The sequence below is a fragment of the Paenibacillus kyungheensis genome (assembly GCF_028606985.1).
Lineage (GTDB): Bacteria > Bacillota > Bacilli > Paenibacillales > Paenibacillaceae > Saccharibacillus > Saccharibacillus kyungheensis.
The window spans coordinates 4,180,284-4,237,954 of sequence record NZ_CP117416.1; the positions used below are offsets into that span (position 1 = coordinate 4,180,284).

Genomic DNA, 57,671 nt, shown 5'->3' on the forward strand with positions numbered 1-57,671 from the left:
GATCGGAAAGTGCTTTGGTCGTTGTCGTCATTTCATTATTTTCCATCGTCATTGCAGAGATCACTGTGTTATCAGATACAGTAATAGTCATTGTCTCTTCTGAAAACATATTGTTTCCGCCTCTATCGCCTTGTTCAGCAGGTGTTGAGCCTGTTGCGCTATTATTGGTGGTATCCGATGTTCCAGATGCCGCTGGAGCTTGTGAACCTGCATTAGCAGGTACTTGAGCAGACTCTCCATCAGGCGTAGCTGGAGGAACTTGTCCGCCATCTGCTGGAGAAGCACCTCCATCACCTGGTTGCCCTTCTGGTGGTGTACTCATACCACCGTCTCTATCTTTTCCCATCTGAGAAGGATCTATTGTTGATTTGTATAAAGTGATACTATTTCCATCGATAGATTTGATTTTGCCCATTAGATCAGCAGTTGCTTGTTCTATACCTGTACTCGGTGTAGCAGTGGCTTGTGTAGTAGAATCAGTTGCAGAAGCGTCTGCTGTACTGGTCGTTGTCTGTGCTGTTAATGCAGTCTCACTATTTGTACTGCATCCAGATAACATAGCGATCGCCATCGTAGTTCCTAAAAGAAGTGTCCATTTCTTCATTCCAATTGCCTCCTTGTGTGTAGCCTGCCATCGTGTAGTGATGTGCTGGCTGTGAAGCTATTGTAAAAGAGGCATATGAACTCCTTGTGAATAGTTATTAAAAAGATTTTAAGGTTTCTGGTTATTCTAGACGGTCATCATTCTATAATTAATCATATCGTTGACAGATTGTTCAACACGTTGCTTCAATTCTTCACTCAGTACAAAATGAATTTGGTCTTCATTCTCCTCTATTCGTTCAATCTGATGATCTACGGCAAATACATTTTTGGCAAAACAATGGGCTCCCATTGAAGCCAGGATCGGCTTAACTCCATAATCGATCGATAACAAGTTGGATATCGTTCCACCTACCAAATACGTAGCCACTATTTTATGCTCCAACCCTTTTTGCGGTAACAGATCAATATAAGCTTTGACCAGTCCAGTTAATGTTGTTTTGTATACAGGACTGACTATAATGATTCCTGTAGCTTCTGCAACTTGTGCATTAGCTTCTAAAATAGCCTTACTGCCAAAATGAGCATACATCACATCTTCTGCTGGCAACGTAGCTACTTGGATAATAGATACTTCATAGCCGTGATCTATCAACAATTTTGCAGCATAATCGACCAGTCCGTTCACACGAGACTTCTTATTAGGGCTACCTGAAATAATCGTGATTTTGTTCATCATATAGCATCTGCACCTTTCTCAATTAGACTGTTAAGATCGGTCGATACGAAAGAGTCAGTAGATTTTGAGGGGGTAAGCCTAATAAGATACGTCCATACAATTCAAGTCCAGTCGATGCAGTGGTTAGTGCATGATTCGCTCCACCGCGAATATCGCGATAAATTTGAGAAAGTGGGTTAGAATCAGCGATTACACTACCACCACTTTCGACCATCAACATATCGACACTTTCAGTACATAACATAGCGGCATAACCAATATCCGTTTGAATTTGGGCAAATTCTTTTTCAGTAAATGGCTGTTTCTTCTGAATATGATACTCAAGACTTTCGATCGAACGATTAATATGCAGGTGAGCGGATTCAATCTTCATCGCTGCAAGCCCTACTTTATACTGAATATGCCCTACTTCTGCTTGTATGCTGTGAGTAGTCATTGTTATTCCTTTGCGAGTGGCTGTCTCAACAAAATACTCCAAACCACCTCTAGCCAAACCAAGAATAGCGCTAATGCCTGTAGTTAATGTCGAAATAATAAGAGTATACGGTTTGTATTGGTTGATATGTTCTGATTCATTGGATAGAACATTCATATTTGTATACATATTTTCGCTTTGATCCACGATATATTTATCAGGAATAAATACATTATGAATTTGTATGCTATTACTAGACGAACCTCGCAGACTCATCGTATACCAGTCATCTATAATCGTCACTTCACTCATCGGAACTACTGCTAATAACATACTCGCATTGTCTTTCACCGACCGATTATCTCTTAGATTCAATAAAGCGTGAGTAGCATGTTTAGAACCGGAAGCAAATCCCCATAGACCTTGTTCCACTAGATACCCACCATCTACTTTTTGAAAATCAACTTTACGCCCTTGTAAAACAGAACAGAATCGCACTTCCTCTTCTTCTTCAAAAATCAAATCTAACACTTGAGGGCTTAAAGACAATGTTGCATTAAAATTATTGCCGTTAATAATCTGTACTACCCAACCTACTGAACCATTCCCTTTAGCAACTTCAGAAATAATTTCGACTAACGCCCGGATACTTACTTCATATCCACCATACTTTTTAAGCGTTCCTAATTTAAATAATCCTGCCGCAGCAAGTTGTTCAATAAGTTCTTCCGGGATGTGTCGATCTTCATCAATTTGCTGTCCGAACTTTCTCAGCACTGGAAATAAATCAGTAGCACGTTGTAATAATTGTTCTTCCTCGTTGGTAAGTTGATGTCGTACATCTAAGTTACTCATATTTATCTCTCCTCTTTTTATACACATGTATATTTAATTGATGTTTGTAGTTTAAATAGTATGATGTATAATAAATCGCAGCAAGAATCAAAATCATAAATATGTAGAATAACAATACAGATAGGAGAATTTGTATGGATAAAAAGAAAGAAGATCTTAGAGTAAAACGTACACATAAGTTGTTACAGCAATCATTATTAGAGTTGATCGAAAAACAATCTTTTGAAACGATAACCGTCAAACAAATTTGTGATCTAGCTATGGTTCATCGGACTACGTTTTATACTCATTTTGATGACAAATTCCAATTACTTTCGCATACGCTACAGCAGATTGCAGAACAAGAATTCAAATTAGCCCAGCATACGCCTACAGAAATCTTTCAAGAACTACTTGCGGTTACAACAAAACACAAAAACTTATTTTCACAACTGTTATCCGAAGAAAAAGATTCATTACGTAATATTATCCGCCGTGATATGGGAAATGGTATTAAAGAATATGTAACTGCTCATTCTACACATATGAGTGCTATCGATATTGAGATTACTGTAGAGGCTTATGTAGGAGCGGTCTTAGGTGTACTTCATTGGTGGATCGACAATAAAATGCCGATCGATCAATCTGAACTGCATACCAAGTTAAAATTGCTAATGGACTGGGATTTTCTCAAACTACAAAACGTTAAAGATTAATATCGAATTCGTGTTAAAATATACGATATCTATAAGATTTGATCCTATACATAGTTGCAGAATGGAGTGTTGATGATGTTAAACGTACTGAATCCTACCAATATTGCAGAAGAATTAGCCAAAATTACAGAGCACTGGTCACCCCGAATCATTGGACAGGTGAACGATCAATATGTCAAAGTCGCTAAAGTGAAAGGTGAACTGGTCTGGCATCAACATGATCATGAAGATGAGTTATTTTTAGTGGTCTATGGCAGCATTGTGATTCGTCTCCAAGATGCTGAAGACATCACTTTGCAAAAAGGGGAGTTCTATATTGTCCCTAAAGGAACGATGCATAATCCGCTCGCGGAAGAAGAATGCGGATTAGTCTTGATCGAATCTGTAAGTACCAAGCATACCGGCGATGTAGAATCTCCATTAACCAAGTCGATCGAAGACCAACTGTCATCTTAATACCTATCAACTACTCACTAGGGAGCTGTTGCATATGTGGAGTAAAGACGGAAGTATTGCCCTTATTGGAACGTTTCTGTATATCATTGGAAATAGTATGATGCTCGCTGAACATCCTTATGGCAGAACCGTATTGCTTGTTAGTATTTATGTGATGATAGCAGGTGGAATTTTCTTGATGATTCAGAAATACCGTAAACGGAAATCTAAGATTTAAAATATAAAAAGCGAAGCCTATTAAGATTAGGGTTCGCTTTTTTATATCTATTTCGATATTCTATTCAAATTCCTTTTCCCGTTCAATCTAACCTTTATTGAAAAAATAAAAGATCACTTACTTTCCAAGCTAAGAAAAACATACCTACTGCTGCCAAATACACCCCGCTCATAAATGCCCATGCGTGTTCATCTATTTTCGCCATGATCGTATCCTCCTTTGTACAATTTCGCTGTATTTTCAATTCTAATTACAGGTATGTCTTGATCTTGTATACAAAAAAAAGACCCCGAAATACGTGAATGTACGCTTTCGAGGTCTTCTTATACTCATGTCATGTGTTCACTTAATCTTCACAAGGTTGAGCTAATACTTCATCTTCTTCGCGTGTACGGAAACTTGATCCGCAACCACAAGTTGCTACAGCATTTGGATTATGAATGGTAAATCCACCACTCATGCCTGATTCTTCAAAATCGACTTCCAACCCGTTCAAGTATTTCAAATCTTCTTTATCCACAACGACTTTCATATCTTGAATAGTCATATATATATCTTTATCCGTTTCTTCGCTATCAAAGCCCATGGCATAAGAGAATCCACTGCAACCGCCAGGGTTCACACCGATGCGTACGAATAGACCGGGTATGTCTTGATCTTCCATAATGCCTTTCATGCGCGAAGCTGCTGCGTCACTAATTGTAATCAATGATATCCCCTCCTTTTCTTTTTCATTATACTCTTCTGTTCCACTGCACTCAAGGCTTATTCATTACGTATAATCTTTCATTTTTTAAGTAATTGTATTGCCCGCGTTACATGAGAGGTTTATAATGGGTAAGTGAAGGATGACAGGAAATGTCGAAATTCTGTCAAAAACAAAACATCGTTACACCTTATGTGCCGTTGTAACTTTTTTCACATTAATTCTTCAAATCAGGTGACTATGTTATGTAATTTGTTGTATATTATATAGTATGCGTTCAAAGATGAAGTTATTTTGGCATTTTTATTGTTAGGATTCACAGCATATATGGTGTGCTTTTTTTAATTGCTATTATTCATTGACTCCTTATTGGTGTAAGACAATGACAAGAGCGTCTTACAAGATTCGGACATCACAGAAGATAGACAGAAGTTTTAAGGAGAACAGGAGGAACCTAGCATGTCTACTATTATTACACCGCAAACCGATACTCGTATGGCAGAAATTTTCCACAAAGTCCGTACTGGTGAGCGTTTATCTATTGAAGATGGGGTATATCTATATGAGAGTGACGATATTCTAACCATCGGACAAATGGCAAATGAAGCGAACTTACGCAAAAATGGTAAAAAGGTTTATTTTATCGAAAATATGAGTCTATATTTTACCAATGTATGTGAAGCTCATTGCGCATTTTGTAACTTCCGTAAAGACGAAGGCGAAGAAGGTTCTTATACACTAAGTGGTCAGGAAATGGTTGATTATGTTCAACAACATTACCATCCTGGCGTTCGTGAATTCCATATTGTTGGAGGTCATAACAACAATGTACCTTTCCAATATTATGTTGATTCTCTTCAAGCGCTCAAAGAAGCTTTTCCAGATGTAGTACTGAAAGCATACACTGCGGCTGAAATTGATTTCTTTACACGTATTAGTGGATTGAATATTGAGCAAGTCCTCACCAAATTACGTGAAGCAGGTTTGCAATCGTTAACCGGTGGTGGCGCAGAGATTCTATCTGACGAATATCGCAAAAAAATGCGTGTCGACAAAGCAAATGTTGATCGTTATCTAGAAGTGCATCGCACCGCTCACAATATGGGTATGCGTACACACACAACGATGTTATACGGTTCGATAGAAAGCTATGAAGATCGTATTCGTCATATGGTACAAATTCGTGAGTTGCAAGACGAAACGAATGGATTCTTGGTCTTTATTCCATTGTCTATGCAACCGAAAAGTAAAAATGCAAGTATTATGCGTCGTAACTCGGCTTATGAAGATTTGAAAACAATCGCAATCAGCCGTCTGATGCTTGACAATATCGATCATATCAAAGCATATTTCATCAACATTGGTACTCAGTTAACACAAATGGCTCTGACTTTCGGTGCTTCCGATGCTCACGGTACCATTATCAAAGAACGTATCAGTCATGCGGCAGGTGCTTTGACTCCAGAAGGTCTAACTCGTAAAGAGTTGATCTGGCTTATCAAAGGTGCAGGACGCATTCCTGTAGAACGTGATACCTTCTACAACGAAATTCAAGTATACGAATAGTCTTTACGTCTATTCAACATTTCATCATACCCCGGGCTTTACTTAATCATACAGTGGATACTTTCTATATATCCTATCGCTGTATCTTAGAAGTAAAGCCCGTTTATACGCCTTGAAGCTGGCAATATGTGGCTTTTAGGGCAAAAAAGGCATCACCCGGCTCACCGCTTTGCCTTCTCTGCGCCGGATGACTTGCCTCTATGTTTATGATTTTTGAAATCATTATGACTACGGGGATCATGTACGATTCTCATCTATTTATTATCTACCAGAAGGAGAAGATATCATGAAAAGTTTAGTTATACTCGGTGCAGGTTACGGTGGAGTTACACTAGCCCACGAATTATTAGATCACAAGATTCCAGCAGACACACAAATTATTTTAGTAGACCGTATGCCTTTCCAGGGGCTTAAAACAGAATATTATGCTTTAGCAGCAGGTACTGCTTCTGATCTTGAATTACGAGTAAAATTCCCAACACATGCCAAAATCACTACTCGTTATGGTGATGTAACAGGGATTAATTTAGAAGATAAAGTCATTTCATTTGAAGATGGCGAACCGCTGACTTATGATCAAATGGTGATCGCTTTAGGTTGTACCGATAATTTCCACGGTGTCCCTGGTGCTGCTGAATATACCAGTACGATTCAATCGTTCACAGCTACTCGTGATACGTACTTAAAAATTAATAATTTACCACCTCAAGCTACTGTGAATATCGTAGGTGGAGGATTAAGCGGAATAGAGATTGCAGCAGAGATTCGCGAAAGCCGTGAAGATCTAAATGTGCGCATTCTGGATCGTGGTGAGCGTCTATTGTCTTCCTCTCCTCCACGTCTATCTAAATATGTAGAAGAGTGGTTCCGCGAGCATAATGTAGAAGTTCGCAATCATATCAATATTAGTCGTGTTGAAGGGACTTGTGTCTACAACGGTGAATCCGAGCGTATTACTGCGGATGTAACAGTCTGGACAGCAGGTATTCGTCCTGTTCCATTGATCGATGAATTGAATGTCAACCAAGATAACTCTGGACGTGTAATTTTGGATGAATTTTACCGGATTCCAGGTCGTCCTGAAGTATTCGTATGCGGAGATTGTGCTTCTCTTCCTTTCGCAGCTAGTGCACAGGCGGCTGAAGCTCAAGCAGAACAGATTGCTAATGTAATCGTCGCAGGTTGGAAAGGTGAACAACCAAAAGTACATCCATTGAAATTAAAAGGTACACTGGGTGCTCTAGGTAAAAAATCCGGATTCGGTACAGGATTTGGATTCGGTGGCAAAAGTTCTGTTACCGGTAAAGTGCCTCGCCTTCTAAAAAGTGGCGTGCTCTGGATGTCCAAACATCATTTCGGCTAGGATTACTTTTCGAATCATCCCGGCTGTATAGTGATATTTAGCATTGTGTTGTTGCTGATTGCATAGAAAAAAGCTGATCTCAATCTAAATCGAGATCAGCCCAAGCATCAGCTTCATTAATTTTTTCCAAAATTAATGTATATAATGTGTCAGCATCTTCTGATGCGACAATTTCTCCGTTTACTAGAGCATATGGCATGGCATAACATTGGCCACAGTTACCTAAACAGCCGTATTCTATAATATCATAGTCAGGTTCTGCTTCTAATTTCTTCATTACCTGATCTGTACCTGTATGCATATTGCTCTGGCAAAACTCAATAATCGGTCTCATGGTTGTATTCCTCCAATCGTTGTTACCTTGAACATCATACTATAAAATGTGTCTAAATATACGCTTATATTGTCATTTTCATAAAGAAATTTGAAATGAGTATAAAAATCATTGCGTAAATGCTGAAATTTTGGTGTATTTATACTATAATATAGTTACGAAAGGAGTTGAACAATATGAGTGAAAGTGTACAAGTAGAAATGTACGATGAAGTATTGGAAGTTCTGGACAAATTGCGTCCATTCTTGCAACGCGATGGCGGCGACGTTGAATTGGTAGACGTTGAGGATGGTATCGTTAAGCTTAAGTTGATGGGAGCTTGTGGTAGTTGCCCAAGTTCAACAATCACGCTTAAAGCGGGTATCGAACGCGCCCTTTTCGAAGAAGTTGAAGGTGTGGAAGAGGTTGTCCAAGTATTCTAATTCAGACTTTTCTATACAGAGGTAATCATAGATTGCCTTCGTGGCATAACAAAAAGCGTCTTGTTTCCTTCGGGGAACAGGACGCTTTTTTGGTTGTTTTTTGACTAATATTACAACTGTTTACCCTTTGATATAAGGGCGAATCGGATCAAGTCCACCGGAAATATCCATAATATTGCCTGTAATGAAATCAGAATCCGAATGACATAGATACGAGATCACACGTGCAATATCTTCTCCACTTCCAGGACGACCTCTTGGTGTTTCATCATCGCTTAGATGAAGTACATCGGCGATTCGCTTTTCTTTGTTATCTCCCCGAATATCTCCGGGACAGATCATATTAATCGTAATCGCATTTTCAGCTTCTTCTACAGCTAACGTTTTGGTAAAAGAAACTAATCCTACTTTGGCGGCGGCGTAGACAGCACGCTGAGGCCATGATCTGGATTCAGCAGCATGTCCAAACCCAAAATGAATAATCCGTCCCCATTTCTGCTGACGCATATGAGGTAATACACGATGATCTAATAACATCGCTCCAATAAGATTGCCTTGCATCAACGACATAATCTCTGTCCGCTCATAATCAGCGAATAAACGGCGTTCCCGGATAAAAGGGCCTGCATTATTGACAAGAATATCAATACCGCCTAATTGTTGTTCTACTTCGTCTACAAGCCGGTCTATGTCTTCCTCGATAGAGATATCTGCTTGTACAGCGATACAGCGTACGCCCATATTTTCAATGCGAGATTGTAGATGCACAGCCTCTTCATGACTATTCATATAATTTAAAGCAATATCACAGCCTTGACTCGCTAGCGTAAGCGCCGTCATTTTTCCTAATCCTTTGGCACTGCCTGTAATCAGGGCAATTTTCCGATCCAAAAAAGTTCCTCCTCTAGACAATGCTATCGCATATCTTCTACTATATTGCGCTTCTATCATATAATACGTTTGTATTGTAGCTTTTGGATGATACTTATTCTTATCTAGTGTACAGACCTTAACCTATAGATGTCAAAAGGATCACCAAACAACACCGTATATAGGACTACGAATGACGAAAAGATAGTTTATAATAGATGTATTACGCTTTTTTTGGATAAGGAGGTACATTCAATGAGTACTAGCAAAACAAATGCAATGCGTATTTTAGACAAAGAAAATATTGCATACGAGATTATTGAATACGATAATAAAGACGGCAAAATTCATGGTAATGCGGTTGCCGCCAAAATTAATAAACCACCTGAAATGGTATTTAAAACATTGGTCACGCAAAACAAACACAACTTGTTTATTTTTGTGATTCCAGTAGGAGCAGAATTAGATCTAAAAAAAGCAGCTAAAGCAGCAGGTGAAAAAAAATTGGATATGCTACCTGTGAATGAATTGCAGAAATGGACAGGTTATATTCGAGGGGGCTGTTCTCCTATCGGAATGAAGAAATTGTATCCTACTTTTATTGATGAAGAAGCGATGCTTCTGGAAACGATGATTGTCAGCGCAGGCAAAATTGGGATGCAAGTAGAACTCGCTCCACAGGATCTTGTAGATGTAACTCAAGCAAATTTTACTCCATTGGTTCATCAATAAATAGTTTGCATATTTTATATAATGTTTGATCATTTATCCTCCTATTTTAATGGCATCATAAAGCCAAATAACATCAGTGTATATCAAAAAAGGAGGTTACATAACACATTATAATCATTACATCGTCTAGCTAAACAGAAAGGAAACTTTAATAATGAAAAGCCTCAAAAAGTTATTATATGTACCTGTAGTTTTATCTATATCGTTAGCTACTTCTAGTTCTGTATTTGCAGATACCGCAACTAGCCATCATGTGTTACACCATTCTGTGAATCGTTCTACTCTAACGCACACACAGATAGACAACCTGGTAACCCATCAACAGACCCGTTTTACTTCAAAAGTTAAAGGGTTACCACAACAGACATTTATACTCTCTGGAGGTCAAGCTAATATTCCTTTTACATATCAAAATCATGTAGATATAAAATTGATCTTGAAAAATACAGGCAATCAAACAATCGATTACGAAATTAACTTTCCTGATGATACCAGAAATCTTATGAAATCTAGTTTAGCACCTGGTCAGCAGCAACAATGGAATTTACCTTTATATGATGTATATAGACAAGCTTCGTGGGGGCTGTGGAATATCTTTGCGGTAACTACCGATGGATCTACAGGAAAATTAAAAGTACAGGCAAGTGTTGTAAATGATTAGGATGTAACGATCGCCATCGATCAGCGAAATACTAGATAAAAAAATAAGGTTATAGCCCGTTATCATTTGTATTTGATTACAAATCATAACTTTGGCTATAACCTTATTTTTAGTTGTACATTTTAATTAAAATGCTGGGATTACAGCACCATTGTACGTATCTTCGATGAATTTTTTAACATCATCAGAAGTTAAAGCTTTTTTCAATTTTTCGATAGCTGCATCATTTTGGTTGTCTTCACGTGTAACTAAATAGTTAGCATATGGTGCGCTACTTGTTTCAGTCAACAATGCAGATTTAGGATCGATTTTAGCTTCTAATACATAGTTCATGTTGATCATACCCATATCGACTTGACCTAATTGTCTAGTGATAAAAGCCGCATCCATCGGTGTAAATTTAAAGTTTTTAGGATTAGCTGTAATATCTTTTACAGAAGAAGTGATGTTTGTTTTGTCTTTCAATTCAATCAATCCATTGTTAGCCAACAAGATCAAAGCGCGTGCTCCATTAGATACTTCGTTAGGGATTGCGATATTTGCACCGTCTGGCAATTCATCGATTGATTTATATTTTGTAGAATATGCACCGAAAGGCTCGATGTGTACTGGTTGTACAGCTTTTAAAGTCATACCACGAGATTTGTTTTGCTCTTCAAGGTAAGGCAATGTTTGGAAGTAGTTTGCATCTAACTGTTTGCCATTCAATTGAACGTTAGGTTGAATATAATCTGTAAATTCGACAACTTGTAAATTTACGCCTTCTTTAGCAAGTGCAGGTTGAATATGTTTTAAGATTTCAGCGTGAGGTACAGCTGTTGCGCCTACTTTCAATGTTACGGTTTCTGCTCCGCCTTCTGTTGTTCCTGTTGCCGCTGTGTTGTCTGCTGCTTTGTTACCGCAAGCAGATACGATAGCAACCAACATAATACTTAGCAAAATCAAAGTCCATTTTTTCATCTTCTCTACCCCTTTATTGGTTTTGGATTGGTATACGTATATGATACAAATGCTGAATATTCGTGATTATCTATTATCATATAAATATTCAGCAGAATAACTACTCTGTGCTCAATCTCTTTTGTATTACCGATTATCTTCTCGAAAAATGAACCACTAGACGATCACCAAGCATTTGTAGAATTTGAACAATAATAACCATGATGACTACAGCCACTAGCATAATCGCTGTATCATAGCGATAATAACCATAGTTGATTGCAAGTGTTCCAAGTCCTCCTGCACCAATCATCCCTGCCATCGCTGTATTAGAGACTAGCGCAACAACAGTAACGGTTAAGCCTGCTAATAGCCCTGGCATTGCTTCGCGTACAAGTACGCGCGTTATAATCTGCCACAAGGAAGCTCCCATCGCATTCGCTGCTTCAATTACACCACGATCGACTTCACGAAGTGCAGTTTCGACCAATCTAGCAAAAAACGGTGCGGCAGCGATAACTAATGGTGGGATCGTTCCAAGTACACCAATCGTTGTTCCTACTAGAATTTGCGTTAATGGTAAGATCGCCACAATCAGTATAATAAATGGAACCGAACGCAAAATATTAACGATAAACGCGATGACTGCATAGAAATAACGCACCCATGCTACAGTAGAACGCCCTGTAATAAATAACAAAATGCCTAATGGCAATCCTAGAATTAATGTAAATAATCCAGAAGCGCCTACCATTTTGAGTGTATCTAAGGTCGCTGTACCGAATTCATTCCAATCAATTTGTGAGAAATCTAATTCACCCATCAGTTGATCACCTCCACATCGAGACCTTCAGCGGTCAATCCATCGAGTGTACGCTTAATATCTCCTTCTGTTCCTTCAAAGCGAACAATCAACTGTCCATAAGGTACATTTTTTAACGTTGAAATCGTTCCTTGCAAAATAGCAAAATCGACTCCAGTTTGACGTACCGTTTGCGAAAGGATCGATTCATACGTTTTATCTCCTAAGAAAGACACTTTGACAGTCAATGAATTAGGAACATTTGGTGCTGTCCATGAAGTAATTAGTAATTCAGCATTATTAGACTCATTTAAAATAAAATCACGTGTCACTTCATGCTGTGGCTTCAAAAAGACATTTGTTACAGGACCTTGTTCTACAATACCACCCCGATGAATAACAGCTACTTTATCACAAATGCTCTGAATAACATGCATTTCATGAGTGATTAAGATGATTGTTAAGTTAAAGCGCTCATTGATATCGACCAGCAATTTTAAAATCGAATTTGTAGTCTGAGGATCAAGCGCAGATGTCGCTTCATCACAAAGCAATACATCAGGATCACTAGCTAACGAGCGAGCAATGCCGACACGCTGCTTTTGTCCACCTGATAATTGAGCAGGATATTTATTGGCATGTTGCTCCAATCCAACTAGAGCTAACAATTCTTTCACTTTTTCTTTAATGTTGCGTTCCGGTGTTTTGACTAAGCGCAAAGGAAAAGCGATGTTCTCATACACTGTCGCTGAAGATAATAGATTGAAGTGTTGAAAAATCATACCTATTTTGCGTCGTCTTGCTTGTAAGCGCGCTTTGTTCAGCTTGGTCATTTCCACACCATCGATCCATACTTCACCAGAGGTTGGACGTTCTAGTAAATTAATACATCGAATCAATGTACTTTTACCTGCACCGGAGTGACCGATAACGCCGAAAATCTCGCCTTTGTCTATTTTCAAATCTATACCGCTTAACGCAGGGCTTAGATTTTTCCCTTTACCATACGTTTTAGTAATACTTTTTAATTCAATCACAGATAGGTGCTCCTTCCTTGTACTTCTTCATTCCTGCATTCATATTACATTAATCATATATAAACCATCGAATAAGTCGGATATATTCTCGCTATCATATATGTCGGTATTCACTTCTCTCTTCTTTATACAAAAAAAGAACCCTTTCGCAGAAAAGGGTTCTCTATTATTAGAGATACTTCCTTCTCATCTGCCAAAATCGCCATGTACCAATTGCACACGCCATTTTGAAGGAATTAGCACCATGACATTTTGGAAAACTACGTAATAGTTATTCCAAAATCGGTTGCCGGGTTTCATCGGGCCAGTCCCTCCACCACTCTCGATAAGAAAATATGAAAAATTCGAATGAAAATGAAAATCTTTTCTCAGTATAGTGAACTTCACACTCTTTGTCAAAGCAAAAATGAATATTTCCTAAGGAAATTAGAAATTTTTCATCAATTGTTCATCTGACGCAATCTCTTGGATGTATATTCACTTTTTGTTGCTATCTAAATAGTTCATACGGTTATACATTTTGCCCTAATTTGCCACGTGTACCACGACTTAATTGCCATACACGCACACTCATATAACATAACACACCGAACAAAATCTGAATCAACAACGTATGCAACATACTGGAGAAGAAATACCACTCAGGTATTTTCATCGTTACAATATTCAACATACCACTTAGAATCTGCATGATAATAAATACAATCGCAGTCACTCCAAGCTTACGAATACCTGGATTATACGGATGACGACGGTAGGCATAATGCGCTAGTACTGCAATAACGATTAACAAACTATAAGCGGCTACCCGATGGAAAAATGCTACCGCTACCCCACCGGATAATTCAGGTAAGATAGAACCATTACATAGTAATACGCCAGAACACCCACCTCTAGAATCGGTATGTGTGACAAAGGCTCCTGTATATACCACCATGTATGTGTAGATAGTTGCGAACCATGTTAGATTACGCATTCCTTTACTCACCGGTGGTTCATCTGGAATCGGTAAATCACCTTTTTGCTGATCCATCCGCCTTGCACCAAGCGCCATCATCGACGAACTAGCAAAAGCGATCATTGCAAATCCGAAATGTAGTGCCATGATTGGAGCAGATTGTGAAAATACAACTGCTAATGCACCCATAACGGCTTGTACCAAAACAAATAGCAATGTTAATGATGCATATACTTTAAGCTCACGATGCTTATTAAAAAAGATAAATCCGATAAAAGAAAATAATGCTGTTAAGCCTGCCAGAGCACTAATAGCTCGATGCGAATACTCAATCAATGAAGAAATCGTATACGCAGGTACAAATTGGCCATGACATAACGGCCATTCATTTCCGCAACCGAGTCCTGAACCTGATTTGGTTACTACAAGTCCTCCCATTGTTGCTAAAAACATAACAACACAGGTGACAAAGCTCAACCATTTTAGATGTGTAGTTGTTATTCTGAACTTTCTTGCCATTTAGAGAATCACCCGCTATTTTATAATAGTGACATTGTTTATAGTCACTATCTATTATAACGAATCACTAGTAATTACTACCGTATCCTTTGTGACAAAAAATGATCAATATCCACACAATACTATGTAACTAAATTTTGTGAATATAATGAGTTCTAATCTAAATATAAAATTATATATTATTCAGTTTATTTTACTTGATGAGATGCTTAGAAGTATTTCCACTATATCCAGCTTGATCAATATGCCCATCTTTAAAAATAATATAAGAATAGGTAGTGTTAGGTTCATCTTTAAAAACTACATTAGCACCATAAGGCGCATTAGATGATGTAAATGAATATGTACCTTCAACTTTCTCAATATTGTAACCTTTATCATGAACTAAATACGCTTCGATTTTTTGTCCTGCTTCTTTTTTTGTAAATGGATTGCCGTGTAAACCTAAATAAGCAGCGGCTACTCCGACAATAACAAGCACTATTAAAAAACTAGTGATAATCATTACTTTTTTTGACATGATATCCACCCACCTCCTGAATGTATAGTAACAAATGAAAAGATAGGTAAGCAAATATTGACATAATTTATTCGTATTTGAAATCTACATAAAGCTAAAATAAAAAAACTTACAAAGACAGCTGTTTAAAGCAGATCTTTGTAAGTTTTTGCTTATAAATATAGACGTACTATAGAAATCTAAATTGTTATATTTTCTTATTGTAACAAAGTCTTTTTATTCCGCTGTTGATGTAGCTAATGTCTCATAGACAGCAACGGCGCGATCCAAAAACTGCTCGATTTCTTCGCGAGATTTGCGTGCTTTGTTGACGAAACGTACTAATTCTTTGCCGTTCGCATAAGCTACAAAGCTAGGGATACCCAAGATGTTCTGTTCTTGACTCACATCGCCTGTTGCTTCTACATCTACCTCTACAAGCGTTAGACGATCTGCATACTGACTTTCTACTTCAGGCATAAATGGATCAATATATCGGCAATCTCCACACCAATCTGCTTTGAACACAGCGACAGTTAATTGCGAAGAGTGAGTAACGGTAGTGAAATCTTCTTTACTATTAATCAATTGCATTATGCTATTCCTCCTAATTCTTTTGTAGACGCATCAATGGACGGAAAACTTTACGCAATACTTTTGGATAAGAATCCAGTTCATTCGCTCGAACCACTCTTAGCAGAACAAGCATAACGGGATATACCAATAATATCGCTATTCCTACCATACAACAACCGATAAAAAATGCAACCCGTTCATTCATATAAGCCGTTAATAGAATACCGACCTGATTCAGCAGTAGACCAATTCCACCTAATACCACCACAGTCACAATAAATCCGACCCAACGGTTGCCTAATACCGAGAAAGTTACGATTTGGCGCAATGAACGAATATTCATCCATGTAATGGTGATAAAACATAAAGCTGTTCCTGCAATAATACCGTAGATTCCAATAAACGGAGCTAACGCAAAACTAGCAACTAATTTGACCGCAATACCGATCATGACATGTACCATCGATAAATTTGCTTTGTTGATCCCGATTAACATGGAATTGGTCGTCATCATCGTAATCTGGAAAATCGTACCCAGTGTCAAAGCAGCAATAATACCCGCTCCATCTTTACTACTAAATAACAATCCATTTAGCGAATAAGCAGATGTACTGAAAATCAATACAATCGGTATACCGGTTAATATGGAAATTCGTAATGCTAAAGTGATCTGGTTTTTCAAATGTTCCATTTTGTGACTGGCAAAAGCAGCCGAGATAATCGGAATCAGTGATTGACTCAGTGCAATCGCTAGAATCGGTGGGATTCCGGCAACACTTTGTGCTCTTGAACCAAGAATAGCCAGTACTCTTGTCGCCATCTCATCTCCAAGTTCGCCCATCAATAACGGCTTAACAAGTGTACTATCAATAAAATAAACGGCTGGAATCGTTAGTGAAGATAGTACGATAGGAATTGATAATTTGAAAATATCACTATAAATTTGTCGCAAAGGAATCACAGCATGCGTTGTGTCTGACTTCGCATCCAATCCCTCTAACTTATCTTGCTTACGCATTTTGAACGCATAGTATAACATCACGGCAAATGCACCGATACTACCGAGTACACTACCAAATGAGGCTCCTGCTGAAGCTTCGACACCACTATAACCCAGATGCAAAATAACATAAGCTAACAAAATGGCTGTAAATACGCGTGCAATTTGCTCAATAATCTGAGAAATACCACCTGCAATCATCAAGTTACGTCCCTGAAAATAACCGCGCATCATCGCAATCATCGGGAATAATAATAATGATGGTGCAATCGCTCGAATAGAGATAACCGCTTCAGGTACTTTCGAGTTATAAATTGCAAAAAATGGTGCTAACGCATACAACCCAATCGTCATAATAACACCGATCACACCTGCAAATAACAAAGCGGCAAAGTAAATACGTTGCGCTTCTGCCGGTCTACCTAACGCATAACGCTCAGATACCATTTTACTCAGTGTACTAGGAATCCCTGCTGTGGCTACAGCAAGTAACATCAAATATAGATTGTTAGCAACTGTAAATGAAGCATTTCCTGTAAAGCCTAACATATGCTCTAATGGTACACGTTGTACCAGGCCGATCACCCTTGCAATCAAAGCAGCAACGGCCAAAATCACGGTTCCTCTAACAAATGACTCTGTTTTAGACAAAACGGTTCCCCTTTTCTCACGCCCGATCTCAACCATACCAAAAAACCGGAAGGCTGAAATGCCTTCCGGTCTTGGGCTTTTTCAACAACCTCTATTATAGACAACCTATAGTCATCTAAGCAATGCGGGTTATTTTTTAAAATACAAAAATCCAAAGGAAAAAGATCGCAATCATCGCCAATTGCAAAATAATTTTCACAATCATACTCGTAAACAATCCAAGCATCGTTCCCCAGGCAGCTTTGAGCGATTGTTGAAAATCTTTTCCTGAAATCAATTCACCCAGAATCGCACCGATCAATGGCCCTAAGATCAGACCAAAAGCAGGAATCACAAATGGCCCTACAATCAAGCCGATCGTCGATAAAATAACGGTGAGCTTGGTTCCGCCGAACTTTTTGGTTCCATACGCACCGACGACGTAATCGGCGACAAATAGCACAATCACAATCAATGTCTGAATAATCCAGAACCATACATTGTATTCAGCGAATGAGAAAAACCATCCGTATACGAAAAATCCAAAATAAATAGCTAACGCGCCCGGCAATACAGGATAGATAGCACCTGCAATACCGACGATAAATAAAATAATGACTAAGCTCCAACCGAGAATTTCCATCGGTAGGGTTCACTCCTCCCAGTAATCTTTCTATACATATATACTCGAAGAAAGCGTAAAGCGTTGCACAATTTTTTTAGACAAGGATATAATCGCGAATGACTTCGACAATTCCATCATCATTGTTAGAACCTACGACTAGATCGGCTGATTCTTTTACAGGTTCTTGTGCATTACCCATCGCTACGCCTAGACCTACCGCTTGAATAACCGCTAGATCGTTTAAGCTATCGCCTACAGCAACCACTTCAGACATATCAATATTCAGCAATTGGCATACTTCGTTAATACCTGCTGCTTTGTTAATACCCAGTGGATTGATCTCCAGGTTATGTGGAGAAGAGTTGGAAATCTCAAGTCCGCCCATATCTTGTAACGCCATCAGAATCTGGTAACGAAGTTCATCGTTTTCCGTATTGTAGCCGAATTTGAGCCATTCGATACTTGTAAGGTCTGTCCCTGGTTCTAACCAGTTATCCCGATTGTGCAGTCCATTTACGGTATAAGCCCAGAACCATACATCTTTTTCAATAGCCAGTTCATACATTTGGCGAATCAAATCAGGATCGACCAGTGTACGTCGGTGTAGCTCATGAGGTGCTTTCCAGACCTCACTGCCGTTTACTGTTACCATCGGAGTATCTAAGCCTAATTGCTCGGCATACGGCATAGCACTATGCGCTGCGCGTCCTGTAGATAGACACACATGGATACCTTCATCCATTGCTTTATTAATCCATTTAATCGTTTCGAGTGTAATCTCGTGATTATCATTTAATAATGTTCCATCCATATCTAAAGCTAGTAACTTATATTTACGTGTTGTCATCTTGTCGTACCGTCCCTTTCTTCGTTCCTATTTCTATGATGATGTGTATGCCATCTACTGGAGTCAGTCAGTTATCATAGGGTATATCAGTCTCATTTTAACATAGATATTACAGCGGTCACAAAAGCTTTTGTAAATTACATGTGAAAAATAATCAAAACACCCTGCAATATTACAGGATGTTTTGCAAATGGTTTACATTCAGGTGTAGACCTATTATATTGCTTCACTTTCTATATGCATAAAATTATTGGAAAGCATAGTTCTACATTGTTCTTATGCAATTTTTATTCAGCGATAGCTGCTCCGTTAGAACGTCGTTGACGTAAACGGCGAATCAATATGCCATGCTTAGGAGAAAATACAAACGCAAATCCGAACAATATACCTGCTACCGTAACAATACTTCCTGCAATCGAAGCATTCATCACATATGCTGTATAATAACCAATAATAGAGCTAACGACTCCTGTAAGTACGCTATACATCAACATTCTGCCCAGACGATCTGTAAGCAAGTAAGCGGTAGAAGCAGGAATAATCAACATACCGACAACCAGTATCGCTCCTACACTTTCAAAAGAAGCCACAGAAGTCATCGATACCATCCCCATTAATAAATAATGGAATAACATCACTGGAATCCCACATGCCACAGCCATCGCAGGATCAAATGCTGAAATTTTGAATTGTTTATAGAATAAAGCAAGCAACAATAAAATAATCAATAACGCTGACCCTAACATCCAGACTGAACGTGGCCCCATATCTATCCCGTTGGCTGTCCATGTATCCCATTGCACATAAGCAATTTCGCCGAACAATACACAATCGAGATCCAGATCAATGTTGCGAGCATTCAGACTGATAATAATAACACCGATCGCAAATAGCGCTGTAAAAATAATACCTATCGAAGCATCGGATTGTATGCCTGAATTTTGCAACCATTGAATCAGAAATACAGCAAGCAATCCAAGAGCAGTCGCACCGATCATCATCGCTAACGAATCTCTTGTTCCACTGAGTAGAAAAGCGATCGCAATGCCGGGCAATACTGCATGACTAATTGCATCACCGATCAATGCCATTTTACGCAAAATAAGAAAACAACCTAGCAGTCCACACGCTGCTGACATCAGACAAGCTGTTAATATGATCCAAAAATCACTACTCATGGCTGATTCCTCCTTGACGATGCCATTGGTCTTTGGTCTGCTTACGTGACCAGAGCTTGGCTAACCAGCCACGCCTTGGAGCACCTAATGCCGAGATCGCAAAAAATACAGTAGCAGCAAGTACAGTCACCGGACCTGTAGGCAATTGAGATACCATGCCACTCCACAGTGTTCCGATCAGACCACTAAGAGCTCCGAATATACCTGATAGTATGACCATAATATGCAGACGATCTGTCCAAAAGCGTGCAGCAATCGCAGGTGTAATTAATAAGGCAGACATCAAAACTACACCGACTGCTTGAATCCCTGCGACTACAATAATAACAGTCAAAAGCAATAATAATTGTTCTAAAAAAGCGACCGGCAATCCCATTCCTCGTGCAAATCCGGGATCGAAACTGATCAATTTAAATAGTCTAAATAACGCAATGCAGATCACAATCATCAATATACTGATTCCTGCAAGAACATACACATCACTTTGCATCATCGATGCTGCTTGTCCGAATAAGTACTTGTCCAGTCCGCTTTGTCCTCCATCTCCGCTATGTTGAATATGAGTTAGTAACAATACTCCTACTCCGAAAAAGAAAGATAAAATAATGCCCATTGCTGCATCTTGCTTGATACGTGAATATTGTGTGATCCAGCGAATACCGAATGTAGCAATGACACCAGCAACTAATGCACCGATAAAAAATCCACCTGTCGATTTCACACCGCTTAACATAAAAGCAATACAAATACCGGGCAATGCCGCATGAGCCAACGCATCTCCGATCAAGCTTTGTTTGCGTAAAACCATAAAGGAACCAATCACTCCACTACTTAACCCTAACAACATACAACCTACAATAATCCAGCGTACATTCGGATCAAGTATCAAAGCTCCTATCGTGTTGAACATACGTCCTCTTCACCCCCGATGCTTATCGTTAGACTCTCTTTATCCATCTGATTTTTTAAATGAATTACATCATATTGGTAAAGTCAGCTATTCTTTATTCAGCACTTGATTGAATATGCAGTTACTTACCTGCAAGCACAATGCCTTCTTTACCTTGTAACACTGCCATTTTGCCACCGTATGTCTGCTGTAGCATGTCAGCATTAAATATATCTTTTACTGCACCTGCACCAATCAAAGTACGATTCAGTAACAATACATCATCAAAATAGGATTCTACTGTCGATAGATCATGGTGGACAACAAGAACTGTTTTACCTTCTGCTTTGAGTTGTTCTAGCAATGAAATAATCGCTTTCTCTGTTGTAGCATCGACTCCGGCAAACGGCTCGTCCATCAAATACAATTGAGCTTGTTGCGCTAAAGCTCTAGCTAAAAAAATACGTTGTTGTTGTCCACCAGACAATTGGCTAATCTGTCGTTGTGCATAATCTGCCATTCCTACTTTGCGCAGACATTCCATTGCTGTTTCGCGTTCAGTTTTGCCAGGGCGACGGAACCAGCCTAATCGTCCATATGTGCCCATCAATACAACATCCAAAGCATTTGTAGGAAAGTCCCAATCTACCGATTCGCGTTGTGGCACATAGCCGATTTTTTTACGGTTTTGTTGATATGTTTTGCCATATACTTTGACATCACCTGCGATTGAAGGAACTAATCCTAATGATGCTTTTAGTAATGTGGATTTGCCGGCTCCATTGGGACCAATCAGACCAATAAGCCGTCCCGGTGCTAACGAAAATGATACGTCCTCTACAACCGGCTTTTTATGATAAGCTACTGTAAGCCCTGAAACCTGAAGAGGTAACGATTGAGAATCATTGTCTGTTACACGAATACTGGTAAAAGCAGAACTTGTCATACATAGACCTCCTTGTGTAATAAAGTGTTTGAATGTGTTAATTATTTATATTATTTGAGTGCTTCTACAATCGTATCTGTATTGTGGCGTACCATTCCGATATAAGTTCCTTCTTCTGTACCTGCCTCGCCCATCGCATCAGAGAATAACTCTCCTCCAATTTGGACGGTATGCCCCATCGATCTAGCACCTGCAATAATAGCTTCCATCGATCTAGAAGGTACACTAGACTCTACAAATACCGCTTTGATCCCACGTTCTACCAATTCATTACGTAGATCGCTTACGTCTTTAGAGCCGTATTCTGCGGCTGTACTAATGCCTTGTAATCCTTTTACTTCGATATTGTAAGCATCTCCGTAATATCCAAAAGCATCATGAGCAGTAATCAATACTCGACCAGACTCTGGAATACTGGCTATTTTGGTCTGTACTTCTTGATGCAAAGTATTCAATGCTGCTAAATATTGAGTAGCATTCTGACGGTAATCCGCTTCATGTGCAGGATCAGCTTCAATCAGTGCGGCTTCTATCGTCTGTGTGACATTCATCCATAGGCTTACATCGAACCAGATATGTGGATCATACTCGGTTGCTCCATCTTCACTGTATCGTAGCTGTGTAGGATCGATATTTTCAGCTACAGCAACCACATGACGAGATTTACTCATTTTCTCCATAATCTTGGTCATGCTACCTTCTAAATGCAATCCGTTATACAACACCAGATTAGCATCATCTAATTTACGAATATCCCCTTGCGAAGCTTTGTACATATGAGGATCGACACCAGGACCCATTAATCCTGTTACAGTCACATGTTCTCCACCTACTTCACGAGCCGCATCAGCAATCATTCCTGTTGTTGCTGTAATTCGTAATTTTCCTCCTTCTTCAAAAGAAGGTGAATCATCAACAGCTCCCTGAATCGTGGTACATCCACTGAGAATCAATACAATTACAGCGATACTTATTCCGTATACAATGCGTTGATATAACGGAGAGGATAATCCTGATTTGCGATGGCGCTTATGAATTAAATACGCTTGCGCCCATGATGATTTGGAACGATGAACTGACATATATGATCCTCCTATCATTTCAAAATACTCCATAACTATCTACCAATAATCTAAACGCTAAATCTTACATTGAAGCAATTATTTTTCTTATATGACTATATTTTTATATAAGGAAATAATGTTTCCTTTGTGCAAATTTTAAAGTAGAGCGCAAAAAAAAGCAAGAGGCTATTTTGCCCCTTGCTGGATTCATCATAAAGATCTATTATTTAACGAATTGGCGAATCTATTTCTCCACTTGCTTCTACAATCGGTTTCTTTTTAGGAATACCGTCTAATCCATATTGTTGATCATATGCTTCAAAAATCTGACGTGCAATAGGAGCTGCTCCCTGAGCACCATAACCACCTTCAGGAACAACAACTGCCACTGCTAACTTCGGATTTTGTGCAGGTGCATAAGCGATAAAAACCGCATTTTCAATCGTTTTACCTGTAGCCATCCGTTGTTGCGAAGTTCCTGTTTTGCGACGATAATCATAAGGAAATCCTTTGAACGCATCCACTTCACTTTGCATTCCTGATTGAACCGCATCCCAATACTGAGAAGGCAAATCTACTTTGTTAAGCACTTCTTTTTTGAATTTTTTTGTTACTTTCCCATCTGCATTTCGAATCTCATTCACAAATTGTGGTTTCAACCGTTCTCCACGATTCGCTAACATCGCTGTATATTGAGCTAACTGTAAAGTAGTATATTTCCCTTGCTGTCCAAAAGAAGCATAGGCTAGCGCAGATTGAGCACTACCAGATTCCATCTCATGTATATATTCTTTGTATCCTATATATTCTGCGGCAAGTCCACTTTCAGTAGATACACCTAATCCAAATTGCTCCATATATTTATCCCATACTTCTACACCTGGTTTACCTTCATATTTCTGATATAGTCGTTTACCAACCATATCCACCATAAATGTATTGGATGAATGAGATATAGCACCAATCGGACTTAATGTTCCATAAGCTCGACTACTTGCATTACGTACTTTAGTGCCATATCCTTCTTTTCCTAATGTGGTAATACCATGATCATTATAACGATCTCCAAGTGTGAACAATTTTTCATTTAAGCCAATTAACACAGATAAAGGCTTCATCGTCGACCCTAGTAAAACAACCGAAGAAGGATGATCGCCACCACCTGGACGATTGACAGATCGAATAGCGCCATTCATATAGTAAGGCTCTATATTTTTCCATTCACTTTCAGTACGTGTATCTTTACTCCAAATATTACTATCATAATCAGGCATACTTGCCATAGTAACCACTTTACCTGTATCTATTTCCATGGCTACTGCATATCCTGTTACAGCATTAGGAGCACTAACTCCGCGTGTGCCTGAATAACGTATTTTGGCTGTATGCTCTGTAATCGCTTTTTCAGTAGCTACTTGTATCTCTTTATTGATTGTTAATACCAGATCAGACCCTTTAACAGGTGGAATCAGCTCTGTCGGTCCAGAAGCCATATTTTTGGGATTGATTGGCACTCTACGATAACCACTTTTTCCTCTGAGTTCATCTTGATATAACAGTTCCAATCCGTCAAAACCTACATTTTCGATAGCCGAATATTTCATGGCAGGATCTTCACTTGAATTACGCTGAATATTTTTGTATTTATTTCTACTCATTGAGGAGACAAATGGTCGCAAATACCCTACAGTCTGGACAGCCACTGTATCTGTATCATAGTGCCTAATGTTTTCTTCTACAATTTCGATCCCTTTAAATTCATTTCTACGTTCTAGAAAATAAGCAATTTCTTTATTGGATAATCCTGTTTTGATACGTCTTGGAGTATATCCATTTGCTTTGGCATATGTAGTATCCATAGCTTTAAAAATATCAACTGTTGTTAATGCTTTGGTGTTAGGATCACCATATTGATCAAATATTTTTTGTAGCTTTCTAGCTAACTGCTTCGCTTCTTGTGTACGATCTGATCGATTATAATCTTTGTCTAATGTTAAATATAAAGATTGTGTTGGTTCCGAGTACGCAATAGGTTGCATACTTGAATCATAAATGGTTCCGCGTGTTGGTAAAAGAGGAACTTCTTTCACAATATCTCCTTCAGCAACTTTACGTAATTCAGGGCCTTCTACAAATTGAATAATAGCTAATCTGACGACAATAATTGAAAATACAATAAACGTTATAAAGAAAAAGATATTAAGCCGAATCGCAAACTGTTTCCGATTTTTGTCCTGCTCATTTTCATGAGCAGGACTTTTATTAAAATTCATAGATATCCACCTTTTGTAAATGTATTAATCTGTTTATTCTGTTGTCGTTTCTTCTGTAACGGCTTTACCTTTAGGTACTCCATCTAATCCATAGTATTGATCATACGCATCGAAGATTTTTTTAGCGACTGGAGCTGCACTTCGAGAACCAAATCCACCTTCTGGAATCATAACCGCAATCGCCAACTTCGGATTGTTACGAGGAGCAAAAGCAATAAATACTCCGTTATCGACTAATTTGCCATAAATCGATTGCTGAGATGTACCTGTTTTACGAGCCACATCATAACGATAATTTTCAAATACAGGAACTTTACTTCGCATTCCTTGAATAACGGTATTCCAGTATTCATCCGGGAAGTTTACGGTATTTAATACTTCTGGTTGAATTTTTTTCACTACATTACCTTCAGCATCTGTAATTTTACTTACAAATTGAGGTTTGAGACGTTTACCACGATTCGCAAGTGTTGTAGCATATTGCGCTAATTGAAGTGTAGTATAACGTCCTTGCTGTCCAAAAGAAGCATAGGCCATCGCTGCTTGTGTACTACCAGCAGCTTCAATATTCATATACTCTCCACGACCTTCATTTTCGTAAGGAAGTCCGCTTCCAGTAGTCACACCTAGTCCAAATTCTTTCATATATTTGTCCCAAACGTTGACTGATTTCGCACCATGTTTGTTGTACATACGCTTACCAACCATATCGACCATAAAAGCATTAGAAGATTTTTGGATAGCAGTGGTAGGTGTTAAATAATTAAGAACCTCTCCTAATGCATTACGTACACGAGTCTCATGACCTGCTTTACCAAACTCTGCATATCCACGATCTGAGTAACCAGCATAAGGTGTAAATAGTCCTTCTTCCATTCCAATTAATACACTTAACGGTTTGATAACAGAACCCATCAAGACCATCGATGAAGCTCCTTTGCCACGGTATACTTCTCGAATTGTCCCGTTGGCAGAGCGAGATAGAATTTCATTGATCTGGTCTTGGCTAGGGGCATTTCCCCAGATATTTGAATCATAATCTGGCATACTCGCTATAGCGACAACATTCCCTGTTTCCACTTCCATTGCTACTGCATATCCTGTTTGGGCATTAGGTGCATACGCATTCCCACTACTATATGAATGTAAATACGCAAGTTGATCTGTGATCGCCTGCTGAGCAACTAATTGTAGGTTTTTATCAATGGTCATCCATAGATTATTACCTTTAACTGGTGGTGTTAAAGTAGCACGTCCATTTACACGATTGAGTGCATTGATTGGTGTTTTTTTCACACCATTGGTTCCGCGAAGTTCATCTTGATACGTATACTCAAGACCATCTACACCTACTAATTCAGTATCTATATAACGAGATTCTTCATCTGTTAATCGAGCACGATTTTTATATTTATTCATTGAAGTTTTTACACCATAAAATGCTTTAAGATAACCTACTGTCTGTACGGCTAACTGATCTTTACTATACTCACGTACACTTTCTTCCCTTACTTCTATCCCTTGGAATTGATCTTTGTGTTCCAGAAAATAAGCGATCTCACTATTGCTCAAATCTTTTTTAATTCGGCGTGGAGTGAAGCCATAGTTTTTAATATATTTAATATCCATCTCTTTTTCGATTTCTGCGGCTGTCATTTTGCGATCAGGATCACCGTATTTATTAAATACACGCTTGAGATCACCGATAATTTGGTACAATTCTGGCTTGTTTTTATCCAAACGATAATCTTTGCTCAGTGTAAAATATAACGATTGCATCGAAAGAGAATAAGCAACTTTGGTTCCTGTCGCATCGTAAATATTACCCCGCGTAGGTACAATTGGGGTGATATCGTTTGCAACATAAGCTTCTTTTTCTTTCAACGTAGGGCCTTCTACGAATTGTAAAATAGCCAAACGTACGATAAGCACACTAAAAATAACAAATACAGAGAAAAAGAATATATTCAAACGCACCGAAAATTGCTTACGATGACTGACTTCGAGGTCCTCTGATGATTGATCATTCCACTTTTTCATTCGGGTTGTTGAACCTCCTATGTATTTTGTTCCATATAATGTTGTTCTTTCTTCATTTTAACATATGTTAACGAGATGTAGACTACAAAAAGATAACAAAAAAGCGAGTTCCTCTTTAGAAGGAACCCGCTACTCTACAATTTAGATCAATTACGCTAATTTACTATTTAATTATTACTACTATCTGTTGCTTGATCGGTTGTTTTGGCCTCTGATACTTTTTTCGGAATACCATCTAATCCGTATTCTTGATCATAGGCATCAAAGATTTTGCGAGCTACTGGAGCCGCACTTTGTGCACCAAATCCACCTTCAGGAATTACAACAGCAACTGCCAGCTTCGGATTATCTCGTGGAGCATAAGCGATAAATACACCGTTATCCACTAAATGACCATATACTGATTGCTGCGATGTACCTGTTTTACGAGCATAATCATAAGGGAAACCATCAAATCCAGATACTTTACTCTTCATTCCAGACTTAATTGTCGACCAGTAAGAATCCGGGAAATCGATTTGGTTAACCACTTGTGCTTTTGTTTTCTGTACAATATTACCTTCTGAATCGGTAATTTTGCTCACCAATTGAGGTTTAAGACGTGTGCCTTTGTTCGCTAGTGTTGCTACATATTGCGCTAATTGCAGTGTAGTATACTTCCCTTGTTGTCCAAATGAAGCATATGCCATTGCTGCTTGCGCACTACCAGCAGCTTTAAGATTCATATATTCGCCTGAGCCATCACTTTCATAAGGAAGTCCACTTTTCGTAGATACGCCCAGACCAAATTCTTTCATATATTTATCCCATACATTAATAGATTCGCCACCGTATTTGGTATACAGCTTTTTACCCACCATATCGACCATAAATGCATTCGATGAATGTTCGATGGCAGTAGAAGGAGTCAAATAACCGTAGACGTGATTGCTAGAGTTACGTACTTTGGATTCGTATCCTGCTTTACCAAACTGAGCAAATCCAATATCTTGATAACCACTATAAGGTGTGAACAATCCTTCTTTCAATCCTACCAGAACACTTAACGGCTTAATAACCGAACCCATTAACACCATTGAAGAAGCATGTCCTTCGCGATACACTTCACGAATCGCTCCGTTAGCATAGTAATGCTGAATATCTTTATATTTGTCGTCCGTCATACTTTCCCATACATTGGAATCATAATCAGGCATACTTGCCATAGCGACAATATTTCCGGTATCCACTTCCATCGCTACTGCATATCCTGTTTGGGCATTAGGCGCGTAAGAGGAACCACTGCGATAAGAGTGAAGGAACGACAATTGATCGGTAATCGCTTGTTGCGTTGTTTTTTGTACATTTTTATCAATGGTCATCCATACGTTATTGCCTTTTTCAGGGGCAGTCAGTTCAGTACGACCACTTGCAATATTCATCGCATTCACAGGCGTTGTTTTGAGACCATTTTTACCACGTAGATCATCTTGATACGCATATTCTATACCATCTACACCGACAAATTCGGTATCGAGATATTTTTCTTGAGGATCTTCTAATCTCGCTTTGTTTTTATAATGATCCATCGTATTACGAACACCGGCAAAAGAAGACAAGTAACCGACGGTCTGCACAGCGACACGATCGGTATCATAATGTCGAACACTTTCCTCTACAATCTCAATTCCCGGGAATTGATCTTTATGTTCAAGGAAATAAGCGATCTCTTCATTAGTCAAATCTTTTTTGATCCGGCGCGGCGTATAACCGAAGTTTTTGCGATACGTAATATCCATCGCTTCGATGATCTGATCTGCGGTCATCGTTTCATCTTTATTACCGTATTGATTGAATACCTTTTTGAGCTTACTCACAATGCCATATAATTCGTCTTTATTTTTTGCTAAAGAATAGTTTTTTTCCAAAGTAAAATATAAAGACTGGGACGACGTAGAATAAGCAATTTTTTCACCGGATGCATCCATAATATTGCCACGGATCGGTGGAATAGGCGTACTTTTACTCGAAATACTTGCTTCTTTTTCTTTCAACGTTGGACCTTCTACGAACTGCAATACCGCCAGACGAACAATTAAGACACTAAAAATGATAAAAGTCGCAAAGAAAAACACATTCAGCCGAATCGAAAACTGACGTTGGTTTTTCAACTCGCGCTTTGACGGATCGTCCATACCCGATTTATTCATGTTGTAACATTTCCCTTTCTCTTACGGCACTACATGATGCCTGTCATTCTGTACATCAACTATAAAACGAGGCGACATTTGAACTTTTTTTATCATACCACAGACAACCTGCTGTTGAATATTTTCGCTCTTTTACAACACACTTTGCTCAATATGAGTCTCTGCGAATTTGGGCGGATTAAACCAATCGCCTGCGGAAGCCCATGTTGGATCAAGAGGAACCCATTGTGCTGAATCCGGTAAATACACTTGATTCCACGCATGAGGACCATAACCACCTTGTCCATTATAACCAAGACCTGTAACCACTCTTACATCAATTCCTTGAGAACGTGCCATTACAGCATACAACCGAGCATAATCAATACATACCCCTTTGCGAGTAGCAAATGTTTCTTCAGGATTTTGTTCATGCCAGATTCCACGTTGCTCATAATTTTCGACTTTACTATAATCATAAGTCACCCGTGAGCCTACCCATTCATATAACAAACGAGCTTTGCTTTCTGTGCTTGTTCCTTTGGCTACAATCGCTGCTGCCGCATCTTCAATATCAGACGGAATGCTACGATCAACGACATCATATTTGCGTTGAAAAATACCGGTTAACTCTTTCTCCACTGCACTGGTGAACACAGGTAATGTATCAGCTACAAAAGAACCGGTTAACGGCTTAATCACAGTGGATACACTTTGCCGATACAACGCAGAACCTTCTACATATGAAGTTACAGTTGTACTTGGATAAAGACTGACCACGATAAATAAAATCAAAATAACCATAATAGATCGAACTGCTCCGTTAAGCAGTCCTATACCTCCACCTGCTAAACGATTCAGCCATGAAGAACGCTTAGGTTCTCCCCCCATAGAGCCGCGGCTCCATTTTTCCGGTAAAAGCAAGACGGTTAGCAATGAAAAAGCGATACTGGCTACTACATAACTCAAAACAAATAACACAATAAAACGTAACAACGAAAATTCAGAGATTAAATAAATCGCTGAGTAATACATTTCACGCCACCATTCCAATTGACCTTCCGGTGTCACAGAAGATACGCTTTGCGCCCAGGACTGCACATAAGGAGAAGCCCACAACGCAAAAGGAGCAGCTAATACAAGTGCTAACACGGTTAACAATGTACGTCCAGCCCATGAGATCAATCGCCCTGCTGAACGTACTGCACCATGACGTATTCCTTGAATAATAGAGAATACTATAATGACATATATTAAAACCGATACTGGACTGCTATCGAAAAACGTGGACAATTCATTCATCGTCATACAGGTCCCCCTACATTTTGATCATGCTATTTAAGAAGGGTTACCTGATGTGCCAGCGTTCGATTTGGCTTCTTCTATGAAAGATTTCATCGTTCCCTTCACATCCCATTCACCCAAAGACACCCCGCGGAAAGTAACACTTACTGTGTTTTTGCCTGGCGTTCCTAATACTTCAAGATTGGTGGTGCGAATCGTATACGTACCATCTTGATTTTTTTCAAATTTGGCATCAGCAGCTTCTTTTTTCATCACTTCTGTTGCTTCTTGCTGTAAGGCTGAAAGGGTCTGCTCGGTTACACCGGATACTGTATCTTTAATTTGATCCATAGAAATCCCACTATATATGAACAAAGCAACAGCAATAATAATCACGATCAACCATTTGATTACCGTTTTGACCAGATTAATCACTAGAAATAGTATAATTAAGGCAACCAGAATGATTAGCCAATTTTGTTTGAAAAACTCGCTCCACACTTGCCAATCCATAGCTTCAACCTCCAACTTTCATTTTTCATGATGAATGCATTTGTGTAATAATACATACCCTACTCTATAACCTTTGTTCATTATACAAGATGTATAGATGATATGTCAGCAAACGCTCTAGATCGCTTTATTTCGTAAGCTATCTTTTGATATATTACAATAATTGGAAGGATATGATACGATGCATATTATTGTGGAAGGCAAAAATGATCGCAGTCGCTTACGCCGCTTATTAAAGGAAGAAGTACACATAGAATGTACATTTGGAACACTCAATGCTTTGAAATTAGAAAAGCTACGCAAACAAATCGGACATGATGAAGTGTATTTATTTATGGACAATGATCCTGCTGGCAAAAAAATTCGTGGTGTATTGCGCGATACGTTTCCCGATGCTATTCATATGTACACAAGACGTGGTTATGCTGGTGTTGAAGGCACCCCTGATGAATATCTTGTCGCTCAATTAGAAAAAGCAGGCTTGGAAGAGTATATTATTTACCCAATCATATATTAAAAGAACACCACATAGAGTTGTCTCTCCTGTGGTGTTCTTTTTTTGTCATTGTATAGTTAGAAGCTTATCCTTTATGAACGGTATCGATAATCATCATAATAAAACTAATCGTCAGATAGTTAATCGAAAAAATAAACGCCGTTTTCGCCCACTTGTCATTGTCTTGTTTTCTAAATCCGGCTACTGCCATCCCGAACCACAATACAGACAACACCAGCGATACGATCATAAAAATAATACCTGTATAGTTGTACATATACATCAAAATAGGAATAGGAATTAACAAAGCAATATACGGAAGCATTTGATACTTTGTGCGTTGGATTCCTTTAACGACTGGCAAAAGAGGGTAACCTGCTGCTCGATATTCTTCTACTCGACGAATGCCGAGTGCCCAGAAGTGTGGTGGTTGCCATAGGAATAGCATAGCAAATAATAACCACGCGCCTAGATCCACATGATTGGTAACTGCTACATATCCAATAACCGGTGGCATCGCTCCTGATATCCCGCCAAGTGATGTACTCCATGTAGATGAGCGTTTTAACCACAGTGTATAGATGATCACATAAACAAACATCCCAAGCACACCAAATGCCGCTGCAAGCAGACCTGAAAATAATGTCAGTACCGTCAATCCGAGTATACCTAATATGATGGCATACCAGAGTACAATATAAGGTGAGATACGACGTGTTGCTAATACACGATCTTGTGTGCGTATCATTTTGGTATCCAGCTCACGATCAAAATAATTGTTAAACACACATGAAGAGGCCATCACCAACATCGTACCTAGCAATGTCCATAACAAATGGATGTAATCTACATTCCAACCAGAAGCGAGCCAAAATCCACCGAAGGTCGCAATCAGATTCGATCTCAAAATCCCTGGCTTGGCAAGCGTCACAAAATCTCTCCAAGTCACCGGTTGATCTGAAGGCGAAGGTTCGGTAGAGGATGTTGTGGAATCCGAAGAAGTCTGATAACTGATTTGTTTATCCACGCTGATAAGTTCCTCCCTAGCGCTTAACTCTATAAGCGCAATATCTTGTAGTACCTTTAACATCATTTTTGCAAACCATACAATCTTTCTTTAAAATAGGGTCACATGCCCTGCCGAATACACCATAGGTACTATTCACTTTATCATACCTATTATAAAAAGTCTTTTGGATTCATCGTTGTCATATCGCCGTTTATGACAATTTATTGACAGACTGTGTCATGGTTAAAAGATTCATCTTTTTGCAATTGGTTTATCATAATCTGAACAGGCAATTATTACGTATATCATGTAAAATAGCTATAATCCATTTGCTAATGTTGCCGATATCAATAAAGTATAGAGCTTTTTTATTACATCAGAAGATGTCGCGCTTTTACTGCCAAGCGCTAAAGGAGAGAAATTGTAATGGATACTGCCACCCATTTTGCTATGGGATTTGGACTTGCTGGACTTGCTTATGTGGATCCTGTGGTCGCTTCTGATCCAAGATTGGCTATTGCTGTAATGGTAGCTACGATTGTAGGTTCACAAGCACCGGATTTTGATACGATTTTGAGATTTAAAGATAATGCAACCTATATACGCAATCACAGAGGAATGTCACACTCTCTTCCTTTTATGGCGTTATGGATATTGTTGATTGGTGTAGGTACATCGATGTTGATTCATCCAGCCGGCATATGGCATGTGCTGTTATGGACAGCTATTGCTGTGATGGTGCATGTGTTTACCGATCTATTTAATACGTATGGGACACAAGCGGTCAGACCGTTTAGCGATAAGTGGATATCATGGAATATTATTAACATTTTTGATCCGTTTATCTTCAGTACTCATATTCTTGCTTTATTATTGTGGATTACAGGTCTAGTCGCACCTGCTCCATTATTTATTACCCTTTATGTAGTGATTGCACTCTATTATGTATGGCGTACTGTAACTCATTTTGTTCTGACGAAAAAAGTAGAAGAACTGGATATCGAAAATGGTCGTTCTCCTGAACCTGATGGACATTATGTATTGATTCCAACGATCTCACTGCGTCGCTGGCATGTGGTTCATGCTAAAAAAGATGGTAGTTATCGAATGGGATGGTACAGTCCAGATCGGTTAATCTGGGCAGACTATATTGAATCTATGGATCACCCGGCGATTGAAGCTTCTCGCAAACATCGCGATATTCGTGCATTGCTTTATTTTTCATCGTACACGGTCTCAGAAGTAGAAGAGACATCTACCGGTTATATTGTTCGTTGGGCAGATGTTCGTTATCGCCATCGTCGTCAATATCCTTTCGTAGGTGTAGTGGTGATGGATCACAATTACAATGCGATTGATTCTTATGTAGGTTGGTTAAGCCCTGACAAAATGAATGATCGCTTAGGTCTACATGTAGGCTAACTTCTATAACTAAATGATACCAATGCAAAAGAACCTCTAATCTATCTAGATATACAGCAGTAATGCTGAATATGACTAGACTCTGATTAGAGGTTCTTTATTTATTGTTTATAACTTCGATTTATTTGCTAAATAATTGCTCTGCATCTTCCAAAGCCATTTGTTGTCCTAAAGAAGAATAATCAAGCCACTTTTGTCCATCCAATACATATACGTGTTTATTTTTAACAGCTTTAAGGTTTAGCCATAACGGATTTTTTTCCAATTCGTCAAAATTCGTTTGTGCATCATTTCCTTTGCTAATAATAACGAAGATCGCATCTGCATCAAAATCAGGCAACACTTCTTTGGAAATGACTTCATATGGCTCGTCTTTTGAAAGTTGATCTAATCCATTTGCCATCTTCAGCTTCAAATCTTCAAACATAATCGGCCCTAGCGGACGCGTTGTACTCATCACACGTAATTCTTTAGGTGTCATTCGAATCGCCATCACTTTAGCGTCTGCTCCTAATTTGGTATGAATCAATGTGCTGACTTGCGCTGCTTTGATATCGTATTGTGCAATAAATGTATCGGCTTCTTTTTCAAGCCCTACATGTGTTGATATTTCTTTAAGCTGATCTTGCCATGTTCCTTGATCCATATCGATCACAATCGTAGGTGCAATTTGCTCAAATTTGGCAATATCTTTACCGGAATATTCTTTATCGATATAGATAACATCTGGTTGCAGAGCAAGCAATGCTTCCATATCAGGATCAGTCACAACTCCTAATTTGGTTGTTCCTTTGAGACGATCTGCTACATGTGGTAAAAAGTCTTTAACATCGCCACCGATAACAGAACCAGCCGGTTGGATACCCAATGCCAGCAAATTATTTGTAATATGGATCGACATAGAAGCAATTTTGGCTTTGGCATCATGTACGATAACCCCATTTTCTTCTTTGACCATACTGGAAGAAGATTCAGAAGCAGATGAAGACGTGGTGGAAGCCGCTGGTTGTGCACACGCTGATAACAAGATCATAATGGCTATAAAGACACTGGTTACTAAACTATTTTTGATATTCATACGGTATTTCCTCCAAGATGTGTATTCAGTCATTAATGGTTAAAATCATTTTTTTCATTAGACTGTTTTCTTAAATAAAATGTAAATAAAATAAGGTCCACCAATTAATGCTACAACTACGCCTGCCGGTACAAAATTCGGTTGGAAAATGGAGCGTCCGATCGTATCAGCACTTAGCATAATAATCATTCCGATCATCGCGGCTACAGGTATCATATATTGATGGCGAGCGCCTACTAATTGTCTTGCAATATGCGGAGCAATTAAGCCGATAAATCCAATCGAACCCACCATAGACACACTAGCACAAGCTAATCCGACAGCTAATAATAGCAACACCAATCGGCTTTTCGTAGTGGAATTACCTAGACTTGTCGTAATCTCATCTCCCAGTACAAACATATCTAGCGTTCTAGAAAGTAGATATACCCAGGGAACCAGAATGATGATCCATGGAAGTAAAGACCATACATGAATCCAATCTCGCCCCCATACACTTCCAGCTAACCATGTTGCTGCAAAAGCATATGTATCTGGATCTAATTTCAAAGACAGCAACAAAGTAATTGCACTGATCCCTGCTGCTACAGCGATTCCTACAAGAATCAAGCGAATAGGAAGCAATCCCCGCTGTCTGTCATACGATAACATAAAGATGATACAAGCAATCAATACACCGCCGCCAAAGGTAAATAAAGGAATCAGCAAGGCGATAGAACCTTCCATCGTTCGAAAAAAGGAAACAAAAATGATCAATCCAAATCCTGCTCCAGCATTAATTCCTAATATACCCGGATCAGCAAGTGAATTACGAGATACCCCTTGTAGAACAGCTCCGGCAACCCCCAGACCCATTCCTGCTAAAATAGTAATTACTATGCGAGGTAGGCGATACTGAAACATAATAAGATTTTCAATCTTAGAACCTTGCCCTAACCATGTCCACATCACACGTAGTGGCGATAATCGGATCGAGCCTGTATTAAGACTAATCAATACGATCATCATAGCTACAACGACCATAACGATCATCATCCAGAGTGCCCGACGTTGTTTGCGATCCTGCAACTGTTGAATATCCATCGTTATAATCCCCTTCCTTCTTTACGTGCTAAATAAAGAAAGAATGGCACCCCAACTAGCGCGACCATAGCACCAATCGCAAACTCTTGCGGTGGACTAACCATTCGTGAAGCAAAGTCAGCCCATACTAATAAAATAGCGCCTAACAATGCGGAGAACGGAATCACTACCCGGTAATCAACACCGATCCAGCGTCTAGTAATATGAGGAATGACCAATCCTACAAAACTGATTGAACCTGCAACTGCTACAGAAGCACCAGCTAATATTACCGCTGCTATCATTGCCAATACTTTTACCGATTTTGTACGAATGCCTAGATTCACAGCCGTCTCATCACCTAAAGCTAGGAAACTGATCGAACGTCCCATAGTAATAATCCAGATGATAATCACGACCACAATAGGAATCAATAGATGAAGATGTTCCCATGTCACACCTGATACACCACCTGCATACCAGAAAGCCAGATCTTGACTCAAGCCAAAATAAAGTGCAATCCCTGTACTTAATGAATGCAACATCGCTGCAATCACAGCCCCGGCAACCGTTAATTTCAAAGAATTTAGACCACCTGGAGTAAATGATGCTAACACTACAATGAGTAAGGTAGTGAGTGCTGCGCCTACAAACGATAACAACATCAGATACGAATAAGCTAATTGAGGTAAAAAGGCAAAACATAATGCTACGACAAAAGCCGCTCCAGCATTCACACCAAGTATCCCTGTGTCTGCCATAGGATTACGGGTTACCCCTTGCATCAAAGCACCGGCAACAGCAAATGCCATACCTGTAAAAACAGCCCCCAACACACGTGGTAATCGAATATCATATACAATTTGATGTGCCGTCACCGTAGAATCGTAATGAAATACAGCATCCCAGACAGTCGCGATCGGTAATGATTTGGCTCCATAAGAAACAGCCATAAATATCGATAGCACCAAAATAATCAGTGCAACTAGAAACAAGCCACTCACTTGTATACTTTTTATTCTATTCATAGTTGTATCTGTAAAAACCTCCTATACCTGTCCATCATCTCTATTCAGGCGGTAACACTTTCTTATTTCAACACAATTGAGAATAATAATCAATTAGAATTTAAAAAAGCCTGCACATCGATATTTCTACCGAAAGTACAGGCTTTTACAAGTATTACTTTATCTGTCTATTCAAATATATTGAATTTCATTTCAGAATGAGACTTGACCCTTATAGTCTGCTCAGGCACAATAGAAAGTAGTTATTATTCAAGCATGTGTCCGCATGATCGGACCATATCATTCAGGAGGCTATCCATCATGAGTAAAGGTCTTTCGCTGTGGTTTGCCGTCTCTTCTATTGTGTTGTTAATGTTTTGTGCAATCGCTATCTCTTATTCTGCATGGTTAGCCATATTGCTAGGTGTCGTGGCTATCGGTAATATCGGTTGGGGATTTGTAACCAAAGCCAAACGTCAACGTCAAGCAGGAACACCTACTGTCTAGCATATAGCTATCTTTATTGTAAATTAACGTTGAGCAGGTAAAAAGCCCATCCGTTCTTTTACAGCTATCAATGTTTTCTCCGCTACGGCTTGTGCATTTTCAGCACCCTGGCGGAGAACTTGATGAACTTCTCCAGATTCACGAATATCGCGATAACGTTGTTGCAATGGTTCTAGACCTGCAACGACCACCTCTGCTAATTCTTTTTTAAATCCACCGTACATTTGTCCTTCATATTTAGCTGTTATTTCATCCAAACTAAGTCCTGAAAATTGAGAATAAATACTCATCAAATTACTGATCTCCGGCTTGTTCTGCGGATCATACATCACTTCTCGTCCTGAATCTGTAGTAGCGCGACTTAACTTTTTGCGAATCACATCAGGTGGATCAAGTAATGCGATAAAGCTACCTACATTTGGATTACTTTTACTCATTTTTTTCGTACCATCATCCAGTGACATAATACGTGCGCCTACTTTTGGAATAAACGGTTCTGGCACTGTAAAATAGTCTCCAAAACGATGATTAAATCGTCCTGCTAGATCGCGTGTTAATTCCAAATGTTGTTTCTGATCGTCACCTACAGGAACCAGATCGGCATTGTATAACAAAATATCTGCTGCCATTAATGCTGGGTATACAAATAATCCTGCACCTACCGAATCTTTACCTTCGGATTTATCTTTGAACTGAGTCATCCGTTCCAACTCGCCCATCGCTGCAAGTGTGGTCATAATCCATCCCAGTTCTGCGTGTTGAGGAACATGTGATTGTAAGAAAATATTTGCTTTTACCGGATCAAGCCCTGCTGCTAAGTATAATGCTGCTACTGATTCTGAAGCTTCGCGTAATGCTGCTGGTTCTTGAGCGACTGTAATCGCGTGCAGATCTACTACCATAAAGTAACTATTATAGTCTTCTTGTAGTGCGACAAAGTTTTTCATTGCACCGATATAGTTACCAATAGTTAACAAACCACTTGGTTGAATACCTGATAATACCGTTTTCATGTATTGTTCCTCCTTATTTTAGAAAACAAAAAAAGCCCACATCCTGCAAGGGACGTGTGACCGTGGTGCCACCCTTATTCATCAAAATAATATAGTCGTATATGGATATACTCTATAAGCATTATTTTAATCTTGAATGTGTTCAGATAACGGCGAACCACCGACCTACCTACTACAGACCCATCCTCATGTTATCTCAGATGTCCGGTTCAGCACAGCACTCCAGAGTCCATTCGGCAAAAGTTCTCCGCTGATTCGCATCATCCATCAGCTTTCTGAAGAAGCTCTTTTTGCGTACTACTCTCTGTCATCGTATTCTTAGATCTCATCATAATTGGCAAATGTGACATTGTCAAATCCCAATTTCGCTCAAAATCTGTTATCATGGATGTATATTTCGATGCAGAAAGAGGGAGCAGCGCCATGAAAGTAACCAAAGGAACATGGAACGGTTATGACACGTATATTTTGAAAAGTCAGCAGTTAGAAGTTACATTGCTGCCAAGACTCGGTAACAATGTAATCGGCATTCGCGACTTGCAAGAAAATCGTGAGATTTTGCGCCGCCCGGAAGAAAGTGATCTTGATTTTTATTTGCAAAAACCGTATCACTTTGGCATGCCTATGCTGATGCCACCTGGACGAATCCGTCGTGGACATTTCGAATATAGTGGAACAACGTATCAATTTGATCAAAATACAGCCAACGACAATCATATTCATGGATTGCACCGTACCCAAGCATGGCGTGTATCCGATATTGATGAGAATGATGAAGGTTGCACCATTACAACTGAATTATTAACAGCAGACGATCCGAACTGGATGCGTCAATACCCGATTCCACTTCGTTTAGAGATGACATTACAATTACAAGGTACTTCACTCATGCAACGTATGAAAATAACCAATTTGGGTGATACATCTGCTCCATTTGGATTCGGTCTACATACGTGGTTCTTATTAGATGGTGAACCACAGCGTTGGACATTAAAGATTCCAGTTAGCGACCAGTTGTTGCAAGATGCCGAACAGATTCCTACGGGCGAAGTAGCACCTTTGGATGAATGGGAAGAATTAAATACAGGTATGAATATGGCAAATCGGAACTGGGATAATTTACTTCGAATCGGTGATAAGCGACCGGTCAGTGCAGAATTAACTCGTGATGATGGTTATGGTATTCGTTATTCTGCTGATCCTGATTATTTCAAATATTGGGTACTGTATACCAAAGGCGAAAGTGATCAGTATCTATGTATTGAGCCTTATACCACATTGCCAGATGCAGCCAATTCTACACATTCGCAAGACTTCACAGGCTTAATTGATGTTGCTCCTGAACAGCCTGTTGAATTTAGTCTCCAGATTGATGTGATTGAAAAGTACACTCAACTGAAATAAAAGTAAGCTACTGTGATGAGATAAATGATTTTACAATTCTTTATTATAACGAGCATAACGAAAAAACGTGCAGATTACTTATCGCTAGATAAGTATCTACACGCCTAGGTGACTCTTATCGGAGTCATCTTTTTTCGTGTTGCTATTATATTGCTATTCCTTCTTATAAAGATTCATCGAATATATAGTGACGTGCAGATTCACGTCGTACTTCTGTAGAGTTCTATAACATATATAAGGTATGAGTGCAGTAAACATGATGATCTAAATAAAGCTCGGAATATCTTGCTGTAAGCTTGCTTCGTCGATATTAGGACAACTCTGATTGTACTTCGCTGTATGTAGCTCTTGGATAGCGAATCATGTGGTTAGCCATATTGTAGTTAGATTCAATCGTAGTATCGACCGCAATCATTCCTTTACGAATAGCAAATTCGTAACTGATTTCCCCATGCGTCCAATGATTTTTGAATTTTAGCGATTCAATTGCCATTTGTCGAAACGATTTGATCTGAATACTGCTTAACCCTTCTTCTGGCCCGTTCCACTCCCCATTTCTTCCTGCGATCGGGTTGTGTTTAATACCGAATTTACCAACGGTGTTGTTACGGATCTGAATAAATACAGTACCCGAATCCAAATTGGTCAATTCATTTTCAAGCTCCTTGAACACGATGTCGAGTTGTCTCGCTAGAGAAACTAGATCGTTCTTAGGCATTTTTTCCCCTTCCTCTCTCTAAAACACTTGTTAATGTAGGACTTCTGACTCATTATAGTGCCAATTTAAAGTCTGATCAATACTATTTTTAACAATTAGGTACTTTTTACTACTATTCGACAAAAATCGATTATTATTCCTATATTTACCTACGATTTTATTCACTATTTAACGGAATAATTGGATTTTACTAGGTTGATATGATTTAAATAAAAAAAGATATTCACTGCATTCTTTTCGATCAAGAACACAACGTGAATATCTTTTTTTATTTATTTTATGCTTATTATTGATTATCTATGCTAGTCTAGCAGATTACTTGTTGACTTGTTCAGCAGTCATATTCATAAATAACTCGACATCAGCAATACTTACATTCATCGCATTTTGCCAGAAGTCCGGTTGAGTTAGATCTACACCTAAATGTTTTTGTGCTAACTCTTCTACGCTCATACGTCCTGTATCTTGCAATAGTGCATCATATTTCGCAGCAAAGCTTGCTCCTTCTTGCTGAGCTAGTGCATAGATCCCTGTACTGAACATATATCCAAATGTATACGGATAATTGTAGAAAGGTACCCCTGTAATATAAAAATGAAGCTTCGATGCCCAGAAATGTGGATGATATGAAGACAATGTATCACAATAGGCTTCACGTTGTGCTTCTTCCATCAAGCGATTAAGTTCATCTGTACTTACTGTACCACTACGACGTTGCTCGTAAAAACGTGTCTCAAATAAGAAACGTGAATGAATATTCATAAAAAATGCGATACTACGTTGAATTTTATCTTCTAACAAAGACACTTTTTCCTCTTCATTTTGAGCTTGTTTTACTAGAGAATCAGCTACGATCATTTCAGCAAATGTAGAAGCTGTCTCGGCAACATTCATCGCATACCCCTGGCTAAATGCAGGCAGATCGTTCATCACATGTTGATGATATCCATGTCCTAGCTCATGCGCTAACGTCGACACATTGGATGCTGTGCCACTGTAAGTCATAAAGATACGTGTTTCTTTACTTAATGGTAAAGACGTGCAGAACCCGCCTGGACGCTTGCCAGCACGATCTTCAGCTTCGATCCAGCGTTGATTAAAAGCATGTTCTGCAAAATCAGCCATTTCAGGATTGAATTTGCGGAATTGATCAACAATAATTTTGGCAGCATCATCATAATCGACATGACTATCTACCGTACTGATTGGTGCATCTACATCATTCCAGCTTAATTGATCAACACCTAGAATTTGCGCTTTGCGTTTTAGATAATCGACAAACACCGGTTTATTTTGCACAATTACATTCCACATTGCCGATAACGTTTGGTCAGACATCCGGTTAATCGCTAGCGGTTCTTTTAACACTTGTTCCCAACCACGACGTTCATATAATTTCAAGCGGAAGCCGGCAAGATGATTAAGCGTATCGGCGCAATAATCTTCGGCATTGCCCCATGCTTCTTCCCATTTGCGAAACATCTCTTCGCGTACTTCACGATTGGTATCATTCATTTTATTAGCTGCCTGACCTGCGGATAACATCACTGTTTTGCCATCTTGTTCAAACGGAATCTGGATATGGCTTACAATCGTATCATATAATTTACTCCAACCATGATAACCATCCACACCAAGATCTAACGCCAATCCTTCCAGTTCTGGAGCCATTTTTTCACGTGCTAGTGAACGATTCTCTGTCAGATAAAAAGAAATCGGTGCAATCTCAGGACGACTGACCCATTGCTGGAAGACATCATCTGCTGTTGCAGCTAGTAAGCTATGGAAACGTACAAATACGCCTTGCAGATTAGCGGACATCGTAGAGATTGATGATCCTAGACGATTTGCTTCTTTATCTGTTTGATCTTGAGCTGTCAGACAACCGACAAAAGAAGAGGCTTCACGTAGACGAATACGCGTAGCTTGTAGTTGATCTAACAATCCATCATATTGTTCAGTCTCTGTAACATTTTGAGGTGCTGTCATCGACTCTAATTGTTGATATAATGCTTGAATATCTTGAGATAATGTTTGTAAAAAAGTCTGTAATTGTTCTGAACTGGAACCTCCAGCAAAAATCGTTTCTAAATTCCATGTAGGTTGAATAGGATGGTTCATCATAGCACACCTTTCTGTATCTGCCTGTGAATAGACATATGTTGGAATGATTGATTATTTTGCTTGTAGCTACAAGTATGCCGATTATTGGCTACAATTTCAAATCTATGTATAAATCATAACAAATATAATGCTTGATTTACTGTACCATCGTCAAGTGGGTATAAGTATAGTATACTCTAAATCATCATATTCCAAGATAGGAGGGAAGCTTTATGCAACCACTACAGATCTCAGCAGATACCGCAGTCAAATTGGCGGAAAAGCTGAATGTACCTTTAGAACAACTGATGCATATGCCCAAGCATATCCTGCTTCAAAAAATTGCTGAACTGGCAAAAGAAGACGAAAAAGGCGGCAACGAATAATTATGATTCCTTTTAATCAGACCTGGCCTTACGACATTATTATGAATGATATTTATGTTCATGAATGTCCATTTTGTCAGGCAGAAAATATAATTTTACCACTCAAACCGAAAGAGTTAATTTCGATCCATGAAGGCAAAAAAAAATTACTGGTGTTTCCTTGTTGCAGTAATCGAATCACTTTGTTAGATACCGATTCAGATTATTTGTTAGCAGATACTGTCCTTCGTCACTAAGATTCAAATGTATATGTATAGATATTGTAATAATAGCGGACAACTCTAAAGATCATTAGAGTGCCCGCTATTTGTGATTTATGATTCTTTCATTTCCTCTGGCAAATCCATGTTTTTGGATAACATTTGTTCTCGCAATAGAGCCCATTGTTCACGCGAAGCTCGAATCATCGCTGAGTCTGTAATCCGTTTATCATGAATAACACGCGAAAACCATTTAACCGCTTCGTTAAATTCACCAAGTCGGCGATGTAATTCACCGATCAGATATAATAACTTGGCATCCCCACCACTAACACTTTCAATCTGATACACTTTAATATAAGAATCCAGACAATAGCGTAAAAAGCGAAGTTCTTGCTCTGTTTCGCCACCATAGCGATGAATCCAGGCAATATGTTGAAGAAAGCTTGCTATAATGCGTTCTCGATCCCCGATGGCTTGTGCACACATTAATGCGAATTTGTAAGATTCTAACGCTTGCTCTCTAGTACGATGTCCACCCATATCACGCTTGATCAATCGACTGCCGATCTGCTCCATATACAGTTCACGCTGACGATCTGTTAATGTGGCTTGTGAATTTTCAGTAGATGCAAATCCACAATGCGGGCACATCCGTACAACATAAAAATCAGGATTTTCATGCTGATAATAAGCACAAAAGTCAGAGTCACGTCTGGAAGCTCTTTTCATACTTGGACGAACACGACTTGTTTTGAATTCTTCATCACACTGTGGACAGGTGATTTTTATCGTATATAACGGCTCTAACTCTGTTGTCCCCTCCATCTAACCCACTTCCCCCAAATCAAATTAATGCGTATTTACAAAATGATGAGCCGGTCCTGATAAACGATCTACCACAAATACACGTAATTCGTCTTCAATATTTAGCTCCTTCAAAGCTTCATTCATACAGGCTAACCAGGCATCTGCTTTTTCATCGGTAATCGGAAACGCCATATGACGCGCTCTCATCATCGGATGACCATAAGCTTCAGAGAAAAGCGCCGGCCCTCCGAAAAATTGAGAAAGAAACATATATTGTTTCTCCATCACAGGATTGATATCTTCAGGAAAAAGCGGACCAATTAAAGGATCACGCTGTACTTTAGGATAAAAAGCTTCGACCAAGCGCTTGATTCCATCTGCTTCGCCTAGCAATACATACAAAGATTGATCAAATTTCACTATCGCTCGCCAACTTTCTTTCTATACGTCATGTGTCAAATTATATCATAAAAAAGACGCCAAAGATTTCTTTAGCGTCTTTAATCAATGTATAATATATGAAAAAAATATAATGTAAAATACAAGTGCGGTCTAGGTCAATACATGCTTCGATCTTCTTCACCAGATTGAACAAAAGAAGCACGAATGACGTACACGAATAGACATACGAGAATACCGGCAAGAATGCTTGTAGTCATGTTCATCACTCCATTCTAAGTGTGTACTAACAATCATTGACAATTCCGACGACCATTTATACCTTTATTTTATCATACCTTTTTGCAGAATATAACCCTTTTTGCAAACGCTTTCTTTAACAATTAGATTACAAACTCTTTACAGAAGCCTACATTATGTCGGTTATGTATCAGTCATATGACTAAACATTATGTAACACAAAAAGAAACCAGAAGTCTGCATACCAGATATTGGTTTCTTTTCACTTTATTTTTTTTGTAATGGCAAAATATCTTCTATCATCATTTGCAGATATGCTTTTCTAACTTCTTTCCAATAAGACAATCGGCTAAGTGGATTTTCTGTTTTTTGCTTGTACGCTTCATAATTACTTGTTTGCTTTAATTCTGTTTCACCATTTTGTCTTTCTTTTGAAGGATTAAAATTAAAAACCATAAAAGTTAGTCGATCTTGTGATACACACCATTTGTCAGCAAAATTTTGAATAATCGAATCCATATTTTCCTGTACCATATCTTCTAGCAAATGGGTCACTTGTTGTCCACGATACATATTAGGACTCTGCTCAATACTTCTCCATAAATTCTTCATCAATGTACCTAATTTAACATTATTACGACTCAAGTCTTCAATATAAGTATCAATTTCAGCAGAACGTTTCGGCTCTGGAGCTTCTACCAACAGATGATCATTTTGAGTCGGTACAAAAGATTGAATTAACATCAAAATATACTCATAGTTAATTTCTTCTGTTTTGATCGATTCTAATTCATATTCAATATCGATATCAATCACTTCTGTTTCATCGGAAGCATCAGGTCTAAGTTCTTCTAGCACATTAACATAGTTACCATGAAACTCTTCTATTTCTTCCATCGTTATAGGATAAAGTACACCTAAGTTTGAAAACTCAAAATCACTATATACTTGAATAGATGCAAAAGTGCGATCTAATACTTGATAAGCTTTAGCAAATTGCTTTTTTTGAACGATACTTAATTCAGTTACCGCTTCTGGAGTAACAGCAATCTCTTTTAAGCTTTTTATCGCTTCTAAAAAATCTTGTTGTGCTTCTTCCCATGTTGGTGCTAGAATTTCATTTTCTCCTCCATTGGAGAATAAAACAATAGCATTTCGTACTTCTTCTTCAAAAGTTTTAGGAGTTTGTAATATCACAATTTGACCGTACTGTTTAGCTTTATCAAATAATCGATTAGTACGAGAAAATGCTTGAATCAGATCATGTGCTGCCATAGGCGGGCGATCAATAAATAATGTAGATAAGCAAGGTGCATCAAACCCTGTTAATAAACGATCAACCACAATAACGATATCAAGTTGTTCCGATCGTGCTAGGTATTGATCTTGTTTTCTAGCTAATCGCTCATTCACATTATTATTATACGTTTTCATATTTTCCAACGTATAATTCAGACCAAACATTTCATTATAATCTTGAATACATTCTGCCATTCGTTGCTGATTTTGAATAGAAGCTTCTTCATTTTCAGAAATAGAATACGTAATTGCGATTTTTGGGAAATCAGGCAAAACTTTTTTAGTTTTTTCGCCAATAGTAATATTGGTTTCTTCTGCCTTTACTCTTTTAAATAAATCATAATATTTCTGTGCTTGTGCTATAGAAGAAACCGTCAAAATAGCAGTATATGTTTTACCAACTCCATTAGGAAATCCTAGCTTTTTACGTGATTTATTAACAATAGAATCTATCACTTTAAGCATGTGACGTTCATCTTCATATTTAGATCTAGGAATTCTTTTTTCTTTTTCTATATCAGACATATCATATGGATTTAATTCAGGATATTGTTCTCTTATATATTCATCTAGTGCTTCCTCGGTAATCGTTCTTTGATATTCAATTTGAAAACCAAGTACAGCGTTATCATGAATGGCTTCTTTAACTGTGTATTCGTGTAGTACCTTACCATATAATTGTTCAGTTGTACGTGGTAAATTACCTAGCGCTGCTCTAGCATTTTCTGCAAAAATAGGCGTACCTGTGAATCCGTACCACAAAGAACGATAAAAAAAACGTTCAATTTCAGATTTCTTTTGTGGAGAAATTGCACGATGGCATTCATCTACCACAAAGGCAATACGTAATTGAATGAGTGCTTTATATTTCTTCGTTTCTTCCTGTCCTTCTAAGCGTTTCATGACATGGTTAAGCTTTTGAATTGTTGTAACAACTACTGTGCGTGAATTTGAAAGCAACTTTGCAATTAAATCATCTACATTGTCTGTTTTATCAATAGCTATAACATCATGCTCAGAATAAGAACTGAATGAAGATGTAGTTTGATTATTCAAATCGATACGGTCTACAATAAAAATCGTTTTGTCTAGTGAAGGAATGTGTAACAGGTTTCTAGCTACTTTGTAAGAAGTTAATGTTTTACCAGAACCTGTCGTATGCCAGATATAGCCGGATTGCTGAGCTTTAGAAGCTTCTTTGATCGCTTCTATCGCATGAATCTGATAAGGACGAAGTAAAATCAAAGATTTCTTTTTACTATCGAGTACTGTATATTGTGTGACCATTTTATGAGCTTGAGGAATAGATAATACTTCTTGTGCAAATGTAAGATACTCCGTAACGGGGTCATTATTTTGATCTACCCATGTCGTAAGAAACTGTTCATTAATCTTATTATCCATAGCAGTAGCAATATATCGGGTATCACTACCATTGGAAATCACAAACATCTGTAAAGCAGAAAAAATACCTGTAAATTTCCCTTGAACTAAATAATTCTTGATCTGACGAAAAGCATCCATGTACGGATGAGCACGATTCTTCAATTCAATATGAATCATAGGAAGTCCATTAATCAGTAAAGTCACATCAAATCGACGATCACGATCATTGGAATTTTTTGCAGAACTTTGAAATTGATTAATCACTTCGTAAGAAGACATCCCTCCAGCAATATCCGCCCGATTAATGACTTTAAGACGAATCGTTCCTAATGCTGCATCTTCTCGTTGCACTTGAACTTTAGCTATACCATTTTCTCCAGCCAACCATTTAGAAGCATCATAAAAATTAGCAAAGTTAAGTTGATTCTGTATTTGCCGAAATTCTTGTTCTGTGAGATGTACATCGTTCAAAACGTCTTTGTTGTTACGCTCAAGCTTGTCTCTAAAGTTCGACCATAACTTTTCTTCAGTATTCAAATCTTGCCGATACGTCCATTGAGATTCCCCATTGACTAATTGATTAATCAAACTTTGTTCCATTGCTGATTCTTGAGTAAATTTAATAGCCAGCTGTTCCACCTCATTCGTGAATTGTTCTTTCAAAGAATAGTTATATTATGTATCCTTTGTAAGGATTTTATTTGTTATTATATCACGTATCATAAAGTTACAAATATACATTTTATTGGTTATACTATCGCTTGGGAACGGCGTAAGTTGGGTGATTTAGCCGAAATCAGAACAGGGAAAGCATTTAGCAGTGCTGATTTTAGCAGTACGGGGGAATATTTAGTTATTACTAATAAAAATATTCTAGATGAAACAAATGGTATTATCTCTTCAGGGGATAGAATAAATATTTCTGAAGATACAATTTTAAATAATTATTTATTGATCGGTAACAATATTCTTGTCACTATGGATGGTGTTAATATAGGAAAAACAGGTAAGTATAGTAATGAAAAGGCAGTTTTAGCACAACGAGTTGGACGACTTAATTCAAAGCAATTTGAATTCGTATACCAAATAACTAGTAACGATAAATTTGTATCTCATATGAATAAATTATCCGTTGGTAATGCAATTAAACATATTTCCTTAAAACAAATTTCTGATTATTCATTTTCTACACCGATAAGAGAAGAAGAACAAAATCATATTGGTATATTTTTCAAACAACTAGACAATACGATAGCTCTTCATCAGCGTAAGCTCGATAAGTTAAAGCAGTTAAAACAAGGCTATTTGAAGCAGCTCTTGGATCAGACATTAAGATTTTTAGGTTTTAATGATGAATGGATAGTACAGAAATTAGCAGAAATTACAGACAGTTTTTCTGGAGGTACGCCAACTGCAAATAATAAGCATTATTATAATGGAACTATTCCTTTTATTCGTTCTGGCGAAATTAATTCTGATAAAACTGAACTTTTTATAACTGAAGAAGCTTTAAGTAATTCTTCTGCTAGATTAGTCAATAAAGGAGATATTTTATATGCTTTGTATGGTGCAACTAGTGGAGAGGTTGGAATTGCTAAAATATCAGGTGCTATTAACCAGGCAATTTTAGTTATAAGGCCTAAGTTTGATAATAATTCGTACTTTATTACTCAATGGTTAAAAAAACAAAAAAGAGCAATAATAAGTATCTATTTGCAAGGTGGTCAGGGTAATTTATCGGGTAGTATAATCAAAAACTTAATAATTAATTTACCTACTAAAGAAGAACAAAATAAAATAGGTGAACTATTTATGTACTTTGATAGTATTATCAGTCTACAGCAAGAAAAAATAGAACAACTTATGAAATTAAAAAAAGCGTATTTACAAAAAATGTTTATTTAAAAAGGCGTGAATTACGCCTTTTTATTTTACCAACAATTAATTTCATGTAGCTTAATACAAATTTGATAAATGCCTAACAATCTTCTCATTATCTTGATTCTCAAGTTCTTGGATAATATGAAGATAAGTTTGCTGAGTAGTCGTCATATTCGAGTGTCCTAAACGTCTTGCGACACTAGCTATAGATACGCCTGCAAATAGTAACAAAGAAGCATGAGTATGTCTTAAGCAATGGAGAGAGATCACTGGAACCCTCGCATCTTCGCAATATTTTTTTAAAAGATTGTTTACTGTTGAATTAAATACTCGCTCTCTAATAAATATAGGTTTATCTAAAGGTAATAGATGAATTAATCTAGAAAATTGTGTTACTGTTTGCCAATCTAATTGAATTTTCCGATTAGAAGAATAATTTTTGGTAGGCTGAAAACCACCTGTAGCATCTTTATAATTCCAAGTTTTGTTGATAGAAAGTGTCTGCTGTGAAAAATCAAAATCACTTGGAGTAACAGCTAAAGCTTCTGAAAAACGAATTCCTGTTTTAGCAACCAATAGAATCAGCCAATCTAAAGATAATGATTCAGATAAAGATAATTGTTTTAGGAGAGCATGTAATTCAAATTGATTGAGATACTTTACTTTTTTAGGAGCAGGATCTTTTCCTTTAATCACAACTTTTCTTGTAGGATCTATAGTAATTAATCCCTCATCATGGGCATCTAAAATCGCTCCTTTTATCTGATGATGAAAATCCATTGTGGTCTGTTTCTCATGAGTCAAAGCATAATCATTAAGTAATTTTTGATATGATTTTCTATTTAATTCTTTAAACGTTAATAAAGGAGCCAATTCTAATAATCTTTGATGTGTGATTCGATATTTTTTTAACGTAATAGGGCGTATAGCTCCTACTTTGTATAATTCTGTCCATTCCTTAAAATACTCGTGTAGTAACTTGGATTGTTTAGCATTTTTTTTCATAGAAAAACCTCCGAATAAAATAATAGATGAAATAAATCATCTTTTTTATTATCAAGAGGTTTTTTTATGTTTTCAAACGTTGTATTAGATAAACATTTTTTGTAAATAAGATTTTTTTAGCTTCATAAGTTTTTCTATTTTTTCTTGATGTAGAAACATACTACTACTAAGTTGTTTGAAAAAATTACTTATTTTTATTTGTTCGTCAAGAATAGGCATTGTAACGACGATGTTGTTTAAAATTTCTTGACTCACATTAAAGCGCGTGCTTCCACCAGCTTTACTTTCAATCTGTTTTCTATTTACGCTATTTAGTGAAAGCTCTATAAAGTATGCATCGTAATTATTCTTTTTTTTACCTCGAATTGAGAAACCACTATATAAGGCATATTCATCTTGCAAATATGCCTTTGCCCATCCAACTTCTTCAGCGATTTCAGAAGAACGAACAAAAACTAAATCTCCATTTTCAACTTTGCTTTTTTGTTCTATTTTATCCTCGACCTCAACAGAATTTCTTATTTTTTCATAGATAAATGGCTCTTTTGCAAGAATATCCATTACACTAATCATTTTTCTTCCTTTACCATAATTTTCTTTAGGAGCATTTATACCATTAGAAAAAATCATTAAATTACTCAATTTATTTTGTTTCCATTCATTAGTGAAATCTGAAAATCTCAACTTTTGCTCAAAAATTTGCTTCAAATAGCCTTGTTTTAACTGCTTTAATTTATCGAGCTTACGCTGATGAAGCGTGATAGTATCATCTAATTGTTTGAAAAATTTACCGATGTGCATTTGTTCTTCTATTATAGGAACACTTGATTCAAAGCTTGCATACTCTTGTGCGTTAACTCCAGGTTGTCCTGAACGCTGTGATGTAACTTTTATGAAGTTATCATATCTTGATGTTAAAGTATTTTGAAAAACAAATTCTGAATCAAAATTCTCTTTGATTCTTGCTCTAATTAAAAATCCTGCAAAATAAACCTTTCCATCAGAATCTTGATAACGATAGGTTTTTCCAACACTTGCTCCAGTTCTTGCAAATAAAATATCATCTTTTTTCATTAAGTAATTATCTATATTTGAAAAATCTGCATTAGGAGAAGTTAAATTACTTTGATTAAATAATCTATTCTCATCGTCAATATCAGTTATACGAATATATTTATTTACTCCATCAAAAAAAGTAGCACTTGCATTTAAGCCGTATTCAAAGCTATTTGACATTTCGCTTAACTTACGCCGTTCCCAAGCGTCAGTATAGCCTTTAAAACGTATCTCTGGCGCGCTTTTCTCACTCATCCGCGGAACACCTCTTTAGTTGCTTCAATCAAATCTTTTGTTTCATCTGTCACTGCTAATTCATCAAGCATAGCCAAAAATTCCTGTTCAGCCTTCTTGATTTCAGCATTTAGTTCAACCATTTCTTTTCCAAGTGCTACAAGATCAATCGACTCTTCTTCTACAAATGTATCTACATAACGAGGAATATTTAAGTTGTAATCATTCGCAACAATATCATCAAAACTCGCAAGATGAGCATAACTTGCTTTAGACTCACGTTTAATATATGCATCTAAAATAAGTTGAATATGCTCTGGATCTATTGCATTTTGATTTTTAACTTTTCTAAAATCTTTTGAAGCATCAATAAATAACACATCTTTAGTAGGACGACCTTTTTTCAAAACAATGACTGTTGTTGGGATAGATGTATTGAAGAAAATATTTGCTGGAAGCCCAATAACCGTATCAATAGCACCCATATCTAATAAAATCTTACGGATTTTACCTTCTGCATTTCCTCGGAACAAAACGCCATGTGGTAGAACGATCGCCATCACACCATGATCTTTTAAATGATAAAAACCATGCAATAAAAAAGCAAAATCTGCTTTTGATTTTGGTGCTAATACACCATATGGAGAGAAACGAGCATCTTCTAGAAATCCCTTATCTGCCGACCAATTAGCGGAATATGGCGGATTCATAAGTACGCCATCGAAGTTGGTTGGTTCTTCGGTTGGCCAATCCTGATCCAATGTATCTGCATTGTGTAAATGTTGGTTTGTAATATCTACACCGTGCAAAATCATATTCATACGAGCCAAATTATAAGTAGACGTATTCAACTCTTGACCAAAATATGAAATAGTACCTGGTTCATTAGAATATTTTTTTACATTTAACAATAACGAACCTGATCCCATCGTAGGGTCATATACCGAAAATCCTCTTTGATCTTCTTTGTTGTGTAAAACAATTTGTGTCATAAGCTGAGCAACAGGTTGTGGAGTATAGAACTCTCCTGCTTTTTTTCCAGATTCAGAAGCAAACTGACCGATTAGGTATTCATAAGCATCACCTAATATATCACCTTCATGTCCTGCTATATCCATAGCCGATAATTCTTTCATCACATCGGCAATTGTTTGATTTTGTTTTTGTGGAGTTGATCCTAATTTCTTAGAATACAAATCTACATCTTCAAACAAGTTTTCAAATACTTCGCTAGATTGTTCAATATTTCGGAATCCTTGTGCCAAATCTTCTAGTTGAAATTCTCCATTATGAATAGCATTGACTAAAACAGTAAAAGTTAACTTAGGTGCTATCGTGTATGATGAATCATATTGTAGCTCTTGTAATAGATCTTCTTTGATTTCCTCATCTTGATATGCTTCTTCATATAGCTTTTGAGCGGTTTGTAAGTCTTGAGTAGGTTGTTCTAATAATTCCGCGGCATGGTATAACATTTTGTCTGATAAATATTTATAAAATACCAAGCCTAGTAAGTAACTTTTGTATTCATTTGCATCCATTTTAGAACGCAATATATCTGCTGAGTTCCAAAGTGCTTGATAGAGCGTTTTTGAACTATTTTCTGCCATGTAAGTATCTCCTAATTTCCATAATATAATTTTACTTACGCTGTAAATAAGCGATAGTATCTATACTATTTTATAATAGTTTTACTTCATATGACAGCATTACTATTTATAGATATTTTTAGTTAATTCAAAGTATTAATTTAAATCTTAAAATTGGTTATATTTCTTTAGCAACAAAATTTATTATCATTTATTCTTATAAACATTGTGTTCCGCTCAAGAATTGATTATCATCGAAGGTGAGTATATTTACAAAGGATTTAACGATAAAGGACAAAGGAGCTTTCCAAACTTGAGATACTATGTGCTTGATCGTGGAGATCAATTATCTATCGAACTGAGCGAGCAATTCCATAAGCTTGCTGCCGAACGCGGATTTCAGCTAGATGCTGAATCACCAGAGATCGTCGTATCTATTGGTGGAGACGGAACTATGCTTCATGCGTTTCACACATTTATCGATCATATCCCAGATTTAGCATTTGTCGGTATTCATACCGGACATTTAGGATTTTATGCTGACTGGAAAGCCGATGAATTGGCTGATTTGGTTAATTTTATGGCGGGTGAGTCGTCAACATCAGATCGTCATCCCAAAATTGTCAAATATCCATTAATTGAATTGGATATTCAGACCAAGAGCGGAACAACTCATCATACGGTACTTAACGAATTTACACTCAAAGGGGTAGACGGAACGACAGTTGTCGCTCAAGTCGATATCAACGATGAGATTTTTGAAATGTTCCGTGGTGACGGAATCTGTGTATCTACACCTTCGGGAAGTACTGCGTATAACAAAGCACTTGGTGGCGCTATGGTACATCCAACGATTGAAGCTCTTCAGATCGCTGAGATTGCTTCGATCAACAACCGAATTTATCGTACACTCGGTTCTTCGTTAATGTTACCAAAGCATCATCATTGTGATATTCATTCACGCAAACCACAAAAGCTACAATTGACAATGGATCATTTAAATATGTCATTTGATGATCTGATTTCTATTCGTTGTCAGGTTTCCAAAAAGCAAGTAAGCTTTGCACGTTATCGTCCTTATCCATTTTGGAATCGTGTACGTCAATCATTTCTAGGATAAATAAGAACGGTAATACCATATGACTTTAGCTGTATCTAAAAAAAGCTTCCAAACGCCACTGTGATTGTGGAGTTGGAAGCTTTTTGTGTTGAACGAGGAAATTAAGATTTGGAACTTTCTTCGCTTGGTTTTACGTCTGTCTCGACTTCTGTATGACTTTCTACAGATGAAGGTTGTACAGGCTCTGTAGAAGGCTCTACAGGCTTTTCTGTAACAGGTACTTCTACTGTTTCGACAACAGGTGCTACCGGAGTTGAAGGCACGACTGGAGCAGATGCAGGCACAGCTTTAGAAGCTGCTTTATCCTGCTTGTCTTTTTTAGAATGATTTCCTTGTCCTCTAGACGATTTCTCGGATTTCTCAGACTTTTCTGCTTTTTCTCCATTAGCTGGCTTCGGTGGCTCTGCAACTTCTTTTGTTTTTTGCAATACAAAATAAGCACAACCAAAGTTACAGTATTCATTAATATATTCAGTCAAGCTGGATAAAGAAGTATCTTTACCTGCTTTGGGATGTCCATCACGATAAAATCCTTTGAGACGCAATTGATTATAACCCCAGTCTCCTAGAATATAATCATACCGATCCAATACTTCACTATATCGTTCACGGAATATTTCTGCATTCCAACCATCACGATGCTCTTTAATAATTTCGTATGTTTTACCGCCGATTTGAATCAAGGTTCTCCCGCCTTTCAGCATTTAGACCGTCGAGGTTTCCTTCGACTTCGATGCGGATTGAACCTGTTCATGCGCATGATAGGAACTACGGACAAGCGGACCAGACTCAACATGACTGAATCCACGCTTTAATCCTTCTTCTTTTAAAATTGCAAATTCATCAGGAGTATAATATTTAGCCACATCCAAATGTTTTGGTGAAGGCTGCAAATATTGTCCAATCGTCATAATATCGCAATCCATGGCACGAAGGTCATCCATTGTTTTTAAAATTTCATCCCATTCCTCACCTACACCTAGCATAATACTAGATTTGGTTGGAATCGAAGGTTGTAGTGTTTTGGAGTTACGTAACAATTCCATAGAACGAGGATATTTAGCTCTTGCACGAACACGATCAGACATCCGTTCCACTGTTTCAATATTATGATTTAGAATATCCGGTTTAGCATCCATAACAATTTTTAGTGAATCAATATCTCCCATAAAGTCAGGGATCAATACTTCCACACTACAAAGTGGTAAACGCTTGCGAACTGCACGAATCGTTTCCGCAAAAATATGTGCTCCGCCATCTTTCAGATCATCACGGGCTACACTTGTAATTACACAATGTTGAAGCCCCATATTTTCAGCCGCTTCCGCAACCCTTTCTGGCTCTTGCAAATCAAGCTCCGTAGGCATCCCCGTATTGACTGCACAAAAACGACAAGCACGTGTACAAATATCTCCCAAAATCATAAAAGTAGCTGTACGATTCGCCCAGCACTCATAAATGTTAGGACAGCGTGCTTCCTCGCAGACGGTATGAAGAGTTTTGGAACGCATCATACTTTTAATTTCCTGATAGTTACTGTCATTGGTCATCTTGATTTTGATCCATTCAGGTTTCGGTTGTTTGGCTTTAGTGGACAAGATAGTTGACCTTCCTTCCTCGGGTGTAATTGGCTTTCAGGATGTTACAATCTTTTGGGATTTATTATAGCACGAATTAATGCATACCGAAATATTAGGCTTTCCTACTATACTTTATTCGTTTACACTAAATACTATTGTAAGGATGTACAGCGATCTATTTGTCTGAACATCCATTAGCTAAAATATAAATATAGTCGCATATACTATGCGGTGATAGAAGAAAGGAATGAGAACATTAATGAACAAAGCTTCATCCAATCAACCTTTAACAGCATCTTCCTTAACCCGTTCCAAACGGTTATGGATTGCTTTGATTTTAGGTTCTTTATCTGCGTTTGCTCCATTATCGATTGATATGTACTTACCTGCTTTGCCTACGCTAGCCGAACATTTGAATACCAATGCTTCGCTGGCACAACTCAGTCTAACTGCTTGCCTGCTCGGTCTAGCATTCGGACAATTACTTGTCGGGCCACTAAGCGATGTAAAAGGTAGACGTGCTCCGCTGATCATCTCATTGATCTTATATACCGTAGCATCGCTGTGCTGTGCATTAACGCAAAGTATCGGTCTACTGATTGTACTACGCTTTATACAAGGCGTGACAGGAGCTGCTGGCATTGTAATCTCGCGTGCTGTAGTACGTGATCTGTACTCAGGACATGAACTCACCAAGTTTTTCTCGCTTCTGATGCTTATTAACGGTGTAGCTCCAATCGCTGCTCCAATTATCGGGGGCGCATTGCTCAAATTTGTACCGTGGCAAGGCATTTTTATTGTTTTAGCGGTTATCGGGGCAGTGATGTTATTTATGGTGTTGTTTGGCTTACCGGAGACATTACCCAATGAACGCAAAGCTTCCGGTGGACTAAGCTCCACACTGCGTACATTTGGACGATTAATCCAAGATCGTCATTTTATCGGCTTCGCTTTATCACAAGCTTTTATTACCGCCGCAATGTTTGCTTATATTGCAGGTTCTCCTTTTGTGGTGCAGAAGATATTCGGTGTATCTGCACAAGGATTTAGTTTGTTTTTTGCTATGAATGGATTAGGCATTGTCATTTTCGCTCAATTAGCAGGTCGTCTATCTGGTAAATATGGCGAATTGGTTATTTTGAAAATCAGTCTAGGGATCGCTTTTACAGCTGCTTTATTGTTATTGATTATTGCGCTGGCTGGTGGTGGACTGTTCCCTATTGCTGCGATGTTATTCTTTGTTGTGTCTTGTGTAGGCTCTGTAGGAGCTACATCGACTTCACTCGCTATGCAAAGTCAGGGCAAC

56 protein-coding genes, 1 riboswitch and 1 other annotated feature (2 of these 58 cut by a window edge) are annotated in these 57,671 nt (G+C 38.0%); of the genes, 17 read left to right on the forward strand and 39 right to left on the reverse strand.

The window, feature by feature from the left end; all coding sequences use genetic code 11:
* The 3 genes from PQ456_RS17915 to PQ456_RS17925 all read right to left on the reverse strand — a co-directional run.
* Positions 1 to 604 carry the 5' portion of a hypothetical protein gene (locus PQ456_RS17915; RefSeq protein ID WP_273613496.1) on the reverse strand. Its footprint begins 170 nt before the window's first position, so 604 of the gene's 774 nt are visible here — the first part of the coding sequence; the start codon lies at positions 602 to 604; its stop codon lies beyond the left edge, outside the window.
* A 126-nt stretch (positions 605 to 730) separates the two neighbouring features.
* The gene (gene ssuE / locus PQ456_RS17920; protein WP_273613497.1) at positions 731 to 1,282 is read right to left on the reverse strand and encodes an NADPH-dependent FMN reductase; all 552 of its coding nucleotides are present in this window, start codon (positions 1,280 to 1,282) and stop codon (positions 731 to 733) included.
* 22 nt (positions 1,283 to 1,304) lie between these two features.
* Complete coding sequence (locus tag PQ456_RS17925) at positions 1,305 to 2,552, reverse strand: acyl-CoA dehydrogenase family protein (protein WP_273613498.1); 1,248 nt, start codon at positions 2,550 to 2,552, stop codon at positions 1,305 to 1,307.
* Between the two features lie 134 nt (positions 2,553 to 2,686).
* Between PQ456_RS17925 and PQ456_RS17930 the strand changes: the two genes are divergently transcribed.
* From PQ456_RS17930 to PQ456_RS17940, 3 genes are all read left to right on the forward strand, one after another.
* Entirely contained in the window at positions 2,687 to 3,247 is a 561-nt protein-coding gene (locus PQ456_RS17930) for a TetR/AcrR family transcriptional regulator (RefSeq protein WP_273613499.1), read from the forward strand.
* A 75-nt stretch (positions 3,248 to 3,322) separates the two neighbouring features.
* Positions 3,323 to 3,703 carry a cupin domain-containing protein gene (locus PQ456_RS17935; protein WP_273613500.1) on the forward strand — a complete coding sequence of 127 codons (381 nt, stop codon included), beginning with the start codon at positions 3,323 to 3,325 and terminating at the stop codon, positions 3,701 to 3,703.
* A 34-nt stretch (positions 3,704 to 3,737) separates the two neighbouring features.
* Positions 3,738 to 3,920, forward strand: coding sequence for a hypothetical protein (locus tag PQ456_RS17940; RefSeq protein ID WP_273613501.1), 183 nt, complete (start codon positions 3,738 to 3,740; stop codon positions 3,918 to 3,920).
* Between the two features lie 346 nt (positions 3,921 to 4,266).
* Here PQ456_RS17940 and PQ456_RS17945 read toward each other — a convergent pair whose 3' ends face one another.
* Positions 4,267 to 4,629 (reverse strand): HesB/IscA family protein, encoded by a 363-nt coding sequence (locus PQ456_RS17945; protein ID WP_204826821.1) that lies wholly within the window; start codon positions 4,627 to 4,629, stop codon positions 4,267 to 4,269.
* A gap of 456 nt (positions 4,630 to 5,085) precedes the next feature.
* Here PQ456_RS17945 and mqnE point away from each other — a divergent pair, with 456 nt between their 5' ends.
* Together mqnE and PQ456_RS17955 are read left to right on the forward strand one after the other, a co-directional pair.
* On the forward strand, positions 5,086 to 6,192 hold the full coding sequence (mqnE, locus tag PQ456_RS17950) for an aminofutalosine synthase MqnE (protein ID WP_273613502.1): 1,107 nt from the start codon (positions 5,086 to 5,088) through the stop codon (positions 6,190 to 6,192).
* A gap of 286 nt (positions 6,193 to 6,478) precedes the next feature.
* A complete protein-coding gene (locus tag PQ456_RS17955) occupies positions 6,479 to 7,555 on the forward strand; it encodes an NAD(P)/FAD-dependent oxidoreductase (RefSeq protein ID WP_273613503.1) in 1,077 nt (358 codons plus the stop codon).
* Between the two features lie 79 nt (positions 7,556 to 7,634).
* Here PQ456_RS17955 and PQ456_RS17960 read toward each other — a convergent pair whose 3' ends face one another.
* A complete protein-coding gene (locus tag PQ456_RS17960; RefSeq protein ID WP_273613504.1) occupies positions 7,635 to 7,889 on the reverse strand; it encodes a YuzB family protein in 255 nt (84 codons plus the stop codon).
* A 176-nt stretch (positions 7,890 to 8,065) separates the two neighbouring features.
* Between PQ456_RS17960 and PQ456_RS17965 the strand changes: the two genes are divergently transcribed.
* Positions 8,066 to 8,311: a NifU family protein gene (locus PQ456_RS17965; RefSeq protein WP_273613505.1), complete on the forward strand. Its 246-nt coding sequence runs from the start codon at positions 8,066 to 8,068 to the stop codon at positions 8,309 to 8,311.
* A 120-nt stretch (positions 8,312 to 8,431) separates the two neighbouring features.
* Here PQ456_RS17965 and PQ456_RS17970 read toward each other — a convergent pair whose 3' ends face one another.
* The gene (locus PQ456_RS17970; protein WP_273613506.1) at positions 8,432 to 9,202 is read right to left on the reverse strand and encodes an SDR family oxidoreductase; all 771 of its coding nucleotides are present in this window, start codon (positions 9,200 to 9,202) and stop codon (positions 8,432 to 8,434) included.
* Between the two features lie 234 nt (positions 9,203 to 9,436).
* Here PQ456_RS17970 and ybaK point away from each other — a divergent pair, with 234 nt between their 5' ends.
* A complete protein-coding gene (ybaK, locus tag PQ456_RS17975; RefSeq protein WP_273613507.1) occupies positions 9,437 to 9,913 on the forward strand; it encodes a Cys-tRNA(Pro) deacylase in 477 nt (158 codons plus the stop codon).
* A 154-nt stretch (positions 9,914 to 10,067) separates the two neighbouring features.
* Positions 10,068 to 10,574 carry a hypothetical protein gene (locus tag PQ456_RS17980; protein WP_273613508.1) on the forward strand — a complete coding sequence of 169 codons (507 nt, stop codon included), beginning with the start codon at positions 10,068 to 10,070 and terminating at the stop codon, positions 10,572 to 10,574.
* Between the two features lie 126 nt (positions 10,575 to 10,700).
* Here PQ456_RS17980 and PQ456_RS17985 read toward each other — a convergent pair whose 3' ends face one another.
* The 18 genes from PQ456_RS17985 to PQ456_RS18070 form a co-directional block, all read right to left on the reverse strand.
* Positions 10,701 to 11,534 carry a MetQ/NlpA family ABC transporter substrate-binding protein gene (locus PQ456_RS17985; protein WP_273613509.1) on the reverse strand — a complete coding sequence of 278 codons (834 nt, stop codon included), beginning with the start codon at positions 11,532 to 11,534 and terminating at the stop codon, positions 10,701 to 10,703.
* Positions 11,535 to 11,667: 133 nt separating this feature from the next.
* On the reverse strand, positions 11,668 to 12,336 hold the full coding sequence (locus PQ456_RS17990; protein WP_204826828.1) for a methionine ABC transporter permease: 669 nt from the start codon (positions 12,334 to 12,336) through the stop codon (positions 11,668 to 11,670).
* The gene (locus tag PQ456_RS17995; protein ID WP_273613510.1) at positions 12,336 to 13,352 is read right to left on the reverse strand and encodes a methionine ABC transporter ATP-binding protein; all 1,017 of its coding nucleotides are present in this window, start codon (positions 13,350 to 13,352) and stop codon (positions 12,336 to 12,338) included. Before PQ456_RS17995 ends, PQ456_RS17990 begins: the two co-directional genes overlap by 1 nt.
* Before the next feature lie 183 nt (positions 13,353 to 13,535).
* Positions 13,536 to 13,684, reverse strand: a riboswitch (SAM riboswitch).
* Positions 13,685 to 13,863: 179 nt separating this feature from the next.
* A complete protein-coding gene (locus tag PQ456_RS18000; RefSeq protein ID WP_273613511.1) occupies positions 13,864 to 14,829 on the reverse strand; it encodes a COX15/CtaA family protein in 966 nt (321 codons plus the stop codon).
* A 193-nt stretch (positions 14,830 to 15,022) separates the two neighbouring features.
* A complete protein-coding gene (locus tag PQ456_RS18005; protein ID WP_273613512.1) occupies positions 15,023 to 15,349 on the reverse strand; it encodes a DUF3139 domain-containing protein in 327 nt (108 codons plus the stop codon).
* 216 nt (positions 15,350 to 15,565) lie between these two features.
* Entirely contained in the window at positions 15,566 to 15,922 is a 357-nt protein-coding gene (locus PQ456_RS18010) for a thioredoxin family protein (RefSeq protein ID WP_273613513.1), read from the reverse strand.
* Positions 15,923 to 15,935: 13 nt separating this feature from the next.
* Positions 15,936 to 17,555 carry a putative polysaccharide biosynthesis protein gene (locus tag PQ456_RS18015; RefSeq protein WP_273613514.1) on the reverse strand — a complete coding sequence of 540 codons (1,620 nt, stop codon included), beginning with the start codon at positions 17,553 to 17,555 and terminating at the stop codon, positions 15,936 to 15,938.
* Positions 17,556 to 17,691: 136 nt separating this feature from the next.
* Positions 17,692 to 18,177 (reverse strand): DUF456 domain-containing protein, encoded by a 486-nt coding sequence (locus PQ456_RS18020; protein WP_273613515.1) that lies wholly within the window; start codon positions 18,175 to 18,177, stop codon positions 17,692 to 17,694.
* A gap of 76 nt (positions 18,178 to 18,253) precedes the next feature.
* Complete coding sequence (locus tag PQ456_RS18025) at positions 18,254 to 19,006, reverse strand: Cof-type HAD-IIB family hydrolase (RefSeq protein WP_273613516.1); 753 nt, start codon at positions 19,004 to 19,006, stop codon at positions 18,254 to 18,256.
* Between the two features lie 287 nt (positions 19,007 to 19,293).
* Positions 19,294 to 20,184: a metal ABC transporter permease gene (locus tag PQ456_RS18030; protein ID WP_273613517.1), complete on the reverse strand. Its 891-nt coding sequence runs from the start codon at positions 20,182 to 20,184 to the stop codon at positions 19,294 to 19,296.
* A complete protein-coding gene (locus PQ456_RS18035; RefSeq protein ID WP_273613518.1) occupies positions 20,177 to 21,094 on the reverse strand; it encodes a metal ABC transporter permease in 918 nt (305 codons plus the stop codon). The genes PQ456_RS18030 and PQ456_RS18035 overlap by 8 nt, the downstream gene beginning before the upstream one ends.
* A gap of 121 nt (positions 21,095 to 21,215) precedes the next feature.
* Entirely contained in the window at positions 21,216 to 22,019 is an 804-nt protein-coding gene (locus PQ456_RS18040; protein ID WP_273613519.1) for a metal ABC transporter ATP-binding protein, read from the reverse strand.
* 50 nt (positions 22,020 to 22,069) lie between these two features.
* On the reverse strand, positions 22,070 to 23,101 hold the full coding sequence (locus tag PQ456_RS18045) for a metal ABC transporter solute-binding protein, Zn/Mn family (protein WP_273613520.1): 1,032 nt from the start codon (positions 23,099 to 23,101) through the stop codon (positions 22,070 to 22,072).
* Between the two features lie 209 nt (positions 23,102 to 23,310).
* A complete protein-coding gene (locus PQ456_RS18050; protein ID WP_273613521.1) occupies positions 23,311 to 25,356 on the reverse strand; it encodes a peptidoglycan D,D-transpeptidase FtsI family protein in 2,046 nt (681 codons plus the stop codon).
* Between the two features lie 33 nt (positions 25,357 to 25,389).
* Positions 25,390 to 27,396 (reverse strand): peptidoglycan D,D-transpeptidase FtsI family protein, encoded by a 2,007-nt coding sequence (locus PQ456_RS18055; RefSeq protein WP_273613522.1) that lies wholly within the window; start codon positions 27,394 to 27,396, stop codon positions 25,390 to 25,392.
* A gap of 167 nt (positions 27,397 to 27,563) precedes the next feature.
* On the reverse strand, positions 27,564 to 29,585 hold the full coding sequence (locus PQ456_RS18060; protein ID WP_273613523.1) for a peptidoglycan D,D-transpeptidase FtsI family protein: 2,022 nt from the start codon (positions 29,583 to 29,585) through the stop codon (positions 27,564 to 27,566).
* 132 nt (positions 29,586 to 29,717) lie between these two features.
* The gene (locus PQ456_RS18065) at positions 29,718 to 30,872 is read right to left on the reverse strand and encodes a transglutaminase domain-containing protein (protein ID WP_273613524.1); all 1,155 of its coding nucleotides are present in this window, start codon (positions 30,870 to 30,872) and stop codon (positions 29,718 to 29,720) included.
* Between the two features lie 30 nt (positions 30,873 to 30,902).
* Positions 30,903 to 31,361 (reverse strand): ATPase, encoded by a 459-nt coding sequence (locus PQ456_RS18070; protein ID WP_273613525.1) that lies wholly within the window; start codon positions 31,359 to 31,361, stop codon positions 30,903 to 30,905.
* A 181-nt stretch (positions 31,362 to 31,542) separates the two neighbouring features.
* Here PQ456_RS18070 and PQ456_RS18075 point away from each other — a divergent pair, with 181 nt between their 5' ends.
* Entirely contained in the window at positions 31,543 to 31,878 is a 336-nt protein-coding gene (locus PQ456_RS18075; protein WP_273613526.1) for a toprim domain-containing protein, read from the forward strand.
* A gap of 64 nt (positions 31,879 to 31,942) precedes the next feature.
* On the opposite strand, the gene cyoE is transcribed toward PQ456_RS18075, so the two are convergent.
* On the reverse strand, positions 31,943 to 32,884 hold the full coding sequence (cyoE, locus tag PQ456_RS18080) for a heme o synthase (RefSeq protein ID WP_273613527.1): 942 nt from the start codon (positions 32,882 to 32,884) through the stop codon (positions 31,943 to 31,945).
* 408 nt (positions 32,885 to 33,292) lie between these two features.
* Between cyoE and PQ456_RS18085 the strand changes: the two genes are divergently transcribed.
* Positions 33,293 to 34,288, forward strand: coding sequence for a metal-dependent hydrolase (locus PQ456_RS18085; RefSeq protein WP_273613528.1), 996 nt, complete (start codon positions 33,293 to 33,295; stop codon positions 34,286 to 34,288).
* Between the two features lie 121 nt (positions 34,289 to 34,409).
* Here the strand turns inward: PQ456_RS18085 and PQ456_RS18090 are convergent, their stop codons facing one another.
* From PQ456_RS18090 to PQ456_RS18100, 3 genes are all read right to left on the reverse strand, one after another.
* Positions 34,410 to 35,360 carry an ABC transporter substrate-binding protein gene (locus PQ456_RS18090; RefSeq protein ID WP_420540673.1) on the reverse strand — a complete coding sequence of 317 codons (951 nt, stop codon included), beginning with the start codon at positions 35,358 to 35,360 and terminating at the stop codon, positions 34,410 to 34,412.
* 63 nt (positions 35,361 to 35,423) lie between these two features.
* On the reverse strand, positions 35,424 to 36,449 hold the full coding sequence (locus PQ456_RS18095; protein ID WP_273613530.1) for a FecCD family ABC transporter permease: 1,026 nt from the start codon (positions 36,447 to 36,449) through the stop codon (positions 35,424 to 35,426).
* A 2-nt stretch (positions 36,450 to 36,451) separates the two neighbouring features.
* Positions 36,452 to 37,456 carry a FecCD family ABC transporter permease gene (locus PQ456_RS18100; RefSeq protein WP_273613531.1) on the reverse strand — a complete coding sequence of 335 codons (1,005 nt, stop codon included), beginning with the start codon at positions 37,454 to 37,456 and terminating at the stop codon, positions 36,452 to 36,454.
* A gap of 300 nt (positions 37,457 to 37,756) precedes the next feature.
* Between PQ456_RS18100 and PQ456_RS18105 the strand changes: the two genes are divergently transcribed.
* Positions 37,757 to 37,942, forward strand: a complete 186-nt coding sequence (locus PQ456_RS18105; protein ID WP_204826848.1) for a hypothetical protein — start codon at positions 37,757 to 37,759, stop codon at positions 37,940 to 37,942.
* A 23-nt stretch (positions 37,943 to 37,965) separates the two neighbouring features.
* Here PQ456_RS18105 and trpS read toward each other — a convergent pair whose 3' ends face one another.
* Complete coding sequence (gene trpS, locus PQ456_RS18110; protein ID WP_204826849.1) at positions 37,966 to 38,955, reverse strand: tryptophan--tRNA ligase; 990 nt, start codon at positions 38,953 to 38,955, stop codon at positions 37,966 to 37,968.
* Positions 38,956 to 39,000: 45 nt separating this feature from the next.
* Positions 39,001 to 39,275: a binding site (T-box leader), on the reverse strand.
* 103 nt (positions 39,276 to 39,378) lie between these two features.
* Between trpS and PQ456_RS18115 the strand changes: the two genes are divergently transcribed.
* Complete coding sequence (locus PQ456_RS18115) at positions 39,379 to 40,359, forward strand: aldose 1-epimerase (protein WP_273613532.1); 981 nt, start codon at positions 39,379 to 39,381, stop codon at positions 40,357 to 40,359.
* Between the two features lie 310 nt (positions 40,360 to 40,669).
* Here PQ456_RS18115 and PQ456_RS18120 read toward each other — a convergent pair whose 3' ends face one another.
* Positions 40,670 to 41,077, reverse strand: coding sequence for an O-methyltransferase (locus PQ456_RS18120; protein WP_204826851.1), 408 nt, complete (start codon positions 41,075 to 41,077; stop codon positions 40,670 to 40,672).
* 315 nt (positions 41,078 to 41,392) lie between these two features.
* Positions 41,393 to 43,198: a M3 family oligoendopeptidase gene (locus PQ456_RS18125; protein ID WP_273613533.1), complete on the reverse strand. Its 1,806-nt coding sequence runs from the start codon at positions 43,196 to 43,198 to the stop codon at positions 41,393 to 41,395.
* Between the two features lie 215 nt (positions 43,199 to 43,413).
* Between PQ456_RS18125 and PQ456_RS18130 the strand changes: the two genes are divergently transcribed.
* Entirely contained in the window at positions 43,414 to 43,566 is a 153-nt protein-coding gene (locus PQ456_RS18130; RefSeq protein ID WP_204826853.1) for a YycC family protein, read from the forward strand.
* Between the two features lie 2 nt (positions 43,567 to 43,568).
* Entirely contained in the window at positions 43,569 to 43,802 is a 234-nt protein-coding gene (locus tag PQ456_RS18135) for a hypothetical protein (protein ID WP_273613534.1), read from the forward strand.
* Between the two features lie 78 nt (positions 43,803 to 43,880).
* Here the strand turns inward: PQ456_RS18135 and PQ456_RS18140 are convergent, their stop codons facing one another.
* The 3 genes from PQ456_RS18140 to PQ456_RS18150 all read right to left on the reverse strand — a co-directional run bounded on the left by PQ456_RS18140 (position 43,881) and on the right by PQ456_RS18150 (position 48,500).
* On the reverse strand, positions 43,881 to 44,594 hold the full coding sequence (locus PQ456_RS18140) for a DUF2225 domain-containing protein (protein WP_204826855.1): 714 nt from the start codon (positions 44,592 to 44,594) through the stop codon (positions 43,881 to 43,883).
* A gap of 24 nt (positions 44,595 to 44,618) precedes the next feature.
* Positions 44,619 to 44,996, reverse strand: a complete 378-nt coding sequence (locus PQ456_RS18145) for a globin domain-containing protein (protein ID WP_273613535.1) — start codon at positions 44,994 to 44,996, stop codon at positions 44,619 to 44,621.
* Between the two features lie 486 nt (positions 44,997 to 45,482).
* Complete coding sequence (locus PQ456_RS18150) at positions 45,483 to 48,500, reverse strand: type I restriction endonuclease subunit R (protein ID WP_273613536.1); 3,018 nt, start codon at positions 48,498 to 48,500, stop codon at positions 45,483 to 45,485.
* Between the two features lie 51 nt (positions 48,501 to 48,551).
* On the opposite strand from PQ456_RS18150, the gene PQ456_RS18155 reads away from it, so the two are divergent.
* Positions 48,552 to 49,805 (forward strand): restriction endonuclease subunit S, encoded by a 1,254-nt coding sequence (locus PQ456_RS18155; protein ID WP_273616352.1) that lies wholly within the window; start codon positions 48,552 to 48,554, stop codon positions 49,803 to 49,805.
* A gap of 51 nt (positions 49,806 to 49,856) precedes the next feature.
* Here PQ456_RS18155 and PQ456_RS18160 read toward each other — a convergent pair whose 3' ends face one another.
* From PQ456_RS18160 to PQ456_RS18170, 3 genes are all read right to left on the reverse strand, one after another.
* Positions 49,857 to 50,786, reverse strand: coding sequence for a site-specific integrase (locus tag PQ456_RS18160; protein WP_273613537.1), 930 nt, complete (start codon positions 50,784 to 50,786; stop codon positions 49,857 to 49,859).
* An 84-nt stretch (positions 50,787 to 50,870) separates the two neighbouring features.
* Positions 50,871 to 52,097 (reverse strand): restriction endonuclease subunit S, encoded by a 1,227-nt coding sequence (locus PQ456_RS18165; protein WP_273613538.1) that lies wholly within the window; start codon positions 52,095 to 52,097, stop codon positions 50,871 to 50,873.
* The gene (locus PQ456_RS18170) at positions 52,094 to 53,686 is read right to left on the reverse strand and encodes a type I restriction-modification system subunit M (protein WP_273613539.1); all 1,593 of its coding nucleotides are present in this window, start codon (positions 53,684 to 53,686) and stop codon (positions 52,094 to 52,096) included. Before PQ456_RS18170 ends, PQ456_RS18165 begins: the two co-directional genes overlap by 4 nt.
* Positions 53,687 to 53,978: 292 nt before the next feature.
* Here PQ456_RS18170 and PQ456_RS18175 point away from each other — a divergent pair, with 292 nt between their 5' ends.
* Positions 53,979 to 54,785 carry an NAD kinase gene (locus PQ456_RS18175; RefSeq protein WP_204826857.1) on the forward strand — a complete coding sequence of 269 codons (807 nt, stop codon included), beginning with the start codon at positions 53,979 to 53,981 and terminating at the stop codon, positions 54,783 to 54,785.
* Between the two features lie 101 nt (positions 54,786 to 54,886).
* Here PQ456_RS18175 and PQ456_RS18180 read toward each other — a convergent pair whose 3' ends face one another.
* Positions 54,887 to 55,468 (reverse strand): YutD family protein, encoded by a 582-nt coding sequence (locus tag PQ456_RS18180; RefSeq protein WP_273613540.1) that lies wholly within the window; start codon positions 55,466 to 55,468, stop codon positions 54,887 to 54,889.
* Between the two features lie 21 nt (positions 55,469 to 55,489).
* Positions 55,490 to 56,383 (reverse strand): lipoyl synthase, encoded by an 894-nt coding sequence (gene lipA / locus PQ456_RS18185; RefSeq protein WP_273613541.1) that lies wholly within the window; start codon positions 56,381 to 56,383, stop codon positions 55,490 to 55,492.
* A gap of 229 nt (positions 56,384 to 56,612) precedes the next feature.
* Here lipA and PQ456_RS18190 point away from each other — a divergent pair, with 229 nt between their 5' ends.
* Positions 56,613 to 57,671, forward strand: partial view of a multidrug effflux MFS transporter gene (locus PQ456_RS18190; RefSeq protein ID WP_420540623.1) — the 5' portion only. 183 nt of this gene lie beyond the right edge of the window; the window shows 1,059 of its 1,242 coding nt (coding positions 1-1,059); the start codon lies at positions 56,613 to 56,615; its stop codon lies off the right edge, out of view.

What these genes read in the sequence shown, in the direction of transcription:
- ssuE (WP_273613497.1), bottom strand. Translation starts at nt 1,282, where the DNA reads ATGATGAACAAAATCACGATTATTTCAGGTAGCCCTAATAAGAAGTCT.
- PQ456_RS17925 (WP_273613498.1), bottom strand. Translation starts at nt 2,552, where the DNA reads ATGAGTAACTTAGATGTACGACATCAACTTACCAACGAGGAAGAACAA.
- PQ456_RS17930 (WP_273613499.1), top strand. Translation starts at nt 2,687, where the DNA reads ATGGATAAAAAGAAAGAAGATCTTAGAGTAAAACGTACACATAAGTTG.
- PQ456_RS17935 (WP_273613500.1), top strand. Translation starts at nt 3,323, where the DNA reads ATGTTAAACGTACTGAATCCTACCAATATTGCAGAAGAATTAGCCAAA.
- PQ456_RS17940 (WP_273613501.1), top strand. Translation starts at nt 3,738, where the DNA reads ATGTGGAGTAAAGACGGAAGTATTGCCCTTATTGGAACGTTTCTGTAT.
- mqnE (WP_273613502.1), top strand. Translation starts at nt 5,086, where the DNA reads ATGTCTACTATTATTACACCGCAAACCGATACTCGTATGGCAGAAATT.
- PQ456_RS17955 (WP_273613503.1), top strand. Translation starts at nt 6,479, where the DNA reads ATGAAAAGTTTAGTTATACTCGGTGCAGGTTACGGTGGAGTTACACTA.
- PQ456_RS17960 (WP_273613504.1), bottom strand. Translation starts at nt 7,889, where the DNA reads ATGAGACCGATTATTGAGTTTTGCCAGAGCAATATGCATACAGGTACA.
- PQ456_RS17965 (WP_273613505.1), top strand. Translation starts at nt 8,066, where the DNA reads ATGAGTGAAAGTGTACAAGTAGAAATGTACGATGAAGTATTGGAAGTT.
- ybaK (WP_273613507.1), top strand. Translation starts at nt 9,437, where the DNA reads ATGAGTACTAGCAAAACAAATGCAATGCGTATTTTAGACAAAGAAAAT.
- PQ456_RS17980 (WP_273613508.1), top strand. Translation starts at nt 10,068, where the DNA reads ATGAAAAGCCTCAAAAAGTTATTATATGTACCTGTAGTTTTATCTATA.
- PQ456_RS17985 (WP_273613509.1), bottom strand. Translation starts at nt 11,534, where the DNA reads ATGAAAAAATGGACTTTGATTTTGCTAAGTATTATGTTGGTTGCTATC.
- PQ456_RS17990 (WP_204826828.1), bottom strand. Translation starts at nt 12,336, where the DNA reads ATGGGTGAATTAGATTTCTCACAAATTGATTGGAATGAATTCGGTACA.
- PQ456_RS18000 (WP_273613511.1), bottom strand. Translation starts at nt 14,829, where the DNA reads ATGGCAAGAAAGTTCAGAATAACAACTACACATCTAAAATGGTTGAGC.
- PQ456_RS18005 (WP_273613512.1), bottom strand. Translation starts at nt 15,349, where the DNA reads ATGTCAAAAAAAGTAATGATTATCACTAGTTTTTTAATAGTGCTTGTT.
- PQ456_RS18010 (WP_273613513.1), bottom strand. Translation starts at nt 15,922, where the DNA reads ATGCAATTGATTAATAGTAAAGAAGATTTCACTACCGTTACTCACTCT.
- PQ456_RS18020 (WP_273613515.1), bottom strand. Translation starts at nt 18,177, where the DNA reads ATGGAAATTCTCGGTTGGAGCTTAGTCATTATTTTATTTATCGTCGGT.
- PQ456_RS18025 (WP_273613516.1), bottom strand. Translation starts at nt 19,006, where the DNA reads ATGACAACACGTAAATATAAGTTACTAGCTTTAGATATGGATGGAACA.
- PQ456_RS18030 (WP_273613517.1), bottom strand. Translation starts at nt 20,184, where the DNA reads ATGAGTAGTGATTTTTGGATCATATTAACAGCTTGTCTGATGTCAGCA.
- PQ456_RS18035 (WP_273613518.1), bottom strand. Translation starts at nt 21,094, where the DNA reads ATGTTCAACACGATAGGAGCTTTGATACTTGATCCGAATGTACGCTGG.
- PQ456_RS18040 (WP_273613519.1), bottom strand. Translation starts at nt 22,019, where the DNA reads ATGACAAGTTCTGCTTTTACCAGTATTCGTGTAACAGACAATGATTCT.
- PQ456_RS18045 (WP_273613520.1), bottom strand. Translation starts at nt 23,101, where the DNA reads ATGTCAGTTCATCGTTCCAAATCATCATGGGCGCAAGCGTATTTAATT.
- PQ456_RS18050 (WP_273613521.1), bottom strand. Translation starts at nt 25,356, where the DNA reads ATGAATTTTAATAAAAGTCCTGCTCATGAAAATGAGCAGGACAAAAAT.
- PQ456_RS18055 (WP_273613522.1), bottom strand. Translation starts at nt 27,396, where the DNA reads ATGAAAAAGTGGAATGATCAATCATCAGAGGACCTCGAAGTCAGTCAT.
- PQ456_RS18060 (WP_273613523.1), bottom strand. Translation starts at nt 29,585, where the DNA reads ATGAATAAATCGGGTATGGACGATCCGTCAAAGCGCGAGTTGAAAAAC.
- PQ456_RS18065 (WP_273613524.1), bottom strand. Translation starts at nt 30,872, where the DNA reads ATGACGATGAATGAATTGTCCACGTTTTTCGATAGCAGTCCAGTATCG.
- PQ456_RS18070 (WP_273613525.1), bottom strand. Translation starts at nt 31,361, where the DNA reads ATGGATTGGCAAGTGTGGAGCGAGTTTTTCAAACAAAATTGGCTAATC.
- PQ456_RS18075 (WP_273613526.1), top strand. Translation starts at nt 31,543, where the DNA reads ATGCATATTATTGTGGAAGGCAAAAATGATCGCAGTCGCTTACGCCGC.
- PQ456_RS18085 (WP_273613528.1), top strand. Translation starts at nt 33,293, where the DNA reads ATGGATACTGCCACCCATTTTGCTATGGGATTTGGACTTGCTGGACTT.
- PQ456_RS18095 (WP_273613530.1), bottom strand. Translation starts at nt 36,449, where the DNA reads ATGGATATTCAACAGTTGCAGGATCGCAAACAACGTCGGGCACTCTGG.
- PQ456_RS18100 (WP_273613531.1), bottom strand. Translation starts at nt 37,456, where the DNA reads ATGAATAGAATAAAAAGTATACAAGTGAGTGGCTTGTTTCTAGTTGCA.
- PQ456_RS18105 (WP_204826848.1), top strand. Translation starts at nt 37,757, where the DNA reads ATGAGTAAAGGTCTTTCGCTGTGGTTTGCCGTCTCTTCTATTGTGTTG.
- trpS (WP_204826849.1), bottom strand. Translation starts at nt 38,955, where the DNA reads ATGAAAACGGTATTATCAGGTATTCAACCAAGTGGTTTGTTAACTATT.
- PQ456_RS18115 (WP_273613532.1), top strand. Translation starts at nt 39,379, where the DNA reads ATGAAAGTAACCAAAGGAACATGGAACGGTTATGACACGTATATTTTG.
- PQ456_RS18120 (WP_204826851.1), bottom strand. Translation starts at nt 41,077, where the DNA reads ATGCCTAAGAACGATCTAGTTTCTCTAGCGAGACAACTCGACATCGTG.
- PQ456_RS18125 (WP_273613533.1), bottom strand. Translation starts at nt 43,198, where the DNA reads ATGAACCATCCTATTCAACCTACATGGAATTTAGAAACGATTTTTGCT.
- PQ456_RS18130 (WP_204826853.1), top strand. Translation starts at nt 43,414, where the DNA reads ATGCAACCACTACAGATCTCAGCAGATACCGCAGTCAAATTGGCGGAA.
- PQ456_RS18135 (WP_273613534.1), top strand. Translation starts at nt 43,569, where the DNA reads ATGATTCCTTTTAATCAGACCTGGCCTTACGACATTATTATGAATGAT.
- PQ456_RS18140 (WP_204826855.1), bottom strand. Translation starts at nt 44,594, where the DNA reads ATGGAGGGGACAACAGAGTTAGAGCCGTTATATACGATAAAAATCACC.
- PQ456_RS18150 (WP_273613536.1), bottom strand. Translation starts at nt 48,500, where the DNA reads ATGGAACAAAGTTTGATTAATCAATTAGTCAATGGGGAATCTCAATGG.
- PQ456_RS18160 (WP_273613537.1), bottom strand. Translation starts at nt 50,786, where the DNA reads ATGAAAAAAAATGCTAAACAATCCAAGTTACTACACGAGTATTTTAAG.
- PQ456_RS18165 (WP_273613538.1), bottom strand. Translation starts at nt 52,097, where the DNA reads ATGAGTGAGAAAAGCGCGCCAGAGATACGTTTTAAAGGCTATACTGAC.
- PQ456_RS18170 (WP_273613539.1), bottom strand. Translation starts at nt 53,686, where the DNA reads ATGGCAGAAAATAGTTCAAAAACGCTCTATCAAGCACTTTGGAACTCA.